The following is a 57671-nucleotide window of genomic DNA, read 5'->3' on the forward strand; positions in this document are numbered from 1 at the left end:
AGAATGAAATAACAGTTATAGACAAACCCTTTAAGAGGGTTTGTCTATAATATATTTAATATTTTTGTAAGTTAAATAAACATTCTATTTTTATTGGAACAGTGACCAATAATGTGATTTATTTCAGATTGCGTTTAACTTACAAAAATAATTAAAAAGTTAGAAACAATTTGTCAAAATCATCAGACCCAAATTAAGGCTTTTAGCGTTAACAAAATGGTTGATAAATATTTAGTTTTAAGGTCATGAGTTATCAAAGATATTACCTTAAGGCAATTCTAAGCCATAGTTCACAAATTAGAGTTTTGTTGAGGATAAAATTAACATTAATCAAATCAACTTAATAAAAACTAAAATTCTTTCTTTAAATTGAAATATATATTATCCTTTGATTTCACTATAAAAATAACGAGGGAAAATAATGTATAAATTATTAAAATTATCCACTTTTATTATCTGTTCGCTATTAATCACATCGTGTGCACAAGATACTTCAACAAAACAAGCTGATAGCGCAAAAAAAAAGCAAGAAGAATATTTAGCAAAAGCTCGTTTTTATTCAGATGTTGAGCCAAAAGGTAAACAACCTAAGGCTAGGATTACTGTAGTACAAGTGGGCTCAGATGATTTTACTGCAAGCAGATTAAGTGTATTTGACCTAACAAATACAAGCAAATTAGGATATTTCATGGCTTATCGATTTGGTGATGAAACTTATGCGCCCATTGTTACCGACATTCATGGCGTACAGGTTTCGGATGAAAATGCAAAACCAATAAATCAGCTCAATATAGTGCCAGATAAGCCGTTTATTTTTAATGTGGCTGTTTATAGATATAAAAAACAAGAACCGGGATGGTTCCATCGTGGTTACACTGAATTGGTTACATGTAAATGGAATAACAAAAAAATAGTATTTATACCGAAAAAAGATACCGATTACTTGCTATCTATCGGCGCTAAGCCAACAGAGGATAAAAAGAAATTCTTTTGTATATTCAAATTACAAGAGTGGGATAAAAAGACAAAAGAATATAAAGAAACAGCGGTTATGCCGTTACCAGAAAAATAATCGTTTCCAATCTTTTATAGAAAAAAAACAGCACGATATTTTTTTACATTATGAATATATAGCACAAACTAAAAATAGTTGCTGATAGTAATAATGAAAAGAGAATATATAATGAATAAAAAATATTAATGGATGATAAATTAAATGTACGAATGGGACTTAGTTAACATATTTTATTTTTTGCTTAGAGTTATCTTTGTTTATGCACCAATGCATTTCTGGTATTTTTATCTTTCCTTATTGATTGTAGGAATTATACTTGTAAAATCAAGTAAGAATAAGTTTTCTTATGGTTTAGGTATTTTTTCTATTATGTTTATTGTCTTTAGTTATGTATATTCAATCGTTTTTTGGATAAAACTATAAAAAAATAATTGCACATACATCGTTATTAGCAATAACCAATTAAAAATCTGTCAGAAAAGATATTGATTTTATTGAAGTTTTTTTGGTGGTTTTTAGTCAAAAATACCACCAAAACCATACCCCAAAATACGTCAACACAAGCTTAAACTTATCCATTTAACAAAAAAAATTAGCACATTATTTTTCAATCGGCTATAATTTAGGCTCCCTTATAGCAAGGGAATGCTCATTAGTTGAGTGGTTGATTTTAAAAAAATAAAATAAAACAAAAAGTTAATTGACAGGATAATCGAAATGCGCTATCATACTGAGCATCTGGCATCTGGCATCTGGCCTGCCAAATCTACGCCCTAAATCTTTTTCAATATCATAGTAGTCGAAATCAGACTCAATTCTTATTTTTATCACCAAAGTTATCGAACCTGACTTCATCGCTGAGGCCGAGGAATTTACTTTTCCTACCTAAGTTTTCTAAATTATTCAAGTCATGGTTGGTTTTTGTACCGTTGTTGCTATTGCTGTATTCGCAAAGTTCTCAGGCATTATCGGCACAAACCACAAAGGTTATTGAGGGGAATGCACCTTATTTAACGTTTGATGGTGGTCGAACTAGGGCGAATTCAGTGGATAGTTTATTGGCTATTACATTGCCTGATGGTAGAACCATCACGCCGTCAACTAATACATCAGACGCAACAAATCCGATAAAGTTAATTAACGGAAGAACTTTGGGTGATATAAGCATGTCGGTACCATCATCAACTAATTTATTGAATTTAAATGATTTAGTGAATAGATATCATTATTGGGGGGATGATGATGGAGATGGACAGGGGGCAAATGGCATAACAGCGACGGGGAGTATATCAGTAAGTTTCACTGACAAGAATGGCCATACAGTAAGTCGTAGCGATACATTAGATATATGTGATGCGCCTTATAAGGTAACATTAAGTAGTACTGGAGGCAGCTTAGCTACACAGTATGGCATGCCGAATAGCAGTATTTTCAGTGGTAGTACGGTGTCGTATTATATCAATCCAAATGAATTGCCAAAAATCTGTTACGTAAGGGTGAATTTGATATATGGCGGTGGTAATCTTGATTTTAGAGATAATCCTAGCCTTGCTGGTCCAGCCAGCATTTGGGATCAAAATAGGGGTTTTTTAGTTCAGTCAACAAGTTTGTCATCTTACGATCTTAATTTTCCGACAACGGGTTTAGATGGTTTGTATTTTGATTTAGATATAGGTGGAGTGGATGGAAGTGAGTTGATGTGGTCTGTTGTTACGAATGGTAGTATAAGGGCAACGGTGAGTTGGACAAGGCCTCATTCTGGTTCATTCATAGATCCGGAGAGAAATAGCAGACCGGCTGATATTTGGATTAGTGATAAATCCCATTATGTAACACGGGTAATGTTAAATGGTCCTAGAGCGGATAGTAATCAGATAAGTTCAGCAAATCCTAGTCCACTAACTGTACCCTCTTTGCCGCAGACTTTTGAGTTGGTGGGAAGGGATAGTCGTGGTAATGAGGTGAGGTATGGATTTGTGTTGAGGCAGTGGTTCGTCAATCGCGGTGGTAAACACGATACCCAGTCTAATCAAATATCTTGGTGTAGCCGTTTGGGTTATCGTCTTGCTAAGGTAAAGGATTTGACTAACGCGAAATGTGGTGTGCATCATTATTTCCCATGCTCTGGAGGCATAGATGGCGCCACGCCTAGGTCATCTGATAATAATTACATGCGTCATATAGGTGCAGGTTTTTTCACTGAGTGGGGCTACATGAACTATTACGCTGATGTGGGTTTCGTCTATAACTACTATTGGGCAAGCGACGTAGCAGGTAGTACTCCGTTTGCTGTCAGCTCTGGTGGCGGTGTCGTTTATAGTTACCTAGCATCCAGTGACCTCTATGCTGTTTGCACCTCACCTTAGCTTTTAGTCCTTTGGCAAAGGGAGGGAGATGATATCAAAGAACAGCGCTCTCCGCGCTGTTGCGATTGAAAGCTACAGTCTATTCTAGTGTGGTAAGGTTTAGGATGTTTTGACCTTTAGTGAAAAAAATAGTTATAGTGTCCACGTCCGAGTTTAAACAATTAAAGCGAATTCCTTACCTCCCCCCTCGCTTTAAGTTACAGAACATGGTCTGCGGTTACTACGCTACTTGTCTCTTTGAAGCCACCTATATTCAAATTTGTTTTAGACAAATTTGTGTTTCCGATGAAGCATAGCATCGCTATCATTCTTGTTTGACGTGCTGATCTCGCTCGGTTATTGGCACATTATGACGACGGAATAAGATAGGCAACATAACCTTGAGTGGTTTTTATGAGTTACTTTTTATCAAAAGAAACGCAATAATTATCCAAAAAACGGTCAGAAAAGGTATTGATTTTATTGAAGTTTTTATTTTGCTGTTTTTAAACAAATCAATTACTTACATAACTACGGTAGGACGCTGATGACCAACAAGTCCGCAAAATCAATAATAACTTACTCTAGGCAATAGCCATTTAACTGCTAAAGAGTGGTTGGTAATTTTATTGATTTTATTAAAATTTTTCGTAATTTTACCAAAAAAAACGTAAAAAAAACAACCCGCCTAAACGGGTTGATCCAAAACAACACATCATTTTTGATTTACAATTAAAAATCAATATCCATACCTAATTGGAATGTCCTACCCGGTGCGGTAAACATTTCTAGATATTTATAATTTGATGTTTTGTATAGTTTATTATTACTTAGATAATCCCAGTATTTTTGGTCGGTCAGATTATAAATACCACCGCTTAATTTTACGTTTTTAGTGATATTAATATAACCTGTTAAATCAACAATTCCATGTCCTGCAATTCTAAAATAGTCATCGGTTGAATCTTTGATTGGCTTACCGTCATTGTTGTAGGTTTCACGCGTTGTACCGTCTGTTTTTTTGCCTTTTTGGAAGGTTGTGGTCAATGCAAAACCATAGTATTTGTTAGGGTCATCCCATGCTAGACCAATGATGCTTTTTAATGGTGAGATGGTGTCCATTTCGATGTATTTGTCGCCTAGATAGCTAGATTTTGATTTACCTTGGTTGTAGCCGATAGCAAGTCTTGCGCTTAAACCGTTTATAGATTCAAACCATGTGCCTATATTAAATTCACTGCTTAATTCGGCACCGTAAATGTAGGCTTTATCTCGGTTTTCCGATTGATAAACGATACGGTTACCTGTTCCGACAAAATTCTTTTTGTAACGAGAATAAGCAATGAAGTTTTTGTATTTATTATAAAAAGCTGCCGTTGATAATGTAATGCCTGCCGTTGGTTGTCCTTTTAGTCCTAATTCAAAATTATCACTGGTTTCGGTTTTTAGATTAGAATCACCCACGAGTACATACATTTGGCTATGCGCTAAATATGAACCATATAATTGGTTTTGATTTGGCATTTGTGCGCCACGTTTGTATTGTAAGTAAGTGGTCATATTTGGGGTGATGTCATACATTAATGACATGGATGGTAATATTTTAAAATCACTATTGCCGTTGTACTGTTTGCCAAGTTGACTTGAGTTTATGTTTGTTACACTCATGTTTTCAAGATGACGCGGTTTGGTGTTTTGGTATATTGCTCTTGCTCCTGGGACCAAATAGAAGTTATTGCTGTTATTGACGTTAAAGCTAATACGATCTTCAACAAATCCACCTAATTGATAACTACGGCTATCAGCTTGAGGCTTGGTGTAATCGCCATCCGGAAAGATTCTTCCATATTGTGATTTTGCCGATGTGTAAAATGGTGATTCATCTTTGCTCCATTTTGCATTTAAACCCGCACTGATTTTTTGATTTTCATAATTTTTTAAGAGGGTTGTAATAAAGTTATAAGCTTTGGTGTTGTAGTGTGTTTGTGTGTTGAAATTGCCTCTAGATGTGTGTTTTAAGTCTGTATTATCGTAAACGTGAGTTTGTTGATAATTGAGTTGGGTGGTTAAGCTATCAATCCAGCTAATGTTGGTTGGTTTCCATTGATCTTTGATGGCTAGATTAAAACGGTTATTTTTGCTTCTTTGGTGATCAAAGGACTCGATTTTTTTACCATATTTATCCCATGTGTCGTAATGTGAATTTTTGGTTTTGCCGTTGTAATCAGCAGTGGTATTAAGTAAATGTTCATCATTCATTTGCCATCCGAATCCAGCCAATATTGAATTTGAATGCCAATTTTCTGGGTAATTGTTGATTGAATCACCATGATTGCGACCTTGCTGACCATCACGACGACTTAATACAAGAATGCCATTAAGGTAATCATCACCACCTGCTATAGTTAATCCTTGATGGTAACTTCTATCGGTACTGTCATAATTGTTTTGGAAGCCAAAATAGCTTGTTTTGCCAGGGTATAGGTAGTAACTTGCAGTTTTGGTTTGGAATGATACCGATCCTCCTAATGCATTGTTAGCATTACTAACGGATGTTGCACCTGATTGAATATCGACTTTGTTATACATATAGGTATCAATATAATCACGCCCAATGCCGTAAGTACCAAATCCAGCTCGACCTACTGAGTTGACGCGTCCTTGTGCGATGGGTAAGGGCATGCCGTCAATGTCGATGGAAACTCGGTTGGCATCTAAACCGCGAATGTTATAGCCAGTAAATCCACCGCGATCCCAACTACTTTTACCACTGCCAGATCCTGAAATGTTCCCCGGCGCTGAAATAAGCGGTTGATAGCGCATAAGTGTGCCAAAATTGGTTCCGCCATCGCGTCTGATTTCTTGTTCAGAAATTTCGGTATTAGTACCGGTTTTTTTTGTTGCTTCGTGTGCAGTGACTGTCATGACGTCATTGTACTTTTCTTTATCATTATTTTCTGCTGCGATTGCGGGCATGATAAAGGACAAGCTTAAAGCCAATGTGCTAGTTTTTTTTAAATGAGTAAAGTTAAGCATTTTATTCCTTTCAAACATAATAAATTAAATAATACGCTTCAATTGCTTCGCTTAAAATTGTTATAAATTAAATATAATTATTATGTTACAAATTAGTTATCCAATATTATTGAGGATAAAAATGTTGATAAAGTATTTGGGCAACTTCGTCAACTCTTGGTCCAATACCAAAAAGATAGCTATCGTCAATGGCAATAATGCGGTGATTTTTATAAGCCGATGTTTCTGTTATTCCTGCAATAGTATTTAATTTTTCCATTCCACCTAATTGTTCAATTGAATGTTTGTTTAATACAATAATTTCAGGATCCATGGCAATTAGGGATTCCGCTGTATAGGTTTTGTAGCTTGTATGTTTGGCAAGATTTTCCCCCCCTGCGATAGTGATGAGGGCATCGGCGGTGGTATTTTTACCTGCGACCGAATTCGTTCCACCCATGCTCATTAAAAAAAGGACTTTTGGCTTATTAGGGTGATTGCTGATTTTTTCTTGAATTTTTGTTAGGTTGGTTTTTATTTTGTTGATTAACTGTTGCCCTTGTGGTTGTTTATTTAATTTGTCGGCAATTTTCTCAATATTAGCATAAAGTAATTCGGTCGTTCCCGGTACTCGTTGTAACGATAAAACATCAACTTTCGCTTGAGTGACTTGGCTTATGATGTTATCAGGCTCGGCATCACTTAATGTAATAAATAGCGATGGTTTAAGCGATAAGATTCCCTCAATATTTAACAATTTCCAATAACCAATTTGGGGAAGTTGTTTGGCTTTACTAGGATAACTACTTGTTTTGTCCACACCAACAACCTGATCGCCTGCACCAAGGGCAAAAACAATCTCAGTTAAAGAGCCTCCAGCAATAACAATTCTTTCATTCGCAAAGCTTAAATTAATAAAGCTGTTAAAGCCGAAAATGAATAAAAATAGTCCTAATTTTGCGAAAAAATTTTTCTTCATCGTTTATTTCCTGTTGATTAGTTATTTTTTAATCGAAATACTATAATGAAAATGATAACCATTATCAATAATGTAGTAATATTTATTTTTGCAACGATAAAAATTTCAATAGGATTGCATGATGTTTTGAGAATTTTAATTAGTAGTAAATTTAATTTATTGGACTATTTTTTATAGATTAAAACATCGCCAAATTTGTGCCTAAAAACTTTGTTACAGATATTCAAATAAAAATATACATAAAAATATCAAATTGTTATAAAAAAAATAAATAAAAAATATTGCTAAATGATAATAATTATTATTTAATTTATGAAGATTATTTGTTCAAGAATTGTTGTTATGAAATCATTAGATGTTAGTCCGTTTTATGCAGAGAATGCGACTTTACCTTTCAAAAATCGCTGGGCAGTGATGCCTTTGCAAGCCAGTTTACCTTTATCGCCGCAAGATGTTGTACCTCAGTGGCAAATTATCCAAAATACCGCTTTAACAGGCAAAAAACGATTGATTTATATCCATATTCCTTTTTGTGATATTCATTGCCAATTTTGTGGTTTTTATCAAAATCCATTAAGAAAATTTAATACTGAAACATATATCGATTATTTATTAAAAGAAATATCGCTCGAAATTCACAATAAAGCGATGCAATCAGCGCCTATTCATGCCATTTATTTTGGTGGTGGTACGCCTTCTGCTTTAGCCGCAGGGCAATTAGCACGCGTTATTCGTTATTTCAAACAGCATGCACCTTTAGCACCCGATTGTGAAATTACAATCGAAGGTCGCATCTCTGATTTTGATGATGAACGTGTTGATAGTTATATTGACGCGGGGGCAAATCGCTTTTCGATCGGAGTGCAAACGTTTAATACTGCAATTAGGCAAAAATTAGGTCGTGAATCGACCGAAGCGCAAATTATTAACCGTTTTGAGCGTATTGCATTGCGTGATAGTGTTGCGTTGGTATGTGATTTAATGTTTGGTTTACCTAATCAAACCGCTCAAACGTGGCAACGAGATTTAGACATTGCCAATAATTTACCTTTAGATGGCGTTGATCTTTATTCGCTCAATTTATTGCCAACCACGCCACTGGCTAAAAGTGTTGAAAATAAGCGTATTGAGATACCATCAGTAATAGATAAATGTGATTTTTACCATCAAGGTGCCGAGTTCCTTGCTAAGCAAGGTTGGGTTCATTTAACCAATTCTCATTGGGCAAAAACCAGCCGTGAACGAAATTTATATAATTTTTTAATTAAACAAGGTTCGAATTTTTTTGCTTTTGGATCTTGTGCTGGTGGGCGTTTAGGTGGTCAATCCTTTATGCTCCATCGTGATTTAAACCAATATTATGCCCAGCTTGATCAAGGAAAGAAACCAATAATGATGTTAACCGGCCAACCATTGGTAGGTGAATGGTTATATCAATTGCAAGCAGGTATTGAAAAGGGGCGAGTTGATTTAACAAAATTAACGCCACACTTTCAATTATTTGAGCCTCTAATTGCTCAATGGCATCAAGTAGGACTTTTAAAAAATAAAGATCATTGCATGTTTTTAACCTTATCGGGGCGTTTTTGGTCAAGCAACATGCTACAAGCTTTGCAGCAATTACTGTTACAACTCAACAATCCAGAATATATTGAATTACAGCAAAAAAGAGCGCAAGCAGGACTATCGAACAATGGTCAATCAGCAATGCCTCATTCCGTTATTAAAAACGCAAAACACCCACATAACATTTCGTAACTAAAGGATCTTATTATGGTAGAAAAACAGTCTCATTTAGCAAATTTAGCTGCTTATATGCAAACCAATCCAGAAGAATTATTAGAAAAAATTGCTCAAGATCATCATGTTACATTGACGCAAGTGATTCAAGCTTTACCCGGTGCAAAAATTGTTGATGGTAGCCATTTTGATGCAATTTGGGAAGAAGTGACAACTTGGGGAGAGGTGTTATTTTTAATTCATACCGGTGATGTGATTGCTGAAATTTCGGGTGAATTGCCTTCAGGCTCGCATAGCCAAAAATACTTTAATTTACGCCATCAAAAAGGCCTAAGTGGTCATATCAAAGCAGAACATTGTCAGCACATTGCTTTTATTGAGCGTAACTTTATGAAGATGTCTACCGCATCAATGATATTTCTTAATCATATGGGGCAAGCGATGTTCAAAATCTTTGTTGGTCGTGATGAAAAACATCAACTAAAAGCAGATCAGTTAGAAAAATTTAGAGCATTAGCTAAAAAAATCAATTAATTTTAAGATTTAATATTATGAAGACATTATTGATTTTTGGTGTAAGTCCTAAACTTGGAACGGGCTATCAAGTTTTGCAGCTAGCAAAGCAAAATTATCCGAATTGGCGTTGCATTGTTTTGATTCGTGATAATGAGTTTGCTAAACAATTAGCAAATCAAGGCATTGAAACTTATGTTGGTGATGCAACTAATGCTTTGCTTGTGAAATCTTTATGCGAGGTAGCTGGATTGGATGCTACGATTGTGACAACCTTAGGGGGAGAAACAGGAAATTATAAGGCTCAACGAGTAATTATTGATTGCGCCGAGCAAACCGGTATTAAGCAGATGGTTTTGGTAACTTCACTTGGATGTGGCGATTCATGGCCTACGCTATCGACTAAAGCTAAACAAGCTTTTGGGCATGCCGTACGAGAAAAGTCATTAGCTGAACTTTGGTTGCAAACTAGTACGTTAAACTTTGTTATCTTAAGACCAGGTGGACTGCGTGATGGTGAAATGACACAACATGCCGAGTGTTATTATCAGCAAGAAGTTCATGGTTTTGTTTATCGTATTGATTTAGCAAAAATTATTATCGATAAAATTGCTGCTAACCAGTTTGATCATCGCGCTTATAGTGTGGTTGACCCTAGCTTAAAAGTCACTTATTGATTAAATGACATGAAAAATCAACAAAAAAGAGGTTAGTCGGTGCAAAATAATCGTCATTATTCCAATAGCCATCGTTCATTGTTATGGGGATTAACCTGTTTCCTTTTAGCGCTTATTCTGCTTTCTGCTAATTGTGGTGCTTTAAACTTGTCTATCACGCATTTAATGAACATGCCATTAGATGATCCATTGTGGAATATTTGGCTCAATATTCGCATGCCAAGAATTATATTAGCAGTTGTTGTTGGTATGGCATTAGCGAGTTCCGGCGCGGTGATGCAAGGCTTGTTTAGGAACCCATTAGCCGATTCTGGCTTATTAGGTATCAGTAGTGGGGCGGCGTTAATGGTTGGGTTATCTATTTTGTTTCCAGCAATCTTTCCTCCTATTATGATGCTTTACGGTAAAATGGTGGCTGCTTTTGTAGGTAGCTTGTTGATTTGCTTATTGATTTATATTTATAGCTTAAACTCGCAATGTAACTTGGCTAAAATGGTTTTATTGGGTGTTGCCATTAATGCCATTATTGGCGCAATAATGGGATGTCTAAGCTATATAGGCGATGAAGTCCAATTACGACAAATCTCATTATGGTCTATGGGCAATTTGGGTAAAGGCTCGTGGGATCTGGTTTTTGTTGCAGTATCATTTATTGCTCCCGCTCTGTTTGCTGTTTTTAAGCTTTCTCATCATCTTAATATTCTTCAACTTGGCGATGAAGATGCACATTATTTAGGCATCAATGTGCAGCGAATAAAACGCTATTTATTATTGCTTTGTGCGGTGTTAATAGGAACATCGGTCGCAGTTAGTGGCATAATCGCTTTTGTTGGGTTAGTTGTTCCCCATATGATTCGATTAAAAGTGGGCGCCAATCATCGTTGGCTATTACCTGCATCAGCATTAGGTGGAGCTTGTTTATTATTGCTTGCTGATACATTTGCAAGGACATTAGTTGCGCCTACCGAAATTCCTGTTGGGCTTTTTACGAGTTTAATTGGTGGTCCTTATTTTCTGTGGCTAATTTTAAAACATAAATAATAGATGGAATCGATTATGTTAATTGCTGAACATTTGACTTTAAGTTATGCAAGCCGCACTTTAATTAATGACGTGTCTTTAACGATAAATGCCGGTGAAATTATGATTATTATTGGGCCAAACGGTGCCGGTAAATCAACACTCTTGCGCTTGTTAACTGGTTATCAAAAGCCATCTTCTGGAGAATGTTATTTATTTAATAGGCCACTATCACAATGGTCAGAAAAACAGTTGTCTCAAGTCAGAACGGTGATGTTGCAACAAAGCCAGTTAACGTTTCCATTTAAAGTAAAAGAAGTGGTTGCTATGGGGCGTTCACCTTATGGTAAAGTTGATTTTAATCAAGCCATGCAAGAAACAATGTTGCAAACGGATTGTTTAAAGTTGGCTGAGCGTGATTACCGTAGCTTATCGGGTGGGGAGCAGCAGCGTGTGCAGTTAGCTAGAGTTTTAGCTCAATTATGGCAACCCAAACCGACTGAAAAATTACTTTTTTTAGATGAACCCACCTCAGCGCTTGATTTATATCACCAACAACAGACCTTAAGATTATTAAAACAACTTGCTCATAAGCAGAAATTGGCGGTATGTTGTGTTTTGCATGATCTCAATTTAGCAGCATTATATGCTGATAAAATCTTATTAATTAATCAGGGTAAAATTGTTGAACAAGGTACACCTAAAGACGTTTTGACATCGGATAATATCCATCGCTGGTATGGGGTTGAGTTGGGTATTTATCATCACCCTGATAATTCTTGTGTCCCTCAAGTCTATTTAATGCCTTAAGAAAAATAAATAAACACTAATTGGTGACTCCATTTTAAGCTAGATTCAGTATATAATTTGCAAAAACAACAAATGGGATCGATAATGACTAATCAAAATAGTGTAAATTCTATTTCTGTTTCACATCTTCTAGAGGCTCAACCGGCTTTCTGCTGTCAGCTAGATGGTAAAGGCAGAGCAATACCGCTTAATGAACAGAGCACTCCTTCAGTTTCGCAACCATTTTGGATTCATTTAGATTTCGCTAAACAAGAAACCGTCAACTGGATAAATACCACAAATCTTGTGCCTGATTTGATTAAAAACGAGTTAGTAAAACCAAACCAAATATCCAAAGAAATTCGTTTTGAATCAGGGGTTTTAGTCGTGTTAAAAGGCGTTAACTTTATTCCTAATGAACTTCCCGATCCTATTGTTACTTTTCGTTTTTTTATTACTGATAACATGATCATTTCAACCCGACATCAAGAAATTGCGGCTATTGCGGAATTAAAAGATCATTTAGAACAAGGCATTGGACCGGTTGATGTGGCTGATTGGTTGATTCAAATGTCTGATTTAATTAGTGATCAAGTTAATCTGTCTTTTGATAGTGTTCATAATAAAATTATTAAGTTAGAAGATGCTGTGTTAAATCAACGTATCTTTTCTTATAAAGAAATAGGTCGAGTCCGTAAACAATTGATTGTCTTACGTCGATTATTATCGCCACAACGTGATATTTTTGTGAAGATTTCAACTGAACGGATATCATGGATTGATGATAATGATCGTCAGCGATTACACGATATTTCTTATCAACAAAACCATTATGTCTCTGATATTGATAGCTGTTTATTACGAATAGCCTCAATCATGGAGCAGATCAATAGCTTCTTGGCTGAATCGACCAATAAACGAATTTACTTAATGTCACTATTCACTATTATTTTTACGCCGATTACTTTTTTAACCAGTTTACTGGGGGTCAATTTAGCCGGTATTCCTTTTAGTGGGGAAGGGTGGTCTTTTGCTGGATTAATATTATTGCTTGTTGTCATTTGTATTGTTTCAGTCATTTGGCTTAAATATAAAAAGTGGTGGTAATTAGATTCATATTTTTAGAAAAATGAATAATAGCTTATACCTTTTGGAATTTTTAATGAACAATCATTCTTATGCAATCTAATCAGTCCTATCGCTTATTTATCGCTGAAAAACCTAGCTTAGCTCGGGCTATTGCTGATGTCTTACCTAAACCTCATCAAAAGGGCAATGGCTTTATTAAAGCAAGTAATGGCGATGTTGTGAGCTGGTGTATTGGGCATCTATTAGAGCAAGCCACTCCAGAAATCTATGATCCTCGTTATAAAAAATGGGCGATTAACGATTTACCTATCGTACCCGAACAATGGATATTAATGCCAAAAGACAATACCAAAAAGCAATTTAATATTCTGGTGGATCTGATTAAATCCGCCGATCAAATTGTACACGCAGGTGACCCAGACAGAGAAGGGCAGTTATTAGTTGATGAAGTCTTAAATTATTGTCAACTACCGCCAGATAAACGTAAAGCAATACAACGATGTTTGATTAGCGATTTAAATGCCAGCGCTGTTGAAAAGTCATTACAACAGTTGCGTAGTAATCAAGATTTTATCCCTTTATCCACTTCTGCATTAGCGAGGGCTCGAGCCGATTGGCTTTATGGCATTAATATGAGCCGGCTTTGTACTATTGTTGGGCAAAAAAATGGTTATCGCGGCGTATTATCAATAGGGCGAGTACAAACACCTATTTTAGGGTTAGTCGTTAGGCGTGATTTAGAGATAGCACAATTTGTACCCAAACCGTTTTATGAAGTATTTGCCGTGTTACAAACCAAAGATAATGAAATATTTAAAGCGAAATGGCAACCCAGCGAAGCTTGCTCGCCTTATCAGGATGAAGAAGGGCGCGTATTAGTTAAAAAATTAGCTGAAAATGTTTGTCAACGCATTAATAATCAATCTGGAACAATTGACAAAGTCAGTAATAAAAAGAAAGAACTAGCTCCACCCATGCCATTTAATTTATCGGCATTGCAAATTGAAATGGCCAAAAAAAATGGATTGAGTGCTCAAAATGTGCTCGATATTTGCCAATCGTTATATGAAAAACACAAATTAATTACCTATCCAAGGTCGGATTGTCGATTTTTACCTGAAGAGCATTTAAAACAAATTACAGGCGTAAAGTCCGCCATTGAAAATAATTGTCCTGAACTACAAACCGCTATTGGTGATGCTGATTTTGCATTACGTTCCAAGGCTTGGAATGATAAAAAAGTTGAAGCACACCACGCCATTATTCCAACGTTGCGCAAAGCTAGAATGGAAAACTTAACTGATAACGAAAAAGCAGTGTATCAAGTTGTGGCAACGCAATATTTAGCTCAATTTTACCCAACGTATAAATATGCTGAGTTGCAAATTGATGTTGATATTCAAGGCGGTAAATTTGTTTCTAAAGCTAACCAAATGCTTGACGAAGGTTGGAAGGTTTTGTTTAGAAGTAAAAATAATCAAGTTGAAGCCGATACAGATGGTAATGAAAGTAACGGTCTATTAACTCGATTAGTAAAAAAAGGCGAAACAGTGCAATGTATTGATACCGAGCTGGTTAGTAAAGAAACTCAACCGCCAAGACCGTTTACTGATGCAACATTATTGTCTGCAATGACGGGAATTGCCCGATTTGTTAAAGATCCTGAAATCAAAAAAATATTGCGTGAAACCGATGGACTAGGCACCGAAGCAACTAGAGCGGGCATTATTGAATTGTTATTTAAACGCCAGTTTTTAACTCGCCAAGGCAAGTTAATTCGCGCAACTGATGTGGGAAAAAATCTTATTTTATCACTTCCCGATATCATGTCGATGCCTGATATGACAGCGCATTGGGAATTACAATTAGACGAAATTAGTAAGAAAGCATTTTCATACCAGCAGTTTATGCATCAACTTAACTCGTCGCTGTTAGATCTTGTTAATCAGTTAAAAAATGCAAGGTTGAATATTCGAGCCTAGACGCTATATAAAAATAAGATGAGATATTATCATATCCATTTTGTCGATTAATACACTATATTAGCGCCAATTAATAATGTTATTAAGTTGCCGTTGGGCTATTTTTCTGGTTCCGTTATTTCGTCTATCATTGCGGCGTTCATGTTATTTTTATCTTTTATTATTTTGGCTAATTCGTTATTTGCTCTTTGTAAAAAGGCTTTGTCTTTTACAATTAAAAGATATGTTTTGAATCGTTTTATTGGGGTTAGTGCAAAGCGAAACAGTGCGATGATAATGATAAAAACAGTTAAAATAGCAACAATAATATTAATTATCAAAGAAGAGCTAAAGATTGTGACTATATTAGAAAACAAGATAACAAAGGCAAATATAAATGCCGTACCACTAAGTATAACTTCTTTAATTAAATAAGGTTTAAGTGGTATTATGTGATTTTTTGTTATACTAAAATAGTGTGTTAATGAATCTAGCTGAGTCAGTTCAATAATGTTATGAACGTCAGCGTTAATTAGCGAAATAGCGATACGTTCTTTATTTATACCCCCTGCTTTATAAAAGCAAACTTTGTTCCATATAAGTTTCTTTTTAATATTATTTAAAAATTCTGTTTTATATTGAGGGTGAGGTGTCTTTTCCAAAATATCGGTATATTTAATAATATTGTCAAAACCATCATTTTGAGGGCGTTTTTTATACATAAATGCGATAAAGGAAAGCACAAAAATAATGATCAAATTGAACCAATTATCATGGAGTAATTCCGAAATTTCCATTTAAAATATTCTCACTAATTAATCGTGCTGTGATTGTAACCTATATTAGGTAAGTGAGGTATCAATTCTATATTAAAATGAAGGTAAAAATAGCGATAAGTGCTGTTTTTTTATAATTGTTCTCCTCTTTTTTGTTTTATGGGTTGACTTCTTTTTCAGAAAAGCGTATAAAATGCCCGCCTTTAAAGCTTTTCTTCCTTTTTTAGCTATTATGGAAGTTAAAAATGAGGGTGAAGGAAAGTTAAAATATAAAGTGAAGAGTTCAATTTACAGGAGAAATATGGACACTCAATCGGGTCACCCCAAAATGAGGGGAGACAATTTTAAACACATCATTATCGGTTAATGAACCTGTCTAAATCACCATTTTTTCAGTTCACAAGCCGAAATTGATAAAACGGTAATGGTGAACGATATGCATTTTTTTACACGCTATCACACAAACTCAAAACATCAATGCGCACAAAGCTTAATGTTGCGTGTTTTACATCTTTCAGAAAAACATTTAGAACCACCGAGTTGTATCTAAATTCTTAATTAACTCTATTTGCTAATTAAATTTAATGCTCAGCACTAGCTATACAAAATAGCTTTACGGGCTAGTTTTGCTATGCAATAAAATTTTAGCTCATCATAAAATTTAATAACTTATCGTTACTTGGTAACAATGAGTTGGCATACCTTTGTCAAAATTATGAATATAGGTACTCGAGATGACAAAAACTACATCAAAAAATAAAGCACAAAATAGTGCAGATATTAAAGCTATCAATGAGGCACAAAGCAGCCTTGATAGTATTTTATCTAAATTCCAATCTAGCCTTTCAGGATTAACACAAGAAAGTGCTAAATCGAGAATTGAACAATATGGTAAAAACGAAGTCGCACGTGAAAAAGTACCCTCAATTCTAGTGCAATTATTAATGGCATTTAATAACCCATTTATATTTGTATTATTAGCATTAGCTAGTGTCAGTTTTGTGACCGATTTTTGGTTGCCTTTGCAAAATGGTGAAGAAACTGATTTAACTGGGATTATTATTATCCTAACCATGGTATCGCTTAGTGGATTATTACGTTTTTGGCAGGAGTTTAGATCAAACAAAGCGGCTGAAGCCTTAAAATCAATGATTCGCACAACAGCAACCGTGTTGCGTCGTGCACATAAAGATATGACTCCAGAGCGCATTGAAATTCCATTAAGTGAAATAGTTCCGGGGGATATTGTTTATTTATCAGCAGGCGACATGATCCCAGCGGATATCCGATTAATTGAATCTAGGGATTTATTTGTTAGCCAAGCAGTACTTACTGGCGAATCCATTCCTGTTGAAAAGTATGACACCTTAGGTGCAGTAACGCAAAAAACGACCGATAATATCGAAAAATCAGATCTTAACAAAGATAATGTGCTTGATGTTAATAACATCTGTTTTATGGGGACTAACGTTGTCAGTGGAACCGCAACAGCTATCGTGGTTGCAACCGGTGCTGATACGCATTTTGGCTCATTAGCAAAATCAATTGTTGGATCGCGTGCTGAAACTTCATTTGATCGTGGTGTTAATAGTGTTAGTTGGTTGCTTATTCGCTTTATGCTAATCATGGTGCCAATTGTCTTTTTTATTAATGGCTTTTCAAAAAACGATTGGGGCGATGCGGCACTCTTTGCATTAGCCGTTGCTGTTGGTTTAACGCCTGAAATGTTACCAATGATCGTCAGTGCTAACCTAGCCAAAGGTGCCGTTGGTATGGCAAAACGTAAAGTTGTCGTTAAACGACTTAACGCTATCCAAAATTTTGGTGCGATGGATATTTTATGTACCGATAAAACAGGTACCTTAACGCAAGATAAAATCATTTTAGAACATCACCTTGATATAAAGGGGCAAGTTGATTCCTCTGTTTTAGAACTCGCTTGGCTTAACAGCTATTATCAAAGTGGTATGAAAAACTTAATGGATAAAGCGATCATCCGTTTTACCGAAGAAAAAACCAATATGAAAAAGGTGGGTGTTGGTTTATACAAAAAAATTGATGAGTTACCATTTGATTTTGTACGTCGTCGTTTATCGGTAGTTGTGCAAAATGGCAGTGATAACCATTTGATGATTTGTAAAGGTGCAGTTGAAGAAATGCTATCTATTGCTAGTCATGTTTATGAAAATGGCGAATACTTACCGTTAGACGATAAACGCAAACAAGCGTTAATTGCACTTGCCCATGACTACAACAAAGATGGTTTTAGAGTGTTAGCGGTTGGTATAAAAGACATTCCTGCTAGCGAAACAAAAGAACAATACACAGTACAAGACGAAACAGCACTTGCTATTCGTGGCTTTTTAACCTTTTTAGATCCACCAAAAGAAAGCGCTTTCGAGGCAATTTCAGCATTGAATGAACATGGTGTCGGCGTTAAAGTCTTAACCGGTGATAACGAAATCATCACCATCAAAGTGTGTCGAGAAGTTGGTTTAGAGCCTGGTATTCCACTGCTTGGTGCTGAAATTGAAAAAATGGATGATGCTGAGCTCAAAACACAAATTGAACAACGTACTATTTTTGCTAAATTAACTCCACTGCAAAAATCGCGAATTATCCGATTATTGCAAGATAACGGTCATACCGTTGGCTTTTTAGGGGATGGCATAAACGATGCACCGGCACTGCGCGATGCTGATGTAGGGATTTCGGTCGATACTGCAACTGATATTGCCAAAGAATCTGCCGATATTATTCTGCTTGAAAAGAGTCTAATGGTATTAGAAGAAGGTGTAATATGCGGCCGCGAAACTTTTGGTAATATTATGAAATATCTAAATATGACCGCAAGTTCGAATTTTGGTAATATTTTCTCAGTATTAGTGGCTAGTGCGTTTCTACCGTTTTTGCCTATGCTAGCGATACATTTACTTATTCAAAACTTACTGTATGATATTTCTCAACTCTCATTACCATGGGACAAAATGGACGATGAGTTTTTACAAAAACCACGCAAATGGGATGCGCTAAATATTAGACGTTTTATGATTTGGATTGGACCAACATCGTCTATTTTTGATATCACAACTTATGCACTAATGTGGTTTGTATTTAGTGCAAACAGTATTGAAGCGCAATCGCTGTTTCATTCAGGCTGGTTTATTGAAGGGTTATTGTCACAAACATTGGTGGTGCACATGCTTAGAACACAAAAAATTCCATTTGTGCAAAGCACCGCGGCATTTCCTGTTATTGTGATGACAATGTTAATTATGGCTGTGGGGATTTATATTCCGTTTTCTTCACTGGGTGGATTAATTGGTTTACAACCATTACCTTGGTCATATTTTCCATGGCTTTTAGCAACCCTATTTAGTTATTGCTGTGTTGCTCAGTTGATGAAACGGATTTATATTAAACGCTTCGGTCAATGGTTTTAATTTAACCATAATACAGCGTATTACCAATAATGCTAAGCGATATCAACGTCGCTTAGCAATTTTAAAATTTATATAGTAAAAGTTATTAAAAATTAATTTATTAACCATATAATTATAACAAAAAAGGAAATAATCTATGAAAACACCACATAAAAATTTAATTATGTTAATCAAAAGCCGAAAACAAAAAAAAGCTCAAGAACAATTAAGAAATTAAAACCAAAATGGTGAATACAAACAATTAGGTTAACAGATAATAAAAACCCCAGTTATTGGGGTTTTTATTTGTGTTAGTTTTAAGTGATAACAAGTCTATTAATTAAAATGTTTACAAGTGGTACTTGATTATAAATTTAAATGAGTATCAGATGCTTTTCTTAAAATTTCATAAATTTCATCTTTAATTTTAAGTTTTTGTTTTTTTAGTGCCTCTATCGTTTCGGTAGTGTTGACAATAATTCCAGATTCAATGTTTTTAATTTTTTGATCGAGCTCATTATGTTGATCAAACAATTTTTGAAAACGTAAATCGGTATTTTTTAATTTAGAAATGATTTCTCGATATTCTGGAAACATAGTGCCTCCTTATATAGGCTAGATAGAATAATAACAATAGCAGCTATTGCTAATTCAGAATACAATATTATAAGCCATTTTAATAGAGAAATTGTTTTATAGCATAATTGTTCCTATAACAGATTTGCTCCTATAACAATGCAATTTTTATCATAAAATTAATAAGGGGTTAATTTATGAGTGAATCGATTGTAATTGCCAAAAGCCAAGGTAAAGATTTATCTATTATAGCTGCATTAGCTAATCGTCATGGTTTAATTACTGGCGCAACGGGTACTGGCAAAACTGTTACATTACAAAAAATGGCCGAAGGTTTTTCAAAAATAGGTGTGCCGGTCTTTCTTGCTGATGTTAAAGGTGATCTAACAGGAATAGGTGAAAAGGGTATATTATCTGACAAACTACAAGCCCGCTTAGCTAGCATTGAGGTTGATAACTGGCAACCAGATTCGTCACCAATTGAACTATGGGATGTCTTTGCTGAAAAAGGAATACCTGTTCGCAGTACCGTATCAGATATAGGACCGATTTTACTTGGTCGATTACTTGATTTAAATGACGTTCAAGCAGGCGTGTTACAGTTGGCATTTAAAATTGCGGATGATAACGGCTTACTATTAATTGATTTCAAAGATCTTCGAGCATTAATTCAATTTGTAGGCGATAACGCCAAAAAATTTACTACACAATACGGAAACATTTCGCTATCGTCAATTGGTGCAATCCAACGCGGATTGTTAACACTCGAACAACAAGGTGCCGAATTCTTCTTTGGAGAACCCATGCTTGATATCCAAGATTTAATTCACGTTAATTCTGAAGGTCATGGCATAGTTAACATATTATCGGCCAATAAATTATATAACTCGCCTAAATTATATTCAGTTTTTTTATTATGGTTATTGTCAGAACTTTTTGAACATTTGCCAGAAGTTGGTGATCTTGACAAACCTAAACTTGTCTTCTTTTTTGACGAAGCTCACTTACTTTTTAATGATATTTCGCCTGCATTATTAGAAAAAATAGAACAAGTGGTGCGTTTAATTCGCTCTAAAGGTGTAGGCATTTATTTTGCCTCGCAAAATCCAAACGATATTCCCGACACGGTTTTAGGGCAATTAGGTAATCGTGTACAGCATGCTTTACGCGCATTTACCCCTAAAGACCAAAAGGCTGTAAAAACAGCAGCCCAAACCATGCGTGCTAACCCAAGCTTTGATACCGAAAAAGCAATCATGGAGCTCGGTGTTGGCGAAGCACTTATTTCGTTTTTAGATGAAAAAGGTCGCCCAAACATGGTTGAACGAGGCTATATTATTGCTCCAAGTTCCAAAATGGGGGCAATGTCGCCAGATAATCAATCATCTATTATGCATCAATCTCATTTTTACAATAAATATGCGCAGAGCTTAGATCGACAATCGGCTTATGAAATATTAAAAGATGGATTTTCATTAGATGGCATGCGTAACCAAAATGCCAATAATAGTGCCCAAAAAAGTGATGATAATATCAATAAACAAAATAATGGTGGATTGCTTAATTTTCTAAGTACGCTGCTTTTTGGCTCTAAAGGTCCCAAAGGTGGGCAACATGATGGCATTACCCAACAAATAGCCAAAAGCGCAACAAGACAAGTTGTTAATCAAATAGGCAAACAGATCACCCGTGGCATATTGGGTGGCTTAAAAAAATAGTTAAACTAAATTTATAGCTTAAAATATCAGTAAAGTAGGAGAATTTTAATGTTAAAAATGTTTATTGAATGGTACAAAAAGCGCTTTAGTGATCCGCATGTTGTATCGTTAATGGCGGTTATTATTGGTTTATTTATTATAATCTATTTTTTCAATAAAATTCTTCTGCCTGTTTTTATTGCTATTGTGCTTTCTTATTTGCTTGATAGTCCGGTTAACTTTTTACACAAAAAAAATATTCCAAGAACACTATCTGTTGTGATCGTTTTACTGCTTTTTATCATGGTGGTATTGGTCGGATTTATGATCTTATTGCCGCTAATTTGGCAACAAAGTATCAGCTTGATCACCAATATTCCAAACATGCTAAATTTTGCTAATAATTTTTTAACCACATTGCCTGAACACTATCCCGAATTAATCGATGTCGGCTTATTCGATTCGGTGCTTCAAGGTATTACTGAAAAAGTTGTACAAACGGGTAATTCATTACTGCAGTTTTCAATTGTCTCTTTATTAGGGTTAGTTTCTGTTGCGATTAATGCAGTATTAATACCAATTATGATGTTCTTTTTATTAAAAGATAAAGCCAAAATATGGGGATATTGCTCAAAAATCTTACCTAAAAACCGCACAATTCTAAATAAAGTTGCTATTGAAATGGATATGCAAATATCCAATTATATTGTTGGCAATGTACTACATATTATTATTTTAACGATTTGTGTTTATATTCCTTTTTGGTATTTTGGCTTAGATTATGGGCTCTTATTAGCAGTGATTGTTGGCTTATCTGTATTGGTGCCTTATGTGGGTATTATTATTTCAAGTATCCCCGTTGTCCTTATAGCACTCTTTCAATGGGGATTCACTGCTCAATTTGGTTATTTATTGTTTTTCTATATTCTAATACAAGCGTTAGACGGCAACTTACTCGTGCCTTGTTTATTTTCTGAAAAACTCAATTTGCATCCATTAGTTATTATTTTAGCTGTGATTGTATTTGGTGGTTTATGGGGATTTTGGGGAATATTTTTTGCAATACCATTAGCGACATTAGTCAAAGCAATCATAAATGCTTGGCCAAAACAGGACGAATTAAATAACGCAAATGGTGAATTAAAAGCAGATTAATGGCTAATCTGCTTTTATTCAAAGTAATTATTTAGCGTGTTTTTTAAGATAATCTAAAACCACTTCATGATGATTAGCTGTTTTAAAATCATCAAATACTTTTTCGATTTTTCCGTCTTTACTAATTAAAAAGCTAATACGGTGAATACCATCATAGGTTTTTCCCATAAACTCTTTTTCGCCCCAAGTACCAAATGCTTGGGCGACTTCGTGATTTTCGTCAGAAAGTAATGTAAAATTTAACAGCTCTTTTTCAATAAATCGAGATAGCTTTTCAGGTTTGTCTGTACTAATACCAAGGATCACAACATTATACTTTTTTAATTCATCAGAACAATCGCGTAAATTACATGCTTGTACAGTGCAACCCGGGGTCATTGCTTTTGGGTAAAAATAAATTAAAACACGGTGACCTTTAAAGTCCTTCAAGCTTACTAGCTCCCCATCTTGGTCTGGCAACGAAAACTGAGGTGCTTTTTCACCTTCTTTAAGTGGATTAACCATATGATTATTACCTATTTTAATAGTTTAATTTTCTCTTTGGATATATAAAACAGTGCCATATTTTTAAGCTAAGTTACTAAAAAAACGACTTGCAGCCTCAATTGTGTGATTGATCTCTTTATCTGTATGTTTAAGTGACATGAATCCCGCTTCGAAAGCTGACGGTGCAAAATAAACACCTTCCGTTAGCATATGATGATAGAATTTTTTGAATAATTCAACATCACACCGCATCACATCTTGATAACTGGTCACTTCGGAAGCAGTTGTAAAAAATACCCCAAACATCGCCCCTGCATAATTCACCACTAATGGCACATTATACTTTTTAGCTGCTGCTAATAAACCATCGGCAAGTGCTGCAGTTTTATTTTCTAGCTCCTGATATATACCGACTTCCATCAACTTCGTTAACGTTGCATATCCAGCTGCCATTGCAACAGGATTACCTGAAAGGGTCCCGGCTTGGTATATTGGACCCGTTGGCGCTAGTTGCATCATAATATCCGCACGACCACCAAATGCCCCAACAGGCATACCGCCACCAATAATTTTTCCTAAACAAGTCAAATCGGGCACTACATCATAATAATCTTGAGCACCACCAAGCGCGACTCTAAACCCCGTCATCACTTCATCAATAATCAATAAAGCACCATACTGATTACAAAGTTCACGCAATCCTTGCAAAAACTCTTTTTTGGCAGGTACACAGTTCATATTGCCGGCAACAGGTTCAATAATAATGGCAGCAATATCGTTAGGATATTGCTCAAATTGCTTTTTGACTGACTCTAAATTGTTATAATCACAAACTAAGGTATGCTTAACAAAATCGTTAGGTACACCAGGAGAAGTTGGGTGACCAAACGTAAGCGCACCAGATCCTGCTTTAACTAACAAATAGTCGGCATGTCCGTGATAGCAACCCTCAAATTTAATAATCTTATCGCGCCCTGTAAAACCACGAGCAACACGAATGGCGCTCATAGTAGCCTCGGTTCCCGAATTTACCATTCTCACCATTTCAATAGAAGGCATTAATTGTGTCACTAAATTGGCAACTTTGGTTTCAATTTCGGTTGGTGCTCCATAACTTAAACCATTACGCACCGCATTAATTACCGCATTGGCAACATCGGGATCGTTATGCCCAAGGATCATCGGCCCCCAAGAACCGACATAATCAATATAAGCTTTATTATCCACATCATAAATATATGCACCGTTTGCGCGCTCAATAAATAAAGGCGTACCACCTACACCATTAAATGCACGAACAGGTGAATTAACGCCACCAGGCATAACGGATAGTGCTTGATGATAAAGCTTTTCTGATTTGAAATTGTTTTGCATAACTGAGATGATCTCTCTATAAAAATTTGTTGTATTTATTCATAAAATCAAAATAAATTCAAGCCAACTAACAAAATTTATTCGATAGAAGTTTTCTATTTTGTATTTTCATTTAGCAAGGGTATATAATACAAAGATCAATATATTAGGAGAAGAATATGAGCGATGCTTTACCAATCAACTTTACTGATGCAGCAGCCAATAAAGTAAAATCATTAGTAACAGAAGAAGAAAACCCAAACTTAAAATTAAGGGTGTACATAACTGGTGGTGGCTGTAGTGGATTTCAGTATGGGTTTACTTTCGATGAAAAAGTAAATGAAGATGATCTCGCTATCGAAAAAAATGGCGTATCACTAGTTATCGATCCCATGAGCTTACAATATCTCGTTGGTGGCACAATCGATTATGTAGAAGGCTTACAAGGTTCTCGCTTTGTGGTTGATAATCCTAATGCAACAACAACGTGTGGTTGTGGCTCATCTTTTAGTGTTTAAGTCATATTTAAGTTTTTTAGAACGCTAATAATTATTGTTAAGCAACACATCAGAATTTTTAACTGTTAAGTGGGATAGGTGAATAAACCCACAAAATGTGACAAACATTGAGCAGTTAGATAATAATTTAAATTTTTTTGTTGACGGCAAATTTAAGATGGGTAAAATGCACAGCATTCAAAACGCAATTACCTTTCGGTAGTAAGTTTTGAGCCCGGGTGGTGAAATCGGTAGACACAAGGGATTTAAAATCCCTCGGCCTTTTTGGCCGTGCGAGTTCAAGTCTCGCCCCGGGCACCATTAAACAAACACCTCTTACGCGGGAATAGCTCAGTTGGTAGAGCACGACCTTGCCAAGGTCGGGGTCGCGAGTTCGAACCTCGTTTCCCGCTCCAATATAAAATCGATCTTAGTTCATTAGAATTTATAAAACAAGTTATATCAATGTTTAAATGTGATTTTACTTTCCAAGATAGAACAGAGTAATTCAGTGATACTCAAAAAATTAGCCCACAATTCATACCAAACAATTTCTAAGTTTTTGGGTATGTAATAATTTAGCAATAGGAAAACGCCGAGTTGTTTACACTTCATGATTAAAATAATCCTTTAAAAACGCATAAGGCGTTTTTCCTGAAATCGCCTTATGCGATTTAACGCTATTATAATAGTTAATAGATCGCTTAAGTTTTGTTGCCTATCTTTTGAATTGTTAAATATTGGTTGATGATGCCACATCGCAATTCAAAGTTCGTATCACTCTTTCCGCTTTGCCATTCGTTTGTGGGCAGGCTGGTTTGGTAAATTTTTGATTGATATTATAGTTTATTACCTGTTTTAACAAATAGGTGTTTACTTGTGCCTTGATATTCACGTCCATTATCGGAATAAATACATTAAATAGTATATTATTCTTCATCAATAAAATTTATTAACTCATTAAATTTAAAATAATTTCACGTTGAAACGGTATAGACTCCTGAATATTTTTAACAAAAATTGTGCTTTTTTAATAAAGAAATACTTTGTTTTATTGCTAACTATGTATAACTATAAGAAATTTAAAGATTAATTGGTAGAATAAAAAAGCGTCATATTCTTTATCTTATTTTTAATATTAATTTAATAAAAACAATGTATTATAAAATAATTGTTATTTTAAGAATAATTAAAAAAGTTGGTAGAAATTTAAACTAAAATATTTTAATTATAAAACAAAATGTTATAATTGGTCTGTTCCCTATGCACATAGGGATAAACCGCAGATCGTCCTTATGCTGGTGGCGGTAAGATAGAATCTAAATCTAAAGTAATGAGAAAAATTTCGTTTGAAATTGATGAAATTCAATATGAAGAATTAGAAGATATTGCAATAAAAAATAAACGTGCAAAGTTGCCTTTAAAAACAATATCTGATTTACTGCGGTTGGCTGTAAATGCTTTCTTAATAAAGCACAATAAAACTTAATAATATTAACCAACGATTATAAGGAATTTATATGAAAAAGATACTAATATTAATTACTACTATGTTTTTATTCGGATGTAATGAGAAGACATATACTGTTTCTGACTTTGAAAATAACAAAGAACTACGAGATGAATATAATAAAAAATGTCAAAATGGCGAAATTGATGGAGATAGTCTAAACTGTAAAAATGTATTTGATGCATTAATAAGTATAGAAACACCAAAACACAACCCTCACGCGTGGGATTAATTTTATCATATTTTTAAATCTCTATCTGTGATAAGTTTATAGACTTGCTAATCTGATTCTTATTCATCTGTTCCCTATGCATATAGGGATAAACCGCACGAATGATGTTGATGTAAATACCCCAAACTTAGTACACAACTCACGTAGAAAATTAAGCTGCCTGTTTTAATGTTTTATACTCAATCGGTGTCATGTTATTTAATGCCTCATGTGGTCTTTCGGTATTATAAATCGTTAACCATTCTTCGGTTATTCTCCTTGCTTGTGCTAAGTTGTTAAAAAGATATAAATCAAGTACTTCAGTACGATAGGTACGATTAAATCGTTCAATATAGCCATTTTGATAAGGGCTACCGGGCTCTATAATAATCAATGGTTATATCATGCGATTTAGCCCAGTTTATAAAGGTTTTTCCTGTAAATTCTGGTCCATTATCGACTCGTATTTTTAATGGATACCCATGATATTCGGCCAGTTTATCTAAATAACGGATAACTCTCCCTGCCGGTAAGCTTACTGCAATATCAATGCCTAGCGCCTCACGATTAAAGTCATCGATGACATTGAATGTCCTAAAGCGACGCTGATTACGACTACTATCACTCATAAAATCCATTGACCAGCATTCACCTTGTTTATTAGGAACCAATAGCTTTTCTGGTGTTCTTGGGGGGATACGTTTTTTACGCTTTACCCTGAGATTAAGTTTCAACTCACAATACACCCGATACACACGTTTATGATTCCATTTATAGCCAAGCTTTTTGATACGATTAAAGCATTTAGGAAAGCCCCAGCGTAAATGCCGGTCTGTGATAGCATTCAACATCGAAATAATCACCGAATCATCCAGTAACTTGGGTTAATAATAGTAAGCACAACGGCTTAAGCCAACAATGGCACAACTCATAGCAATAGTAACTAAATGATTTTGTTGTAGTTGCTGTGCCTACGTTTTACGTGCCTTTGTGGGCACTAAAGCTTTTTTATAATTTCTTCCTGAAGCTGGGATTTTAAGCTCAGTTCGGCAAACATCTGCTTAAGCTTGCGGTTTTCGGCCTCCAACTCCTTTAAGCGTTTGATGTCCGAAGTTTCCATTCCGCCGTATTTTTCCCGCCATTTATAGAAAGTTGAATTCCTCATGCCCTATTTACGGCAGAGCTCCTTGACAGGAATACTGGCTTCAGCTTCTTTTAAAATAGATGCAATCTGATGTTCAGTCATTTTTTTCATAATTAAATCCCCTTTACTTTTATCATAGAGAACTTTTTCTTTTTTTACTGTGCTATTTTAGGGAATAGCTAAAAATGTGGGGGATTAAAGTGTTTTCGATAATTTGCACGCATAATGCGAGCGATTTTTTAAGTAATAATTAATCGTATTTTAGCTATTACAATCGCTTAATATCTCATTATGTAGAATCGCATTGCATAATAGAAATTAATTATCGCAATCAAAGCAATAATCTTATAATTTGTTTAAATTTTAGAGTAAAATACAATCAATAAGTTATATTAATAATCATACCCAATTTTAGTCATAAAACAGATACATATTGATTATCAATTAAATAAAAGCTATACCAGTTTTATATAAATTGTTACCCGTTTCGATACAGAAGTTTCTATTGATTTTGCATTTGGAATTGTAGTTCAACATATAATGTTTAGCTTGGAGGAAGGACATGTATTTATTAGAAATGGCACCAAAATTTTTATTAGCTATATTTATTTTACTTATTTATGTCAAATTATCAGGAAAGAGTCAAATTGCGCCAATGTCGCAGCTCGATCAGGTTGGTAGTATGGTCATTGGTGCGCTAGTTGGGGGCGCGTTGCTTAGCCCAACAGTGTCACCTTGGGAAGCGTCTGGATTAGTTGCAATTTGGGCGGGTTTGCTTGTTTTAATTCGATTTATCAAATCTAAAAACTCACGTTTACGTGACACAATTGATGGTAAACCAATTCAATTAGTTAAAAATGGCAATTTAATAACGGATAATTTTATTAAAGCAAATTTACCAGTAAGGGATTTTGAAACATTAGTTAACATTCAAGGCATTCCTTCATTTGGTGACTTAAAAGAAGTTTGGTATGAACTTAATGGTTCTTTAACCCTTATCAAAAAAGGTGATAAAGATATTGCTGTGCTCATTATTGAAAATGGTGCAATTAGTCAGGATAATCTTAAACAGCTTAACAAAGATGAAGATTGGGTTAAACGTGAGATCACCAAACAAGGTTACGAAAAAATAGAAGATATTTTTTGCGCTGAATGGTTTGATAATAAGTTGATTATTTATCCTTATGATGCGGTTCGTGAAGGTAACAAATAATTATTTTTAGGGTGGATTGAGGTCCACCCATTTTCAACTCAATTACTTTATATCCACTGACTAATTAACGCAGTTGGCTATCTTTACTGCCACGGCGATTATATAGGCTTGATGCTTTGGTTAATTGCTTATCGATTTCTTGTTGGCACGACAGACAATATTGCACTCCGGGTAATGCTGCTTTTCTGGCTTCGGCAATAGGTTCTCCACACTCAATACAAAAATCAGCGCTAGTGGTACCGTGATTAAGTTGTCGTCTTGCGATTGCAATAGCATCAGCAATGGTGCCTTCAATTTGTTGATTAACCGCATCGTCAGATGCCCATCCACTTGCCATAAACAACTCCCCCTATAACTGAAATAGCTAATGAAAGAAATGGTGTTTTTTTATACTTTTTCAAGTAATATGCTAGCTAATGGCCGATCATTTTAATGTGAATGATAAAGCCGGTGTTAAGCAATACATAGATATATTGTTGAACATTATAAAACACCATAAATTCAGGAGGTTATTATGCAACAATATGAACAAGCAACGTTTGCCGGTGGTTGTTTTTGGTGTATGGTTAAACCGTTTGATCAGTATGACGGGGTTATTGATGTGGTGTCGGGGTATACGGGAGGAAATGTCGTCAATCCAACCTATCAGCAAGTTTGTGCCGGTCATACTGGCCATACCGAAGCGGTACAAATCACGTTTGATCCTAAAATAATCACTTATAAAAAGCTTCTGGATATCTTTTGGCGTCAAATTGATCCGACCGACTCGCAAGGTCAATTTGCTGATAGGGGTAATTCTTATCGTCCAGTTATTTTTTATCATAACGAATTTCAGCACCAATTGGCATTGGCATCGAAACAAGCTTTACAAGAAAGTGGATGTTTTGATAAACCAATTAAGGTAGCGATTGAACCTGCAACTGCTTTTTATTTAGCTGAAGATGACCATCAAAATTATTACATTAAACAGCCACAACATTATAATCGATATTACCAATTATCAGGGCGAGCCCATTTTTTGTCTGAGCATTGGACAAATAATAAATAATAGGATGACTCCATCATGCAAAACTATCCACAATATAGCAGTAAACAAAAATGGATTCATTGGTTAACATTGGTATTAATTGTATTTGTTTTTTTGCTAGTTACGTTTAAGGTGACGTTGTCACCTTATTTAGGGGGGATGGTCAATGTTTATTTATTACATAAATCCTTTGGTGTGCTGATTTTGGGCATCACATTTTGGCGTTTGGTAGTGATTAAGCGGCAAGGGGTACCTGATGTGTTGCCAAAACATCATAAACTACAGCGAATTTTGTCAAAATCAATACAAGGAGTTATCTATCTTTTATTAATGATTGTGCCGCTTTCAGGTTATTTAATGAGTAGTCGATCACTCAATGTCTTTGGCATTATCTCTATTCCTGCTATTGATATGCCCAATGAGGCTTATCAGGCATTTCACCAAACCCACACAGTGAGTGCATATTTTCTTGCTGTTTTACTTATCGTACATATAGTTGGGGCTTTGTTTCATTATTTTTGGATTAAGGATAAAGTATTACAGTCAATGTTAAACCGTAATTAATCTAAATAAATTAAAAAATAACATAAAATAATGAAGGTGGTTTATGGAAAATACAATGAAGCAAAAAGCACTCTCAAAATTAACCCCCATGCAATACCATATTACGCAACGTAATGGCACTGAACCTCCTTTTGACAACGAATTTAACGCCAATTATCGGGAAGGGATTTATGTTGATATCGTATCGGGCGAACCGCTATTCAGCTCGTTAGATAAATTTGATTCGGGGTGTGGTTGGCCGAGTTTTTCTAAACCGATAGAGAAGAGCAACATTGTTGAAAAAAAAGACACCAGCTTTGGTATGCGCCGAACTGAAGTTCGATCGGTTAGTGCTGATTCTCATCTTGGTCATGTTTTTAATGATGGACCAAAAGATTTAGGTGGACTGCGCTATTGCATCAACTCGGCTTCGTTACGGTTCATTCCAAAAGATGAGCTTGAAGAAGAAGGTTATGGACAATATTTAAAGCTGTTTGATAAATCATAAATAAAAGGCGACAAAACAATCTCATAAAATAAAAAATCCTATCATCTCAGCAAAAGATGATAGGATTTTTACATAGTTAGATTAATTCTTTCGTTTAAATAAAATATAACTGATTAATAAAAACGCAAAACTAGTGATAAGTGATCCAATAACAGGATAAATGCCCATCACAATACTGACTTGAGCAAACAAATTATCGGCAATGTAAAACAAGAAACCAAAGCTAATGCCAATCAGCACACGAATCCCCATCGATACGCTACGTAACGGACCAAAAATAAACGACAAAGCTAACAACATCATCACCGCCACCGAAACTGGCTTGATAATCTTTTTCCAAAATAGCAAATCGTAATACTTAGTATCTTGCCCTGAGCTTTTAAGGTATTGCGAATATTGATAAAGCCCCGAAGCCGACAATGATTCAGGATCAAAGGCGACAATACTGAGCTTATCGGGAGTAATATTCGTCTTCCAAGGCGTGGATACCATATTAACGCCTACTACTTTATTTGGATCTGTTAGCTCACTTTTTTCTACTTGCGACAAAGTCCAACTATCGTTTTCATAAACACCATAGGCGGCGTGGGTAATGGATAGTAGCTTATTTTCATCGACCGAATAGATAGAAATATTTGAAATCGAATTATCGTTATTTACATGCCCAATATACACATAATCATTACCATCTTTAGCCCAAAGACTGCCTTGTTCAGCCATCAACGAATTTCCATACAGTTTTTCAGAACGCATATTACGTGCAGTTTGTTCGCTAACTGGCGCAACCCATTCACCAATCGCCATGGTAATTAACACTAATGGTAAGGCTGTTTTCATCACTGCAAACGCAATTTTAAAACGGCTAAAGCCCGAAGTTTCCATTACAATTAGCTCACTGCGTGACGCCAGCAAGCCCAAACCAATTAAAGCACCTAACAGTGCTGCCATAGGAAAGAACACTTCCAAATCTTTTGGCACCATTAATAGGGTATAAATACCTACAGAAAACGCATCATAATCAACTTTAATTTTTCGCAGTTGATCAATAAAACGAATAATACCCGACAAACTAATAAGTAAAAAAAGGCTAACACCAATGGTGCTTAAAATAGTTTTACCGATATAACGATCTAGAATCGAAAACACGCTTTTCTCCTTAAGATGCCGTATATTTTAAGCGAAGTTTACGCATAAATAGGTTATCCCAACAATTCAAAATAAGCGCTAACACAAAATATCCTAAATTCAAAATATAAAACCATAATTCGGGATCTAAACGGCTTTTACCTGCATTGGCCTTAATAGAACTGGCCGACAAAAAGTAAACTAAATACAGCAGTAAAGCAGGTAAAACTTGCGCAAGTCGCCCTTGGCGAGGGTTAGACACGCTCAGTGGAATCACTAAAAATGCCATTAATGGCACTGAAATAATCAAAGTTATTCGCCAATAAAATTCAGCCGTAGCTTTTGGTGTATTGGTGCTTGCTAGCTCAAATAATCCCAATTGTTGAACATCAGTTTTATCTGTATCCTCGTTGGTTGATAACACCTTGGGTTTAATAATGCCTAAATAATTATGAAAGTTTGAAATTCGAAAATCCTTTAATTGCGCTGTGCCTTCATAACGATTGGCATTTTCAAGAGTGATGATTTGATTACCTTCATCATCATGTGCAGTCTTTCCCTTATTAGCAATAATAATGGAAGGGCGTTGATTGGTTTTTGGATTGATTTGAGCAATAAACACATTTTCTAAATTATTATTATCCACATTACCAATATAAATCACCGAATTACCATCAGGTGTTTGTTGAAATTGCCCGGCTAACAATCCTGCTAAACTAGGGTTTATTTTAGCATTAGCAAGAAGCTGATCTTGCTTAGCATTAGACCAAGGACCAAACCAAAGCGAATTGAGTGCTGTTAATATGCAGGTCAAAATACACAGAAAAAGTACTACTTGATAAGTCAAATTCTTCTTAACCCCACAAGCATGCATTGCTACCATTTCGCTGTCAGAATAAAGCCGTCCAAAAGTTACCAAAACGCCAAGAAACAGGCTCAAAGGTAAAATAAGATCGGCCATATTTGACACGCCTAACACCAACAACGGCATAATTAATTCATGCGGGATCGAACCATCAATCGCACTTGATAAAATTCTAATTAATTTTTGAGAAAAGAAAATCAACAATAAAATAAATAAAATTGCCCCTTGGGTTTTTAATGTCTCTTTAACTAAATATCGACGAATTATCACAATTTACCTATATATGTTGGTACAAAATCGGGTTATTATAATCTGATTTGCTTAGTTTTAGTTATCTTTTTGTTGCTATCCAATACTGAACCGATAAAATATTGACAATCCCCATCAATTCATAAACGAGAAGCACCATGGAATTTCAAATAAAAAACAGCACTATTATAACCAAACAAAAATCAGAGTGTTTAGTTATTTCAATTGATTCAGGAAAAAGTCAGTCAGATTTTGTTAAAGAAATCGACAAATCAACTAACGGTCTAGTGAGCCAGCTTATCAAATCAGGCGATATCAGCCACGAATTGGGCAAAACTACATTATTATATGCAACTAGCAGCAATCTAAAACAAAAACTCTTATTTGTTGGGTGCGGCAACGCTAAAGCATTTGACTTAATGCAAGCCCAAAAAGTCATTCAGGCTGTCATTAAAGAACTGCTTGCCAAAAAAATCAAAAGCATCGCGTGGGACTTATTGAATGTTAATCACACAAATAGCCTACAAATTGCCAAACAGCTACCGCAAATTGTTAGCGATATAACCTATCAGTTTGACGAATTCAAAACAACTAAAACTCCGGCACCAAGCCTAACAAAAGTGACATTATTGGTTAGTGAAAAAAGTATCTTAACAAAATTAACTAACAACTTGTTACAGGGTGAAATTATTGCTAATGCTATTACCGCAACTAAAACTATTGCCAACATGCCATCGAACGTTTGCAATGCAAAATATTTAGCTGAGCAAGGCAAACAACTTAGCAAAGTACATCCATCACTCAAAGTCACCTGCCTTGGTGAAAAAGAACTGGCAAAATTAAATATGAATGCCTACTTAGCTGTTGGGCGCGGATCGCAAAATGAATCGATCATGACCATTATTGAATACCAAGGCGCTAAAGACAAAAAAGCCCAGCCTTATGTGTTAGTTGGCAAAGGGCTAACGTTTGATTCGGGTGGTATATCTATCAAACCTGCCGCAGGCATGGACGAAATGAAATACGACATGTGTGGTGCTGCAACGGTTTATGGCGTTATGCAAGCTGTTGCTGAACTTAAATTACCGATCAATGTTGTGGGCGTTATGGCCGGCTGTGAAAACATGCCTGATGGCAATAGTTACCGCCCAGGTGACATACTCACCACTATGTCAGGCACCACGGTTGAAGTGATTAACACCGATGCCGAAGGACGCTTGGTATTGTGCGATGCTTTAACATATGTTGAACGCTACAATCCAAAAACCGTCATCGACATTGCCACCTTAACAGGCGCTTGTATTGTTGCACTTGGTCATCACTATACAGGTGTTATGGGCAACAACGACAAATTAGTTGCACAATTGGTTAGCGCATCGCAAAAAGCTGGCGACAAAGCTTGGGCTTTGCCAATCGACAATGAATTCCAAGAACAGATCAAATCCACATGCGCTGACATTGTTAATGCCGGTGGGCGTGATGGTGGCACGATTACTGCTGCCTGTTTTCTATCACGATTTACTGAAAAGTACCAATGGGCACATTTAGATATTGCCGGCACTGCGTGGAAGTCTGGCTCCCAAAAAGGTGCAACGGGACGCCCTGTTGCTATGTTGATTCAATATCTACTTGACCAATAAATCGAGCCAGTATTTATGAAAAAAGTGATCTTCTATCTACTCGAAAACCAAACCGAAGCCAACGAATCAGGCGTGCTTTATTACGAAAAACTAGCATGTCAAAAAATTGTCGAAGCATGGCAAGCTAATTTACGTGTGCAAGTTGCATGTCAAGATCAGGCTCAAGCCGAGCGAATAGACGAATACCTATGGCAATTGAGTACCGACAGCTTTGTACCACACAATTTAGCCGGTGAAGGTATGAAAGGGGGATCACCAGTCGAAATCAGCTGGCCACAAAAACGCAGCAGCGGCCGCCGACCGCTGCTTATTAATTTACAAGAGCAGTTTCCTGAATTTGCCAATGTTTACCATGATATTATTGACTTTGTTCCAGTTGGAGAAGACTTAAAGTCCCTAGCACGGGTAAGGTATAAATGTTATAAAGAGGCAGGGTTTAACCTTAAAACTATATCGGTCACATGTGACTAAGGTGAAGGCGTTTTTAACTAAAAACACACCAACAAAAGCTCACTCCTCTATCATTAACAAAACTTCACAAAATTTTAACAAAAAAACTAGCACATCATTAATCAACCGGTTATAATTTAACCGCTTTCAAAGCAAGGAAATGCTCGCTAGTTGGGCGGTTAATTATATAAAATTGAAATAAAACAAAAATTTACTTGACAGGATAATCGAAATGCGCTATCATAATCGGCATCTGGCATCTGGCATCTGGCCTGCCAAACCTATGTTCTAAATCTTTTTCAATATCATCGTAGTCAAAATCAGACTCCATTCTTATTTTTATCACCAAAGTTATCGAAATCATCAAGCTTAGCAAACTCGCTGAGTTTATCTGAAAGCTTATCACCAAGGTCTAAAATTTTATCCTTCTTATCAAGGTCTTTATTGGTTTTTGCTACGTTGTTGTTATTGCCGTATTCGCAAAGTTCTTTGGCATTAACGGCTTATACCTCAAGAGTGATTCAGGGTAGTGCGCCGTATTTAACGTTTGATGGGGGGCGAACTAAAGCAACAACGACTGACACATTATTAGCTATTGAGTTGCCAGATGGTAGAACCATCACGCCGTCAACTAACACATCAAGTTCGACAAATCCGATAAGGTTAGTTAATGGAAGTACTTTTAATGATATACATATGCTAGTGCCGACGGGGTCAGATACAGTCCGTTTAAATGACTTAATTACACAAGGTAATTGGGGGGATGATGATGGGGATGGTCAGGGTACTAATGGTGTTACTGCGACAGGTAGTTTATCAGTAAGTATTACTGATAAGAATGGTCGTAGAGTAAGTCGTAGTGATACATTAAGTGTATGTAGTGCTCCTTATAGGGTAACATTAAGGAGTACAAGCGGTAGTTTAGTAACCCGATATGGCGTACCGAATAGCAGTACTTTTAGTGGTAGCTCTGTTGTGTATTATATCAATCCAAATATTAATGTTGGTGTTTGTTACGCAAGGCCGAGTTTGTGGTATGGTGGCACTGGTTTTGTTATTGATGATGTCAATGATGGATCCGAGAACGCCGGTCCATCTAACATATGGAGTCCTGTTAAGGGTTTTTTAACCCAGTCAACAACTCCGTCATCTTATGGACTTAATTTTCCGACAACGGGTTCTGATGGTTTATATTTTGATTTAGATATAGTTGGTATTGATGCAAGTCAGTTGACTTGGTCTGTTGCCACGAATGGTAGTATAAGTGCAACAGTGAGTCGGACAAGGCCACGTTCGGGTGCATTTAGAGAGCCACGAGGAAATAACATAATAGCCGATGCGTGGATTAGTGATAAATCTAGTTATGTAACACGGGTAACGTTAAATGGTCCTAGAGCAAGTGATACTCAAATAGATTCATGGAATCCAAGCCGTTTAAGAACGCCATCTTTACCGCAGACCTTTGAGTTAGTGGGTAGGGATCGTCAAGGTAATGAGGTGAGGTATGGATTTGTGTTAAAGCAGTGGTTCGTCAATCGAGGGAAGCAAACTGGCTTTCAGGATGCTCAATCATCTTGGTGTAATCGCTTGGGTTATCGTCTTGTGCAGGTAAAAGATTTAACCAATAGCAATATTGAGGGGGCTAATCCGTCTTCAGGTGGTAATCATTTCCAACGTCGAATTGGTGCTGGCTTTTTCACTGAGTGGGGCTCAGTGTTTCTTTACGCCGGTGCGGATTTTGCCTTCGACCGCTACTGGAGTGACTCAACAAATTCTCGTCATGTTGAGGTGAGGAACGGTTCCGTTTGGCGTGACGCGCCCTGCTGTTACTACAATGTTTGTACCACACCTTAGCTTTTATTGTTTAGTCCTTAATTCTTAGACTACGGGTGTTTATGGTATAAATAAAGGCAATCTATCAAAGAACAACCATCCCTGAGAAGTTTTTTTGGGGTAGTAAAGTTGGGGGCTTGTGCTGTTGTGGTTAATTACTACAACACCATAAGTCCCAAACAACCAAACCAATAATCGCTTTTAATTCTTAAAAAACAATCCAATTTTTCATTAAAAATCGGTCAGGAAAGGTATTGATTTTATTAAAGTTTTTGTTTATTGGTTTTTAGCCAACACCCTCCCCCCAAAGCACACACACATAAGCTGACTCATCCTTTAACAAAACTTTACAAATTTTTAACAAAAAAGGTAGCGCATTATTGTTCAAGCGGTTATAATTTAATCGCTTACAAAGCAAGGGAGTGCTCATTATTAGAGCATTCAGTTATAAAAAATCGAAATAAAACAAAAAATTACTTGACAGGATGATCGAAATGCATTACCATTTATGGCATCTGGCATCTGGCATCTGGCCTGCCAAACCTACGCCCTAAAACTTTTTAATTTTCACCGTAGTCTAAATCAGACACAATTCTTATTTTCATCAGCGAGGTCATTTCGCGTAGCGAAATCGGAGACGTTTTCGGTAGGGTTATCGCCGAGGTCAAGGCGTTTACCTCTTCTATTTAAATTTTCAGGTTTACCAAGCTTATCAGGTTTACTTAGATTATTTAGATTCCCTAAATCGGCGTTGTTCTTCGTGGTATTGTTGTTGTCGTATTCACAGGGTTCAGTGGCATTAACGGCCCAGACATCAAGAGCAATTGAAGGTACTGCGCCGTATTTAACATTCGACGGCGGTCGGACAAAGGTAACGGATACAGATAGTTTATTGTATATTAGGTTACAGGATGGAACAAGGTACACACCGTCAACCAATCCATCAAGTTCAAGAAATCCAATAAGATTACCTTATGCAGGAAGTATTTTGCATGATATAGGTATGTTGGTGCCATCATCAGTCAGTCAATCCAATGGTGCCTATACAGTGAGTTTAAGTGATTTGGTCACAAGGTATAATTATTGGCGTGATGATGATGGGGATGGACAGGGTGCTAATGGTGTTACTGCTACAGGGGATATATCGGTATCGTTTACGGACAAAGATGGCAATACCGTCAGTCGTATTGATAGATTAAGTAAATGTCGTGCACCTTATAAGGTAACATTAAGAAGTACAGGAGGAAGTTTAACTACTCAGTATGGAGTGCCAAGGAGTAGTAGTTTTAGTGGAGCTACGGTGGATTATTATATCAATCCGTATGAGGATACTGGTGTTTGTTACTTTGTGCGTTACGCAAGGCCGAATCTCTCCTATGGCACAAATAATTACGCCGGCCCATCTTGGATATGGAATCCTTCAGGGGGGTTTTTAACTCAGTCAAATGATCCATCTTATTACTATGAAAATTTCCCTACAACGGGTGCAGATGGTTTGTATTTTTATTTAACGATAGATGGAGCTAATGCAAGTCAGTTTACATGGTCTGTTGTCACAGATGGTGATATAACAGCTACAGTCGATAGTTATGGTAAGGTAACATTGCATGGTCCTAGGGCGAGTAGTGCTCAGATAAATTCAGATAGTCCTAGTCCTTTAGATGTACCAGATTTGCCACAGAAGTTTGAGTTGGTGGGTAGAGATAGTAGTGGTAATGAGGTGAGGTATGGGTTTGTCTTAAAGCAGTGGTTCGTCAATCGGGGTAATAACGAGAGTAGTCAGTCTAACCAATCCACTTGGTGTCGTGGTTTGGGTTATCGTTTGCCACAGATAAAGGACTTGGTTAAGTATGGCTGCACTTCTCTGACTGGTGAGCCTTGTTCTGGTAGTAATAATTACACGCGTATTATAGATTACGGATTTTTCGGGGAGTGGGGCCGCATGAACTACTACGCTGATGCGGGCTTCGGCGGCTACTACTGGACAAGCGACGCCTCAGGTAGCCGCGGCTTCGCTGTCCGCTCGAGCCTCGGCGGCGTCGACAGCTTCGGCGTTTTCGTCAGCCTTTCTGGTGTTTGTACCGCACCTTAGTTTTTAGCGTTTATTCCTTAATCCTTGGGCCGCGGGGGTGGTTATGGTGCCTGAGAGGACAATCTAACAAAGAATAACGCCCCCGCGCAAGTTGGAGCATTCCCTTAGGGTTGCGCTGTTGCGGCGAAGCCACAATCGCGCCGCCCAACCGCCGACGACGCTGAAAGTGTCGATGGCGGTGGCACAAGGGTAAAATTAAATAAAGAGGGTCATGTAATGGAAATAGAACAAAAATTAACATTAAGTGAAAATCCGATACATTTTTTGAAAGAAGGCCTTTTTTTAAAGGCTTATAACCAGTCATTTTATGTCATGAGTCAATTATTAGGATTTAACCTAAAGCCGATAATCAAGCATATAAAAAAACTTGACCAAATTATTGTATGTGGTGGATTTCCGGCTAATGTCATCAATAAACGTTACCCTAACGCAGTGCCAACTATTCACGGCTACGAGTTATTAGATGATTACGATTTAAGTGGCTACCAAGCTTGGTACCAACAGCAGTGTCAATTATACCAAAATAGAAAAAACCAAGAAAAACAATCACAGCAAACCGCTAATAACCCTAGCTCAACCCCTTTACCGCAGTCTTTGATTCAAACACAATCATCGATTTTAACTGACTCAGAGCCAATAGCAGAAACAGCACTCAGCAACATAAATAAACCGTTAACATTACAACATTTACTATTTTTATCGTCATGGCAACCTAATAAATATCCCCCCATGATTGATAGTGCGTTTATTCAAGAGTTAAAAAACTATTTCAGTCAATAACAGAGCACACTGTGCCCGATGGGGCTATTGCTCAGGTTTTAGTGTTTAAATCGGGTGATAGAAAAAGGGCTACAAATAAGGTCAGCACCTTTCACGGGAAAAGCCACAAATGGCTTTTTGCGTTATTTAAGGGCGAATGCGGCAACGCAGTAAGCTGGTAGTATTAAGATTAAGGTGCAAAAACGAGCAACATGAACAACTACGCTGATGCGGGCTTCGTCAACAACAACTACTGGACGAGTGACGCAACAGGTAGCAATGGCTTCAATGTCAACTCGAACAACGGCAACGTCAACAGCAACAGCGTTTCCAACAGTAATTACGCTGTTTGTACCGAGGCCTTATTACAGTGAGCTCTGCTATGAGTGAATTGGAGTTAATGGATGTAATCGGTTTTCTGTTTTGTAGGACTATTATGCACAATAAATTACCTAACCTTACTCAATCAACTTTTGTTCAACCTAAAATATTTAATGATTTAGTGACATTATACCAATGCTATTGGCAAACGCACTGCCACTTACCAAAGTCCTTTAAGTTTACCACCGGCGAAGCGATTTTAACCGAACTTACAGGGGCAATTCGTTTTGCGGTATTGTCTAATATCGTCGACCGAGATAACACCCAAGAATGCCAATCAGCCGTCAAACAGTTACAACATATTCGCGCCTCGTTAGATGTGATTAAAGGGTTATTGTGTGTAGGTTGGAAAATGAAAATGATATCACACGGTGCTTTTGCTTCATTCAACCAATCCATCGACAACATCCAAAAACAGACTACGGGTTGGCAACATTGGTTTATGGCGCAAGTGAATGATGAGGATTTAAGCTAAGGCCAAAACTAAAACAAAATTAAAAAAGCGTATTAATTTAAACGTTTTTATTTCACAAAAAAACACCTTATTTACTTACAAAAAGTGGTCAGAAAAGGTATTGATTTTATTTGAGTTTTTTGAGGATATTTTTAATAAAAATCGCCTTATAAAAACACAACAATCCTTCCCAAAAACGATGGCTATATTATTTGTCCTATTCCGGCGTCAGAATGTGCCGACAACAGAGTGAGGTTAGCACGCCAAACAGGGATGTTTGGCGAGGCTATGCTTCGCCGGGAGCGAATCATAGCCGGTGCGTCAAGACCGAGCGGCGGCGGAGGGCAGCCGCAGGCCACATTCTGCAGCCAAAGCGTGGGTTGTCAGGGAATTCGCTTTAATTCCCTGACTCGGACGTGGTCACTGTAGCTATTTTGTCCACCCAAGGTCAAAACGTCCGAAACCTCTGCACAATTTATTCTATTCACCAAAACAAAAAAGACTTGATTTTCCGCTAAAAATCAGTCAGAAAAGGTATTGATTTTATTAAAGTTTTTTGCTGTTTTTTTTACAAAAACCGCCTCATAAAAACACAACAACCCATCCCAAAAACGATAGTTATGTTATTTGTCTTATTCCGGCGTCAGAATGAACCGACTGTTTTACGATTACGAGATTTAAGTAATGAGAATAAAAAAGACATGATAACTCCAAACGAATAAAATTGAGCATTTTATTCGTTTGGAGTTAACTGCACTATAAATTTATAATGTAGATAAATTCATGTTTATTTTTGCATTGCATGCGTTTAAATATTTTAAAATCGTTTTTATATTTGTGTTTAATGGTGCTCTCTCAATTCTGTTTATGTTAGATGGTGCAACATCTAAACGTTTTGCAAGCTCAGTTTGAGATAATTTTGCAGTTTCTCTTGCTGTTAACAACAATTCACGCAATTTCCATTCGTCCTCGGCTTCATCATATGCAGCCCTCGCGACAGGGTCAGCAAGCGCAATCTCTTTGATTTCACTAAATGTTGTGCTGTGTTTTTTACTCATTTTCAATCATCTCCAATAATCTTGTTCGTGCTATTTGTAGTGCGCCAGATGACGTTTTTTGTGTTTTTTTAACAAATGCATGTAGAATAAAAATTGTTTTTTCTTTTTGATATACATAAATAGTTCTAGCTATATTATTGCGCTCCAACGCTCTCAATTCAAACAACCCACCGCCCAACGCTTTACTATGTGGCATTTGCATTTGTCCGAATAGTTCCAGTTTTTCAATCAATTTAATTGTTCGACCCCTTAATTCTGCCGGCAACCCCAGAATTTCAGATTTCGCATCATCATGCGTTTTTATTGTGAACATTTAATTAATCCGTTTTGTCATTTTTAATAATTGTATCAAATTTGATAAAGAACTCAATAAAACTATTATTTATTTTAATAAAAATATCAAAATAAATCTTTTTATCAAAAAAGATAGTCATGCTGTTTGTTTTATTCCGGCGTCAGCGAGATTAGCACGCCAAACAGGGATGTTTGGCGAGTTTGTGGTGCGTCTGACAAATTTGTCTGGAACAAATTTGAACACCTGAGCATAGCGAAGGTGGCCTCGCAGAGGCGAGTATCAGGACGATACGAGTAGTGCCGCAGGCCACATTCTGCAGCCAAAGCGCGGGATTGCTAAGGGAATTCGCTCTAATTCCCTTAGCTCGGACGTGGGCACGATAGCAATTTTGTTCAGCCCAGGTTAAAACGTCCGAAACCACCACACCCAATCTATCCTATTCACCAAAACAAAAAAAGGCCCGATTTTCAGCCAAAAAATCGGTCAGGAAAGATATTGATTTTATTAAAGTTTTTATTTGGTGGTTTTTACAGTATCACCCCTTTAACACCTATCAACAAAATAACACATAATTCGATTATCTTTGCTTAATTCAGGATGAAAAGCACATACCAAAATATTACCTTGTTGTGCCATAATGCAACGCTTTCCAACGAATGCGAGTTGTTCAACAGTTTGTCCTGCTTTGGCAATATAAGGTGCGCGAATAAATATTGCTGGTATTTGCTTGCCAATCGTTGGTATCTCTAAGGTTGTTTCAAAGCTGTTAATTTGCCGTCCAAAGCCGTTGCGTTCAACACAAATATCCATTAAGCCCAACAATTCGACTTCGTTATGAGTTGTGCTATTACCGCAAAGCACCAGTCCCGCGCAGGTGCCTAATATGCCTTTGCCTTGTTTGGCAAATTGTTTTATTGGTTCGACAAGTCCATTTTGTTTAATTAAACGGCTAATGGTGGTCGATTCGCCACCGGGAATGATTAATCCGTCTAGCTTGGTTAATTGTTCAGGACGTTTAACTAGAGTTGTTTGTACATTGTTGATGCTATTAAGCATTGTTATATGCTCACTGACTGCACCTTGCAAATTGAGCACTCCAATGTGTTTAACGTTGTTATGAGCTGAAGTTGTCATTACCAACCTCGATCTTGCATTCTTTCTGATTGAGCAAGTGTACTGATTTCAATTCCTTTCATTGCGTTACCCAAGCCTTTTGAAAGCTCGGCTAAACGTGGATAGTCGTCAAAATAAGTGGTTGCTTGGACAATGGCTTTAGCAAACTTTTCAGGATTTTGGGATTTGAATATGCCAGATCCAACAAAAACACCGTCAGCACCCAATTGCATCATAAGTGCCGCATCGGCAGGGGTTGCTATGCCGCCAGCGGCAAAGTTAACAACAGGTAGTTTTTTTAACTGTTTGATTTGCAATACTAGCTCATAAGGTGCACCTATCTCTTTGGCAAAAGTCATTAATTCATCTTTCGATTTGTTAGCAACTTGGCGAATTTGTTCGTTGACTTTACGCATATGGCGCACAGCTTCAACAATGTTGCCGGTGCCGGGTTCACCTTTGGTGCGTAGCATAGATGCACCTTCGCCAATTCGGCGTAGCGCTTCGCCCAGATCACGACAACCACAAACAAATGGTACGGTGAATTCTTCTTTGAGTAAGTGATACTGTTCATCGGCAGGGGTGAGCACTTCGCTTTCGTCAATATAGTCAACGCCCATTGATTCTAAAATACGAGCTTCAACAATGTGACCAATGCGTGCTTTAGCCATCACAGGTATAGTGACCGCTTTCATGACTTGTTCAATAATAGTTGGATCAGCCATTCGAGCAACTCCACCCGCTGCGCGGATATCTGAGGGCACTCGCTCTAAAGCCATTACGGCAACTGCGCCAGCTTGTTCCGCTATTTGGGCTTGTTCTGCGTTAACCACGTCCATAATAACGCCACCTTTTTGCATTTGTGCCATGCCTCGTTTAACGGTTTGTGTGCCTGTAATTGGGTTCATTTTTTTTGCTCCTGATTCAATCAATAATGACGATATTGTCTAACTGTATTTAATGCTTTTTATTATTCAAAAATAAAACACCACAAAAAACAGCCAATTGGACTATAATAGCACCATCCAATTTTGCAGTGTTTGCGGTAATAAACATGCCCAAGCAAGCCATGAAACCTGTTAAAGTGAAATAATCATGTGGGATCAGCAAAAACTAGCACCCTTGTCAGGTGCACTTTTTAAGAAAGTGACACAACTTATTGAAGATTATATTGATCAAGGTATGTTGATAGCCGGCGAAAGGTTGCCTTCAGAACGCGAATTGGCAAAAAAATTGTCTGTTAATCGTTCAACGGTTGTCCATGCCTTAGATTTGTTAACGGAACGTGGTGTGCTGATCCGTCGGCAAGGAAGCGGTACTTATGTCAATAATCAAAAATGGGGAATGCAAACCTATTCATCTATTCATTGGCGTTTACCTGCGCATTTTTATCAAAATAAGCAATCGGTTTATCAACAAAAATCGGCACAAATGCGTACGCAATTATCCATTTGTGATCTGGCTAATGGTGATTTACCAACGCATTTGATCCCCAAACTTCAGTTACCCAATGTCTCATTAGATGAATTGATTATGCACGAAAAAAATAGTGATACATTACAATTGGGGTTGCCATCACTAAAGATGCAAATTGCTATTTATATGCAAAAGCAGTTTGCGATGCAAGTTGATCCTGAAGAGATTTTAATTACATCGGGCACACAGCAATCGTTGTTTTTGATTACGCAGGGGTTGCTTAAACCCGGGGATTCGGTGGGAATTGAGTCGCCGTCTTATTTTTATTCTTTACCACTGTTTCAAGCTGCAGGATTACGTTTGTATGGTATTGAGTGTGATAATGATGGTATCACGCTTGAAAGTCTTGCTAGCTGTGTGCAACAACATCACATAAAATGGCTGTTTTTAAATCCTGTCTTCCAAAATCCGATGGGTTTTGTTATGAGCCATGAGCGTAAGAAAGAAATATTGGCATTTTGTCGATCTCAATGTATTGGGATTGTTGAAGATGATGCTTATAGTAGTTTAGCATTTAGACGTGATTTGGCCGTATCACCAATTAAAAAATTTGAACAGCATAACCAAGTTATTTATCTGGGTTCGCTATCAAAATATATAGGGCGAAATATTCGCGTCGGGTGGATGGTTGCCCCACGTGATATTATCGAAAATCTAGCAAAAATTCGACAACATATCGACTCAGGGTTAAGCATTTTGCCACAATTATTGGCGCAAGAGTATTTGCAACATCACTACGTAAGCCATCAACAGCATCTATGCCAAGCGTTGCAAATCAAAGCTGAACAGTTAATGCTGTGGTTAGATAGTTATTTTGGCAGTGATATTACTTATCAAGCTCCATTGGGTGGCTTTCACTTGTATGCTTATTTACCAGTGAACACGGTTGCGCAAGAATCTGCTTTGCTTAATAAGCTGTTATTAGATGGTGTGATTGTGTCACAAGGTGCCAGTTTTGGCGATGGTCTTGGTGCAATTAGATTAAGTTATGGACATTTTGAATTATAACTAAAATAAAATTATTGTTATGATTGCTTAATATTTGATCTTAAATAAATTTATAAATTAATCATGGCTTTAAAGAGTTATCAACAGGATTATTCAATACTTATTAAGTTATACAGTGAATAAAAAATTTCGGTTCTTTTAGTATATTGACTCTATAGCTAAAATTATCAATTGACTATTATTGTACAAAGCAAACTGTATTCAAATAATCAAAAAAATGTTAAAAAATATTAAATCGTTTAACCAATTATTGAAATTAGTTATGCCTTGTTATTTGTTATCACGTGCCAAAATTAATTATTGATTGTTGTTTTATTTTATTGATTAATAGTGAATTTTTTTATAAATCTTAGCCAGTAATGCTAGGTGAGTGAATTGCTTGTCTTATTTTAATACAATTTACAGGATTAAGCTTTAGAAGGTGGATTGCTGATAGTTGTCTAACTAGCTATAATTGAAGACACAAGATGATAAATCATAAATGCTATTAGGAGGCTATTTTGCATCTTTCACCGAAGGCTTTTCGTATTTTGGGTATTATCGCCACGATAGCATCATTAGGAATGTATGTTTCTTATATTCCGCAAATCATCGATAATTTGCATGGATTAAAATCCAATCCAACTCAACCACTAGCCGCAGCCGTTAACTGTGCGCTTTGGGTTAGTTATGGGTTATTGAGGGAAAAGAAAGACTGGCCACTTGCTATTGCCAATTGCCCAGGTGTCTTTTTTGGGTTAATTGCTTTTTTAACTGCTTTATAATTTGCGTAAAGCGATTGAATGGGCGCTAATCAATTTTGTTTAGTGGCTGTTTTTTTACCTACTAATCAACATGGGATAATTTTAGTAAAACTAAAAAAAAGAGTGGCTATTTTTATCAAAATAAGATCGAAAATAAAGTCGCTTAATATTTAACCTTTAAAAAAACAAGTTATTAATCATAACATTATTGAGTTATTAACAGGTTTATTAATCACTTATCAAATTGTATAGTGAATAAATTGAAGTCATCGGTTTGTTTTAATATTACCCAACAGAATAATAATCTTGTTGGATGTGTAATTATATTTGTAGGCTGTTTTTAATCGCCATTAAAAGTTGATAGACAGTGTAATCAATAGTTTTACAATGCATTCAATAATCAAATCACATATAAAAGGGAAAGAAAATGAAAAAATTAATCGGTGTGTTTTTACTTAGTTTACCTATGTTAGCTGCGGCATCCAATTGTGACGAAATTAGCGCCAATATTGCCGAAAAAATTAAAAATAATGGTGTTGATCCATCCCATTTTCAGCTTAAACTCGAACCTGCTGACAAATCAGGGGAACAAATTGAAGGTAAAATTGTAGGATCGTGTGATCGTGGTCAGCAACATATTGTTTACGTTCGTTTAGATGGTGTTGCAACTGAAAATCATCCATCACAATCTACGCCAAAAAATACTGAATCAGCTCCAGTACAAAGTGATGAGCCAGTGACAAATTAATTTAAATTTTTTAAGCAAAAAAATAGGGCGCTAGGCCCTATTTTTTGTTGGTGATTGGTTATAATAAATTACTGTAATTTGCTTTAACATCATCGTCCCATACACTTGCTTGTACTTGACCTATGTGCTTTTGTTGCAGAAGTAACATTGTTAAACGCGATTGGCCAATGCCACCACCAACTGTTTGCAACAAATCGCCATTGATTAACGCTTTATGCCAATCAAGTTGTAAGCGATCTTCATCATTAGTTAGTTTTAATTGATGTTTTAGCGTTTCAGCATTGACACGAATTCCCATTGATGAAATTTCAAATGCACTATTTAAAATCGGATTCCAGACTAAAATATCACCATTTAAGCCTTTAGATCCTAAATCATTTACACTGCTCCAGTCATCATAGTCGGGAGCACGGACGTCGTGTTTTTCATTATTCGATAACTTACCGCCAATACCAATTAAAAACACTGCACCAAGTTCTTTGGTTATTGCATTTTCGCGCTCTTTAGGGGATAAATTTGGGTAACGTTTTAATAATTGTTCACTATCGATAAAGGTGATCGATTCAGGTAAAAATCGCGAAATATGATATTGTTGTGATACTGCCTTTTCAGTTGCCTTAATGGCGGCATAAATATTGTCAACAGTCTGTTTTAGATAAGTTAAATTGCGATCTTCAGGGCGAATCACCTTTTCCCAATCCCATTGATCGACATAAACCGAATGAATTGGCGAAAGCTTATCTTCATCTGGGCGCAATGCCTTCATATTGGTATAAATTCCTTCGCCTGCTTCAAAATGGTGATCACTTAAAATTTTACGCTTCCATTTAGCCAGTGAATGTACCACTTCATATTGCGTATTAGGGATCGCCTTCACTTTAACTTGCACGGCATGTTCTGTACCAGATAAATTATCTTGAATACCATCGCCAACTTTACTTAGTAACGGAGCTTGCACTTCGATTAGTGACAAACGTTCGGCAAGTTGGTTGGCAAAAAACTGCTTAACAAAGCTGATTCGTTGCTGCTGCTCTTTAAATGATATCGTCATGTTTACGCTCTAGTTATTTAATTTTCCGTGTATAAGTAAAGTAAACTAGATGAGTGAATTTTGCAAGATGAAGATAAAAAAGCAATACAGAGTAAAGAAAGTACTCATTTTGTTGTGATTTTGCCACTGTATATTATGGATATGACGTATCTTATGGAATTATTTTTACAAAAAACAAATCATCACTCAAAAATCAGTCAGAAAAGATATTGGTTTTGTTTTGTTTTTTTGTGGATTTTATCTAAAACTATCTTTTCCTTTCCCTAAAACCAAAAACACCATCATTAATGCACCTTATTTAAATATTAAGTTGCAATATTTTGTTCAAAAGTTATCATGTTTTTTCCATTTATTTACAATTAGGAAGTCATGATGAAGTCTTTTTTTTCGTTAATCTTTGCTAGTAGTATGCTTGTTTTTAGTGCTTTTTCTTATGCTGATGAGCCAACTTATGTGGTTGGTGCAGGTGGGACTTATCGTCCATTTGAATTCGAAAATAGCCAACGTGAGTTAGAAGGCTTTGATATTGATCTGATTAAAGCAATTGCAGATGCTGAGCATTTTAATATTAAGCTAATTAATACTCCTTGGGACAGTATTTTTGCAAGTCTAAATAATGGTGAGCGCGATATTATTATTTCTGGAATTACAATTACCGATAAACGTAAAAATTCAGTTGATTTTTCGTTACCTTATTTTCCTGCAGAACAAGTTATTGTGACTCAACAAGGGTCAAATATTACCGCGCTTACTGATTTGAATACCAAAACAGTAGGGGTTGTTAATGGTAGTACGGCTGATGTTGTTGTCTCGAAAGTTTTAGGTCGTAATAGCCGCGCTATTAAGCGTTTTGATAATACACCGCTTCTTTTACAAGATTTATATGAACAAGGTATTGATGCCGCTGTTAGTGATGTTGGGGTCGTTAAGTTTTATATCAAAATGCATCCCGGTAAGGATTTTAATTTGATTTCTGATTCAAATTTTGAACCTCAGTATTTTGGTATCGCTGTTGCTAAAGGCAATCAAAAGTTAAATGATAAAATCAATGCAGGACTTAAAAAAATTGTTGCTGATGGAACTTATAGCAAAATTTATCGCAAATGGTTTGATGACAACGTACCAACTTTACCAATTAATTAATTTGGCCAATAGGTTTTAGTGATGGGATTTAACTGGGATATTATACAAGATTATCTACCGCTGTTTATTGATGGTGCAATAATGACAGTGACTTGCACTGTTGTTTGTGTAGTGCTTGGTACTTTTTGGGGCTTAATATTAGGAATTGGTCGGGTTGCTCAATGTCGGCATGGTATTTATAAATATGTGCTGTGTGTGTTGGTTAAGTGGCCGGTGAAAATTTATGTTAGTGCCTTTCGTGGTACCCCATTATTTGTGCAAATTATGGTGACTTATTTTGTTGTTATGCCATTTTTGTTACATCCTAATAACGGTATTTTGGTGTCCGATTATTTGATTTCGCCAGAAGTTGCCCGATATTTACGTGTTCAATATGGCGCGTTTATTTCGTGTATATTAGCAATTACGTTGAATGCTGGTGCTTATATTTCTGAAATATTCCGTGCCGGCATTCAATCCATCGATAAAGGACAAATGGAAGCTGCCCGATCGCTGGGTATGGGTTATGGCAGTACAATGCGCAAAGTTATTTTGCCACAAGCCTTTCGCCGAATGTTACCGCCTTTGGGCAATAATGCGATTGCTATTTTAAAGGATTCATCATTAGGTTCAGCTATTGGGCTTATTGATTTGGCTTATGCGGCTAGAACTGCGGGTGCCGCCAATGCGGTTTATGCTGAACCTTATTTTATTATTTCGATTGTTTATTGGTCTATGACGTTTTTATTATCACTCCTTGTGAAATATATGGAAAAAAGGTTAGGCAAAAGTGATTCACATTAAAAATCTACAAAAACAGTTTGGTGATATCCATGTATTGCGTGGTATTACGTGTGATATTCAAGAAAAAGAGGTCATTTCGATCATTGGGCCATCGGGTTCGGGTAAGAGTACTTTTTTGCGTTGTATTAATGCGTTAGAAGATATCACATCGGGCGAAATTGTCGTTAATGGTTTTAAAGTACATGACCCTAAAACCAATATTAATCATCTGCGTGAATCGGTAGGTATGGTGTTTCAGCGTTTTAATCTGTTCCCCCATATGACGGTATTGCAAAATTTAATTTTAGCGCCAATGGATGTTAAAAAAATGGCGAAAACTGATGCTATTGCTAAAGCTGAAAGTTTGCTTGTTAAAGTCGGTTTGATTGATAAGATCGACGCTTACCCAAGTCAATTATCTGGAGGTCAACAGCAACGCGTGGCAATAGCTAGGGCTTTGATGATGGAACCAACAGTGATGTTATTTGATGAGCCTACATCGGCGCTTGATCCTGAACTCGTTGGTGAGGTGCTTGCTGTCATGAAGTCATTAGCGCAAGAAGGCATGACTATGATTGTTGTTACCCATGAGATGGGGTTTGCTCGGGAAATGTCCAGCCGTGTGATTTTTATCGATCAGGGAATTATTCAAGAGCAGGGCTCGCCCGAGCAAATTTTTAAATATCCGCAAAACGAACGTACTAAGCTATTTTTGAGTAAGGTGCTATAACTGTTAATATAGTTATTGCTGTTTTTAGGTGTTCCTTTTGTCAGCAGTAAGTTGGTTAGTCAGTGGTATTGTTTTAGCAATAAAAAAACCGTTCATTACAGAACGGTTTTTTTATGAATATAGTTAAATTTGCTTATTAACCCTTGTATTTTTTCATGACAATTGAGGCATTTGTACCACCAAAACCAAAGCTATTTGACATGACTGTGGTAAGTTCACGCTCGGTTGGTTCGGTAATAATGTTCATACCAATTGCTGCTTCATCAAGTTCATCAATATTAATGCTTGGTGTAATAAAGCCATGTTCTAACATTAATAATGAATAAATAAGCTCTTGTGCACCAGTTGCACTTAATGAGTGACCTGTCATTGATTTGGTTGATGAAATCGCTGGAATGTTATCACCAAATACTTGTTTGATTGCCCATAACTCTTTGACATCACCCACTGGGGTTGATGTGCCGTGGGTGTTGATGTAATCAACCGGAACATCTAAATCTTGAATAGCAAGTTGCATACAGCGCATTGCACCTTCGCCTGATGGGGCAACCATATCATGCCCGTCTGATGTTGCACCATAGCCAACAAGTTCACCATAAATATGAGCACCACGCGCAAGGGCATGTTCTAATTCTTCAACAACAACCATGCCGGCACCACCTGCAATAACAAAACCATCACGGTTTTTATCATAAGCACGTGATGCTTTTTCTGGGTTGTCGTTATATTTGGTTGATAAAGCACCCATGGCGTCGAATTCGCATGACATTTCCCAGCACAGTTCTTCACCACCACCGGCAAAAACGATATCTTGCTTGCCAAGTTGAATCAGTTCGGCTGCGTGACCAATACAGTGAACTGATGTTGCACAAGCAGATGTCATTGAGTAGCTAATCCCTTTGATTTTAAATGGGGTTGCTAAGCAAGCCGAAATTGCCGATGACATTGATTTAGTTACAGCATAAGGACCAACACCACGTAGGCCTTTTTCTTTCATGCCTGCAACGACATTGTATTGTGTTTTGGTTGAGCCACCATAACCAGCAATTAAACCAGTGCGAGGGTTAGAGACTTGTTCCGGAGTCAATTTTGCATCTTCAATGGCTTGTTGTAAAGCTAGATAACCATAAATAGAAGCGTCATTCATGAAGCGAACAACTTTGCGATCAATCAGTCCTGTCGTGTCGAGTTTGACATTCCCGCATACATGGCTACGCATTCCGCTATCTTTCATTTCTTGGGAAAAGGTAATACCACTACGACCGATTTTTAGTGATTCTAAAACTTCTTTAGTATTATTCCCAATACTTGAAAGAATTCCTAACCCTGTAATTACAACACGTTTCATTTACTATTTAGCTCCTAAGTTATCTGGCTTCATATAAAAAAGTGCGTTGATTATAGCGTACACTTGTAAGCTGAACAATACCTTGCCGTATTTTTTATTTGTATCTCTTAATATCGCCTTGATATTTAAATAAATAAAGCAATTAAACTAAATAAAACAGCTGAATAAAGCGACGCTAAAGAGCTCGAATGGTAGCTATTTTAGCTCGCAATATTTGCTTGCCAAGCTTTATAGGATTGCTATATACTGTATAAATAGACAGTGTTTTAATAGGTTGAATATGTCCGAGAAAATGATAACCAAACTTGAAATATTAGCTGAATCGGCAAAATATGATATTTCCTGCTCGTCAAGTGGTGCATCAAGAAGTAATAAAGCTAAAGGTATTGGTAATGCACATAAATCTGGTATTTGCCACACCTTTACTGCCGATGGAAGGTGTGTTTCGTTACTTAAAATTATGCTGACAAATTATTGCATGTTTGATTGCGCTTATTGTATTAACCGGCAAAGTAATGATATTCCAAGATCGGGCTTTACCACGCGCGAGCTAGCCAATTTGACTATTGAATTTTATCGCCGTAATTATATCGAAGGCTTATTTATCAGTTCGGGGATTGTTAGAAGTCCAGATCATACCATGGAAAGAATGATTAGAGTGGTAAAGATTTTGCGTGATGAGCATGGCTTTAATGGCTATATACATATGAAAGCGATCCCCGGTGCGAGTAATGATCTAATTAATCAAGCTGGCTTATTAGTTGATAGGATGAGTGTTAATTTAGAAATTCCAACGGAAGAAAATCTTAAATTACTCGCGCCCGATAAAGATCATCAAAGCATCTATCAACCTATGCGGCAAATTCATCAAAATGTGTTAGAAAATATCGAGGATCGCAAAAAATTTCGAACCACACCCAAATTTGTACCTGCAGGGCAAAGTACTCAAGTTATTATTGGTGCGACAGATGAGTCGGATAAGCAAATTTTGCAATTAACCGCCAAACTTTATAAACGACCAAGTATGAAACGAGTTTATTATTCGGGATTTATTCCGGTAAATGGTTACGACAAACGGCTGCCTGTTGTGCAAGAAGTACCAAGAGTGCGCGAAAACCGTTTATACCAAGCCGATTGGTTATTGCGTTTTTATGATTTTAATGTCGATGAAATCGTTAACGATCAATATCCCGATCTGGATTTAACGGTCGATCCCAAACTGGCTTGGGCAATCCGTAATCCGCAGTTTTTTCCGGTTGATGTGAATCGTGATAGTTATCAAAAAATATTACGAGTGCCAGGCATTGGTGTTAAGTCAGCCAAGTTAATTGTGATGGCAAGGCGTCATCGAAAGCTTACTCTTGATGCACTTAAACGCATTGGCGTTGTTTTAAAACGTGCACAATTTTTTGTTATTTGCCACGAAATGAGAAAATTCAAATTACTCAATTCATCGGCCGAATATATCCGACTTACGTTGCAAGATCCGCCTTTGCTAGAAGATAAACAGACAAATACTCCACAGCAACTAGTGATGGGCTGGTAAATCATGCTGGCGTTTTATTATGATAAGAGTTTTGAAAGCTTGCTTTGTGCTGTGTTTGATGCTTTTAAACTCAAGAAAATGCCTGAATGCTTATTAACCACAGGACAGATCGAGTCGTTGTTAGTATCTGATAGGCATCATGTTGAATTTTGCAATGCTAAATATGAACGAGTACGCGTAGCATTAATTAACAAGATTAGCAAAGTTGCGCTTCGTCATTTGATGTATGTTTGGCTGTCGGAATTGCCTGAAAGTGATTTAATTGTTTTTCGTTACATTTGTAAGGTATTTAAATCATCTAAATCAATCGAAACTGATTTTGCCGATCAAGATGTGCTAACTGTTCATGATATTGCTAAAAAAGTGAGTCGGGAGCGGCATCGAGTGATGCAATTTGTACGCTTTAATGCCATCAATAATCCACTTAAAGATGTTGTTGAGCCTAACGATAGGGATGATAAGATCTATTTTTCGATCATAGCACCTATTTATAATGTTTTGCCGTTGGTGATTAAATTTTTTAAAGAGCGCTTTGCTGATCAAAAATGGGCAATATATGATGAAAAGCGTGAATATGGTTATATCTATAATTTACACGGGATTGAACCTGTGTCGCTTATTGATAAAGATGATCTGATTATCAATAGCCAAGTTAATCAGCAGTATCTAACCAAAGACGAAGCGCTATTTCAAACTATGTGGCAACGCTATTGCAATGCGTTAACCATCAAAGAACGCATCAATCCTAAATTACAACGTCAACAAATGCCAAGCCGATTTTGGCATTATCTACCAGAAATGAAACCAATATCGAAATAAATGGACAAATAAAGGAACATAAAAAAACCGCCAATTAATGGCGGTTTATTTATTAGCTTGATTTAATACAACGACATAATTTAATTAAAGCTATTGTGAATCGATATCATTAATAACATCATTAATCGATTCTTCACGTTGTTTTTGCTTGCTTTCGTCCACTTTACCACCCGATGCCACAAAGTCATTACGTTGGAAGTAAGCATTACGCATAAAGTTATAAGGATCATCGCTATTTTTAATTAAATCTTCATACTCGATCGCAACAGCCCGTGCTTCAATACCGTCAAACGCACCACGCACTAACGCCCATTGCCAATCTAACCAAACAAGTGGTGGATAAAGAGAGTCAACTACGCTACCACCTTCGTTTCTTAACGTTGCTGATCCATAAAACGGTAACACAACATAAGGACCATAAGGTACATCGTAATGGCCTAGTACATCACCAAAACTCCGTTTGCCACCTTTTTGTAATTGTGGATCTGACATACTAGCAACATCCATCAAACCCGCAAAACCGAAAACGGTATTTAAAAAGAATCGTGCTAAATGCGTACCCGCTTTATGAACATCACCTTGTAATAAGTTGTTCACCATTGAAGCGGGTTCAGACAGGTTAGAGGAAAAATTAACCACACCTGTACGAACAGGAGAAGGGACGTAATCTTTCCAAGCGACTGCCGTAGGGCGCAAAATATAAGGATCAAGCGCATAGTAGTTAACATCAAACATGGTTTTGTTAAAGCCAGATAACGGGTCACTATAGGAATTATTTTCGGCCTGATAAGTAGCGCAACCTGTGAGTGCCATTACAGAAAACATCATACCAACGATTCGTTTTTTCATAGTATCTTCAATTAAAAGTAATGAGGTTAAATTTGAGATAATTGTATCATGATTACCTAAAATAAAAAATTTTTCGTTATTTAAATGGCATTATCTTTGTAAATTTATTAAAATGAGCCCCCTATGACCTCATAGTTAAATGGATATAACGAGCCCCTCCTAAGGGCTAGTTGCAGGTTCGATTCCTGCTGGGGTCGTATTAACGAATAAGATTTAAAACGACACTCTACGATTCAAGCTTTATTTTAACAGTGTTTTAAGGTATTTCGACACGACTAAACACGATTCTAAACGATTGACAACGCAAACATTTAAACGGTATATTTACGGTATATTTTAATACCATGACCAAAAATACCGTAATTATGCTAACTGTAAAAGCCATTGAATCAGCAAAACCAAAAGAAAAACCGTACAAGTTGCCAGACTTTGAAAGCCTATATCTATACATCACACCTACAGGAACTAAATCTTGGCGCTATGATTATCAGTTCAACGGCAAAAGAAAAACGCTAACGATCGGTAAGTATCCGTATATTAGTTTAGCAGATGCACGCAACGAAAAAGAATTAGCTCGGCAGATGCTTGCTTACGGCAAAGATCCTGCTGTTGAGCGAAAAAGAAAAACTTTACTTGCTAATATCGCGCAAGGAAATACTTTTAAAAAAATAACCCTTGAATGGTTTGATACAAAAAAACGGAATTGGTCTATCAATACCAGAGAAATGATTATTCGGTATTTTGAAAAAGATATATTCCCGTTCGTTGGCGATATGGATATTGCGCAAATCAAGCCTCTAGAAATGCTAAACTGTTTAAAACAAATAGAAAATAGAGGTGCATTGGAAATTGCAAAAAAAATGCGTCAACGTTGTACCGAGGTTTTTCAATATGCAATTATTACCGAAAGGGCAGAAAACAATCCAGCGCGTGAATTAGCTAAAGCTATGGTCACACATACGCCAGAAAATTACGCCTTTCTAATGGAAGATGATATGCGTGAATTTATGAAAGCATTGCAATCGTATTCGGGTAATATTTTAGTTCGTTATGCTACAGAATTATTAATATTGACTGCCGTCAGGACTATGGAATTATTGAGTTGCAAATGGGAATATGTAGATCTGGATAAACGATACATAATTCTACCAAAAGAATCAATGAAAAAATCAAGGGTTCACGTGGTACCGCTATCTAATCAAGCTATTAATATTCTAAAATTTTTACAGCCAATTACAGGGCGGGGAGAATATGTTTTTTCTGGTAGAAATAGTAGTTCAAAACACATGTCTAACGGCGCTATCTTAGGTTTAATAAAACGATTGGGATTTGCTAACCGTGCAACTGGGCACGGCTTTAGGCATCAGTTTTCAAGTGTATTAAATGAGCATGGTTTTAATCGTGACTGGATAGAAAAACAATTAAATCACGAAGAAGGGAATGTGCGTGGTATTTACAATCACGCACAATATTTGGAGGGGCGTCGTGAGATGATGCAGTGGTATGCGGACTATATAGATAGCCTAACCGCATGATTGATATTCTTGTTCTTTTTGGGCAAGATAAGCGTTGATGGTAGACAGCTTCCAACGCGGATGTCTACCTAAATATAAATCGGGCCTTGGAAATTCTCCTTTCGCCACCCATTTGTCTAACGTGGTTTGATCTAATCCGCCCATGTAGCCGCAAACCTGTGATTTGCTATATCTTGGGTCTTCAATTGTTAAATTATTTACCATTATTTACTCCTATAATCTTTTCTCATCTCTCATCAACAAATAACACTCAGCAATAGCAATTATTGCTCTTTGCTTTTTTGTGTAGCTAGTGCTTCTTTAATAGTGTCTCTTACTAATTGTCTTTGACATGCTTT

54 protein-coding genes, 3 tRNA genes and 2 pseudogenes (2 of these 59 running past the window's edge) are annotated in these 57671 nt (G+C 36.5%); 39 read left to right on the forward strand and 20 right to left on the reverse strand.

The window, feature by feature from the left end; all coding sequences use genetic code 11:
- The 3 genes from GYX25_RS02020 to GYX25_RS02030 form a co-directional block, all read left to right on the forward strand.
- Positions 1-12: the 3' end of a hypothetical protein gene (locus GYX25_RS02020; RefSeq protein ID WP_091349688.1), read on the forward strand. The gene continues 438 nt to the left of window position 1, outside the view; 12 of the gene's 450 nt are visible here — the last part of the coding sequence; the start codon falls outside the window, past its left edge; it ends in the stop codon at positions 10-12.
- 409 nt (positions 13-421) lie between these two features.
- On the forward strand, positions 422-1072 hold the full coding sequence (locus GYX25_RS02025; protein ID WP_091349692.1) for a hypothetical protein: 651 nt from the start codon (positions 422-424) through the stop codon (positions 1070-1072).
- Between the two features lie 872 nt (positions 1073-1944).
- On the forward strand, positions 1945-3381 hold the full coding sequence (locus tag GYX25_RS02030; protein WP_174786560.1) for a hypothetical protein: 1437 nt from the start codon (positions 1945-1947) through the stop codon (positions 3379-3381).
- Between the two features lie 711 nt (positions 3382-4092).
- Here GYX25_RS02030 and GYX25_RS02035 read toward each other — a convergent pair.
- A complete protein-coding gene (locus GYX25_RS02035) occupies positions 4093-6396 on the reverse strand; it encodes a TonB-dependent receptor domain-containing protein (RefSeq protein WP_174786561.1) in 2304 nt (767 codons plus the stop codon).
- 106 nt (positions 6397-6502) lie between these two features.
- Positions 6503-7354 (reverse strand): heme/hemin ABC transporter substrate-binding protein, encoded by an 852-nt coding sequence (locus tag GYX25_RS02040; protein ID WP_174786562.1) that lies wholly within the window; start codon positions 7352-7354, stop codon positions 6503-6505.
- A 342-nt stretch (positions 7355-7696) separates the two neighbouring features.
- Between GYX25_RS02040 and hutW the strand changes: the two are divergent.
- From hutW to GYX25_RS02075, 7 genes and pseudogenes are all read left to right on the forward strand, one after another.
- A pseudogene (gene hutW, locus GYX25_RS02045) lies at positions 7697-9001 on the forward strand (heme anaerobic degradation radical SAM methyltransferase ChuW/HutW); the annotation flags it as partial.
- 126 nt (positions 9002-9127) lie between these two features.
- Positions 9128-9628 (forward strand): heme utilization cystosolic carrier protein HutX, encoded by a 501-nt coding sequence (hutX, locus tag GYX25_RS02050; RefSeq protein WP_174786563.1) that lies wholly within the window; start codon positions 9128-9130, stop codon positions 9626-9628.
- A 17-nt stretch (positions 9629-9645) separates the two neighbouring features.
- Entirely contained in the window at positions 9646-10284 is a 639-nt protein-coding gene (locus tag GYX25_RS02055) for an NAD(P)H-binding protein (RefSeq protein ID WP_085248016.1), read from the forward strand.
- 39 nt (positions 10285-10323) lie between these two features.
- Positions 10324-11325: a FecCD family ABC transporter permease gene (locus tag GYX25_RS02060; RefSeq protein ID WP_342211580.1), complete on the forward strand. Its 1002-nt coding sequence runs from the start codon at positions 10324-10326 to the stop codon at positions 11323-11325.
- 3 nt (positions 11326-11328) lie between these two features.
- Positions 11329-12114, forward strand: coding sequence for a heme ABC transporter ATP-binding protein (locus tag GYX25_RS02065; RefSeq protein ID WP_091349715.1), 786 nt, complete (start codon positions 11329-11331; stop codon positions 12112-12114).
- A gap of 84 nt (positions 12115-12198) precedes the next feature.
- On the forward strand, positions 12199-13200 hold the full coding sequence (zntB, locus tag GYX25_RS02070) for a zinc transporter ZntB (RefSeq protein ID WP_167349336.1): 1002 nt from the start codon (positions 12199-12201) through the stop codon (positions 13198-13200).
- Positions 13201-13271: 71 nt separating this feature from the next.
- The gene (locus GYX25_RS02075) at positions 13272-15164 is read left to right on the forward strand and encodes a DNA topoisomerase III (RefSeq protein WP_174786564.1); all 1893 of its coding nucleotides are present in this window, start codon (positions 13272-13274) and stop codon (positions 15162-15164) included.
- Positions 15165-15262: 98 nt separating this feature from the next.
- Here the strand turns inward: GYX25_RS02075 and GYX25_RS02080 are convergent, their stop codons facing one another.
- Positions 15263-15940 carry a hypothetical protein gene (locus tag GYX25_RS02080; RefSeq protein ID WP_091349726.1) on the reverse strand — a complete coding sequence of 226 codons (678 nt, stop codon included), beginning with the start codon at positions 15938-15940 and terminating at the stop codon, positions 15263-15265.
- Between the two features lie 713 nt (positions 15941-16653).
- Between GYX25_RS02080 and mgtA the strand changes: the two genes are divergently transcribed.
- Positions 16654-19362, forward strand: a complete 2709-nt coding sequence (gene mgtA, locus GYX25_RS02085; protein ID WP_091349730.1) for a magnesium-translocating P-type ATPase — start codon at positions 16654-16656, stop codon at positions 19360-19362.
- A gap of 345 nt (positions 19363-19707) precedes the next feature.
- Here mgtA and GYX25_RS02090 read toward each other — a convergent pair whose 3' ends face one another.
- On the reverse strand, positions 19708-19938 hold the full coding sequence (locus GYX25_RS02090; RefSeq protein WP_065582975.1) for a YdcH family protein: 231 nt from the start codon (positions 19936-19938) through the stop codon (positions 19708-19710).
- Positions 19939-20114: 176 nt separating this feature from the next.
- On the opposite strand from GYX25_RS02090, the gene GYX25_RS02095 reads away from it, so the two are divergent.
- Both GYX25_RS02095 and GYX25_RS02100 read left to right on the forward strand, forming a co-directional pair.
- Positions 20115-21635 (forward strand): helicase HerA-like C-terminal domain-containing protein, encoded by a 1521-nt coding sequence (locus GYX25_RS02095; RefSeq protein WP_091349734.1) that lies wholly within the window; start codon positions 20115-20117, stop codon positions 21633-21635.
- A gap of 48 nt (positions 21636-21683) precedes the next feature.
- The gene (locus GYX25_RS02100; RefSeq protein WP_091349738.1) at positions 21684-22769 is read left to right on the forward strand and encodes an AI-2E family transporter; all 1086 of its coding nucleotides are present in this window, start codon (positions 21684-21686) and stop codon (positions 22767-22769) included.
- A 27-nt stretch (positions 22770-22796) separates the two neighbouring features.
- Here GYX25_RS02100 and bcp read toward each other — a convergent pair whose 3' ends face one another.
- Together bcp and hemL are read right to left on the reverse strand one after the other, a co-directional pair.
- Entirely contained in the window at positions 22797-23273 is a 477-nt protein-coding gene (gene bcp, locus GYX25_RS02105; protein ID WP_174786565.1) for a thioredoxin-dependent thiol peroxidase, read from the reverse strand.
- Between the two features lie 63 nt (positions 23274-23336).
- Entirely contained in the window at positions 23337-24629 is a 1293-nt protein-coding gene (gene hemL, locus GYX25_RS02110) for a glutamate-1-semialdehyde 2,1-aminomutase (RefSeq protein ID WP_091349746.1), read from the reverse strand.
- Positions 24630-24787: 158 nt separating this feature from the next.
- Here hemL and erpA point away from each other — a divergent pair, with 158 nt between their 5' ends.
- From erpA to GYX25_RS02125, 3 genes are all read left to right on the forward strand, one after another.
- Positions 24788-25126 carry an iron-sulfur cluster insertion protein ErpA gene (gene erpA / locus GYX25_RS02115; RefSeq protein ID WP_034914816.1) on the forward strand — a complete coding sequence of 113 codons (339 nt, stop codon included), beginning with the start codon at positions 24788-24790 and terminating at the stop codon, positions 25124-25126.
- A gap of 212 nt (positions 25127-25338) precedes the next feature.
- A tRNA-Leu gene (locus GYX25_RS02120) sits at positions 25339-25426 on the forward strand.
- Between the two features lie 19 nt (positions 25427-25445).
- Positions 25446-25521, forward strand: a tRNA-Gly gene (locus tag GYX25_RS02125).
- Between the two features lie 317 nt (positions 25522-25838).
- Here the strand turns inward: GYX25_RS02125 and GYX25_RS11120 are convergent.
- Positions 25839-26045 carry a hypothetical protein gene (locus GYX25_RS11120; protein ID WP_238785945.1) on the reverse strand — a complete coding sequence of 69 codons (207 nt, stop codon included), beginning with the start codon at positions 26043-26045 and terminating at the stop codon, positions 25839-25841.
- A 393-nt stretch (positions 26046-26438) separates the two neighbouring features.
- On the opposite strand from GYX25_RS11120, the gene GYX25_RS11125 reads away from it, so the two are divergent.
- On the forward strand, positions 26439-26594 hold the full coding sequence (locus GYX25_RS11125; protein ID WP_238785946.1) for a hypothetical protein: 156 nt from the start codon (positions 26439-26441) through the stop codon (positions 26592-26594).
- 31 nt (positions 26595-26625) lie between these two features.
- Positions 26626-26847 (forward strand): EexN family lipoprotein, encoded by a 222-nt coding sequence (locus GYX25_RS02130; RefSeq protein ID WP_091346844.1) that lies wholly within the window; start codon positions 26626-26628, stop codon positions 26845-26847.
- Between the two features lie 151 nt (positions 26848-26998).
- Here GYX25_RS02130 and GYX25_RS02135 read toward each other — a convergent pair.
- Positions 26999-28081: pseudogene (locus GYX25_RS02135) on the reverse strand (IS3 family transposase).
- A 451-nt stretch (positions 28082-28532) separates the two neighbouring features.
- Here GYX25_RS02135 and GYX25_RS02140 point away from each other — a divergent pair.
- Positions 28533-29183: a DUF421 domain-containing protein gene (locus tag GYX25_RS02140; RefSeq protein WP_174786566.1), complete on the forward strand. Its 651-nt coding sequence runs from the start codon at positions 28533-28535 to the stop codon at positions 29181-29183.
- Between the two features lie 64 nt (positions 29184-29247).
- On the opposite strand, the gene GYX25_RS02145 is transcribed toward GYX25_RS02140, so the two are convergent.
- Positions 29248-29520 (reverse strand): DksA/TraR family C4-type zinc finger protein, encoded by a 273-nt coding sequence (locus tag GYX25_RS02145; protein ID WP_091346840.1) that lies wholly within the window; start codon positions 29518-29520, stop codon positions 29248-29250.
- A 177-nt stretch (positions 29521-29697) separates the two neighbouring features.
- On the opposite strand from GYX25_RS02145, the gene msrA reads away from it, so the two are divergent.
- The 3 genes from msrA to msrB are packed head-to-tail and all read left to right on the forward strand — an operon-like array spanning position 29698 to position 31261.
- A complete protein-coding gene (gene msrA / locus GYX25_RS02150) occupies positions 29698-30231 on the forward strand; it encodes a peptide-methionine (S)-S-oxide reductase MsrA (protein WP_091346838.1) in 534 nt (177 codons plus the stop codon).
- A gap of 15 nt (positions 30232-30246) precedes the next feature.
- On the forward strand, positions 30247-30774 hold the full coding sequence (locus GYX25_RS02155; protein WP_174786567.1) for a cytochrome b: 528 nt from the start codon (positions 30247-30249) through the stop codon (positions 30772-30774).
- Between the two features lie 55 nt (positions 30775-30829).
- A complete protein-coding gene (gene msrB, locus GYX25_RS02160; RefSeq protein ID WP_091347245.1) occupies positions 30830-31261 on the forward strand; it encodes a peptide-methionine (R)-S-oxide reductase MsrB in 432 nt (143 codons plus the stop codon).
- Between the two features lie 81 nt (positions 31262-31342).
- On the opposite strand, the gene lptG is transcribed toward msrB, so the two are convergent.
- Together lptG and lptF are read right to left on the reverse strand one after the other, a co-directional pair.
- Positions 31343-32407 carry an LPS export ABC transporter permease LptG gene (gene lptG, locus GYX25_RS02165; protein WP_091346834.1) on the reverse strand — a complete coding sequence of 355 codons (1065 nt, stop codon included), beginning with the start codon at positions 32405-32407 and terminating at the stop codon, positions 31343-31345.
- A gap of 10 nt (positions 32408-32417) precedes the next feature.
- Positions 32418-33521 carry an LPS export ABC transporter permease LptF gene (gene lptF, locus GYX25_RS02170; protein ID WP_091346832.1) on the reverse strand — a complete coding sequence of 368 codons (1104 nt, stop codon included), beginning with the start codon at positions 33519-33521 and terminating at the stop codon, positions 32418-32420.
- A gap of 137 nt (positions 33522-33658) precedes the next feature.
- Between lptF and GYX25_RS02175 the strand changes: the two genes are divergently transcribed.
- The 7 genes from GYX25_RS02175 (at position 33659) to GYX25_RS02205 (ending at position 41130) form a co-directional block, all read left to right on the forward strand.
- Positions 33659-35140, forward strand: a complete 1482-nt coding sequence (locus GYX25_RS02175) for a leucyl aminopeptidase (protein ID WP_174786568.1) — start codon at positions 33659-33661, stop codon at positions 35138-35140.
- A gap of 15 nt (positions 35141-35155) precedes the next feature.
- On the forward strand, positions 35156-35611 hold the full coding sequence (locus tag GYX25_RS02180) for a DNA polymerase III subunit chi (protein WP_091346829.1): 456 nt from the start codon (positions 35156-35158) through the stop codon (positions 35609-35611).
- 423 nt (positions 35612-36034) lie between these two features.
- The gene (locus tag GYX25_RS02185; RefSeq protein WP_174786569.1) at positions 36035-37444 is read left to right on the forward strand and encodes a hypothetical protein; all 1410 of its coding nucleotides are present in this window, start codon (positions 36035-36037) and stop codon (positions 37442-37444) included.
- Between the two features lie 487 nt (positions 37445-37931).
- Entirely contained in the window at positions 37932-39515 is a 1584-nt protein-coding gene (locus tag GYX25_RS02190; RefSeq protein WP_174786570.1) for a hypothetical protein, read from the forward strand.
- Between the two features lie 312 nt (positions 39516-39827).
- Positions 39828-40295 carry a hypothetical protein gene (locus tag GYX25_RS02195; RefSeq protein WP_238785948.1) on the forward strand — a complete coding sequence of 156 codons (468 nt, stop codon included), beginning with the start codon at positions 39828-39830 and terminating at the stop codon, positions 40293-40295.
- A 207-nt stretch (positions 40296-40502) separates the two neighbouring features.
- Positions 40503-40664 carry a hypothetical protein gene (locus GYX25_RS02200; protein WP_174786572.1) on the forward strand — a complete coding sequence of 54 codons (162 nt, stop codon included), beginning with the start codon at positions 40503-40505 and terminating at the stop codon, positions 40662-40664.
- Positions 40665-40710: 46 nt separating this feature from the next.
- Positions 40711-41130 (forward strand): four helix bundle protein, encoded by a 420-nt coding sequence (locus tag GYX25_RS02205; RefSeq protein ID WP_174786573.1) that lies wholly within the window; start codon positions 40711-40713, stop codon positions 41128-41130.
- A 743-nt stretch (positions 41131-41873) separates the two neighbouring features.
- Here the strand turns inward: GYX25_RS02205 and GYX25_RS02210 are convergent.
- The 4 genes from GYX25_RS02210 to pdxS form a co-directional block, all read right to left on the reverse strand.
- Complete coding sequence (locus GYX25_RS02210) at positions 41874-42167, reverse strand: helix-turn-helix domain-containing protein (RefSeq protein ID WP_091346636.1); 294 nt, start codon at positions 42165-42167, stop codon at positions 41874-41876.
- The gene (locus GYX25_RS02215; RefSeq protein WP_091346637.1) at positions 42160-42480 is read right to left on the reverse strand and encodes a type II toxin-antitoxin system RelE/ParE family toxin; all 321 of its coding nucleotides are present in this window, start codon (positions 42478-42480) and stop codon (positions 42160-42162) included. Before GYX25_RS02215 ends, GYX25_RS02210 begins: the two co-directional genes overlap by 8 nt.
- 525 nt (positions 42481-43005) lie before the next feature.
- A complete protein-coding gene (gene pdxT / locus GYX25_RS02220; protein WP_091346639.1) occupies positions 43006-43596 on the reverse strand; it encodes a pyridoxal 5'-phosphate synthase glutaminase subunit PdxT in 591 nt (196 codons plus the stop codon).
- Positions 43596-44483: a pyridoxal 5'-phosphate synthase lyase subunit PdxS gene (gene pdxS, locus GYX25_RS02225; protein WP_174786574.1), complete on the reverse strand. Its 888-nt coding sequence runs from the start codon at positions 44481-44483 to the stop codon at positions 43596-43598. The genes pdxT and pdxS overlap by 1 nt, the downstream gene beginning before the upstream one ends.
- 187 nt (positions 44484-44670) lie before the next feature.
- On the opposite strand from pdxS, the gene GYX25_RS02230 reads away from it, so the two are divergent.
- The 3 genes from GYX25_RS02230 (at position 44671) to GYX25_RS02240 (ending at position 47550) form a co-directional block, all read left to right on the forward strand.
- Positions 44671-46059 (forward strand): aminotransferase-like domain-containing protein, encoded by a 1389-nt coding sequence (locus tag GYX25_RS02230; protein ID WP_174786575.1) that lies wholly within the window; start codon positions 44671-44673, stop codon positions 46057-46059.
- 500 nt (positions 46060-46559) lie between these two features.
- A complete protein-coding gene (locus GYX25_RS02235; RefSeq protein WP_091346644.1) occupies positions 46560-46823 on the forward strand; it encodes a SemiSWEET family transporter in 264 nt (87 codons plus the stop codon).
- Between the two features lie 406 nt (positions 46824-47229).
- Positions 47230-47550, forward strand: coding sequence for a DUF1161 domain-containing protein (locus GYX25_RS02240; protein WP_091346646.1), 321 nt, complete (start codon positions 47230-47232; stop codon positions 47548-47550).
- A 58-nt stretch (positions 47551-47608) separates the two neighbouring features.
- Here GYX25_RS02240 and asnA read toward each other — a convergent pair whose 3' ends face one another.
- Positions 47609-48601, reverse strand: a complete 993-nt coding sequence (gene asnA, locus GYX25_RS02245) for an aspartate--ammonia ligase (RefSeq protein ID WP_091346648.1) — start codon at positions 48599-48601, stop codon at positions 47609-47611.
- Between the two features lie 408 nt (positions 48602-49009).
- Between asnA and GYX25_RS02250 the strand changes: the two genes are divergently transcribed.
- From GYX25_RS02250 to GYX25_RS02260, 3 genes are read left to right on the forward strand one after another with little or no spacing between them, the layout of a single operon-like run.
- Entirely contained in the window at positions 49010-49744 is a 735-nt protein-coding gene (locus tag GYX25_RS02250) for a basic amino acid ABC transporter substrate-binding protein (protein WP_425337776.1), read from the forward strand.
- A gap of 18 nt (positions 49745-49762) precedes the next feature.
- A complete protein-coding gene (locus GYX25_RS02255) occupies positions 49763-50527 on the forward strand; it encodes an ABC transporter permease subunit (protein ID WP_174786576.1) in 765 nt (254 codons plus the stop codon).
- Positions 50514-51236: an amino acid ABC transporter ATP-binding protein gene (locus tag GYX25_RS02260; protein WP_091346656.1), complete on the forward strand. Its 723-nt coding sequence runs from the start codon at positions 50514-50516 to the stop codon at positions 51234-51236. The genes GYX25_RS02255 and GYX25_RS02260 overlap by 14 nt, the downstream gene beginning before the upstream one ends.
- 136 nt (positions 51237-51372) lie before the next feature.
- On the opposite strand, the gene fabB is transcribed toward GYX25_RS02260, so the two are convergent.
- Positions 51373-52584, reverse strand: a complete 1212-nt coding sequence (fabB, locus tag GYX25_RS02265; RefSeq protein WP_091346658.1) for a beta-ketoacyl-ACP synthase I — start codon at positions 52582-52584, stop codon at positions 51373-51375.
- 280 nt (positions 52585-52864) lie between these two features.
- Here fabB and GYX25_RS02270 point away from each other — a divergent pair, with 280 nt between their 5' ends.
- Positions 52865-54130 (forward strand): putative DNA modification/repair radical SAM protein, encoded by a 1266-nt coding sequence (locus GYX25_RS02270; protein ID WP_174786577.1) that lies wholly within the window; start codon positions 52865-52867, stop codon positions 54128-54130.
- 3 nt (positions 54131-54133) lie between these two features.
- Positions 54134-54949, forward strand: coding sequence for a TIGR03915 family putative DNA repair protein (locus tag GYX25_RS02275; RefSeq protein ID WP_174786578.1), 816 nt, complete (start codon positions 54134-54136; stop codon positions 54947-54949).
- Between the two features lie 90 nt (positions 54950-55039).
- Here GYX25_RS02275 and GYX25_RS02280 read toward each other — a convergent pair whose 3' ends face one another.
- Entirely contained in the window at positions 55040-55798 is a 759-nt protein-coding gene (locus GYX25_RS02280; RefSeq protein ID WP_174786579.1) for an MlaA family lipoprotein, read from the reverse strand.
- 125 nt (positions 55799-55923) lie between these two features.
- Between GYX25_RS02280 and GYX25_RS02285 the strand changes: the two genes are divergently transcribed.
- Positions 55924-55995: transfer RNA gene (locus tag GYX25_RS02285), tRNA-Arg, on the forward strand.
- Positions 55996-56142: 147 nt separating this feature from the next.
- Positions 56143-57333 carry a tyrosine-type recombinase/integrase gene (locus tag GYX25_RS02290; RefSeq protein WP_180214322.1) on the forward strand — a complete coding sequence of 397 codons (1191 nt, stop codon included), beginning with the start codon at positions 56143-56145 and terminating at the stop codon, positions 57331-57333.
- Here GYX25_RS02290 and GYX25_RS02295 read toward each other — a convergent pair.
- Both GYX25_RS02295 and GYX25_RS02300 read right to left on the reverse strand, forming a co-directional pair.
- Positions 57322-57537: a helix-turn-helix transcriptional regulator gene (locus GYX25_RS02295; RefSeq protein ID WP_065609681.1), complete on the reverse strand. Its 216-nt coding sequence runs from the start codon at positions 57535-57537 to the stop codon at positions 57322-57324. The genes GYX25_RS02290 and GYX25_RS02295 overlap by 12 nt on opposite strands.
- Before the next feature lie 59 nt (positions 57538-57596).
- Positions 57597-57671 carry the final stretch of a hypothetical protein gene (locus tag GYX25_RS02300; RefSeq protein WP_174786580.1) on the reverse strand. The gene runs 171 nt beyond the window's last position, so only the last 75 of its 246 coding nucleotides appear in the window; its start codon lies beyond the right edge, outside the window; its stop codon occupies positions 57597-57599.

It is taken from the genome of Gilliamella sp. ESL0254 (assembly GCF_013344985.1).
GTDB classification, from domain to species: Bacteria; Pseudomonadota; Gammaproteobacteria; order Enterobacterales; family Orbaceae; genus Gilliamella; species Gilliamella bombicola.

What these genes read in the sequence shown, in the direction of transcription:
- GYX25_RS02025 (WP_091349692.1), top strand. Translation starts at nt 422, where the DNA reads ATGTATAAATTATTAAAATTATCCACTTTTATTATCTGTTCGCTATTA.
- GYX25_RS02035 (WP_174786561.1), bottom strand. Translation starts at nt 6,396, where the DNA reads ATGCTTAACTTTACTCATTTAAAAAAAACTAGCACATTGGCTTTAAGC.
- GYX25_RS02040 (WP_174786562.1), bottom strand. Translation starts at nt 7,354, where the DNA reads ATGAAGAAAAATTTTTTCGCAAAATTAGGACTATTTTTATTCATTTTC.
- hutX (WP_174786563.1), top strand. Translation starts at nt 9,128, where the DNA reads ATGGTAGAAAAACAGTCTCATTTAGCAAATTTAGCTGCTTATATGCAA.
- GYX25_RS02055 (WP_085248016.1), top strand. Translation starts at nt 9,646, where the DNA reads ATGAAGACATTATTGATTTTTGGTGTAAGTCCTAAACTTGGAACGGGC.
- GYX25_RS02065 (WP_091349715.1), top strand. Translation starts at nt 11,329, where the DNA reads ATGGAATCGATTATGTTAATTGCTGAACATTTGACTTTAAGTTATGCA.
- zntB (WP_167349336.1), top strand. Translation starts at nt 12,199, where the DNA reads ATGACTAATCAAAATAGTGTAAATTCTATTTCTGTTTCACATCTTCTA.
- GYX25_RS02075 (WP_174786564.1), top strand. Translation starts at nt 13,272, where the DNA reads ATGCAATCTAATCAGTCCTATCGCTTATTTATCGCTGAAAAACCTAGC.
- GYX25_RS02080 (WP_091349726.1), bottom strand. Translation starts at nt 15,940, where the DNA reads ATGGAAATTTCGGAATTACTCCATGATAATTGGTTCAATTTGATCATT.
- mgtA (WP_091349730.1), top strand. Translation starts at nt 16,654, where the DNA reads ATGACAAAAACTACATCAAAAAATAAAGCACAAAATAGTGCAGATATT.
- GYX25_RS02090 (WP_065582975.1), bottom strand. Translation starts at nt 19,938, where the DNA reads ATGTTTCCAGAATATCGAGAAATCATTTCTAAATTAAAAAATACCGAT.
- GYX25_RS02095 (WP_091349734.1), top strand. Translation starts at nt 20,115, where the DNA reads ATGAGTGAATCGATTGTAATTGCCAAAAGCCAAGGTAAAGATTTATCT.
- GYX25_RS02100 (WP_091349738.1), top strand. Translation starts at nt 21,684, where the DNA reads ATGTTAAAAATGTTTATTGAATGGTACAAAAAGCGCTTTAGTGATCCG.
- bcp (WP_174786565.1), bottom strand. Translation starts at nt 23,273, where the DNA reads ATGGTTAATCCACTTAAAGAAGGTGAAAAAGCACCTCAGTTTTCGTTG.
- hemL (WP_091349746.1), bottom strand. Translation starts at nt 24,629, where the DNA reads ATGCAAAACAATTTCAAATCAGAAAAGCTTTATCATCAAGCACTATCC.
- erpA (WP_034914816.1), top strand. Translation starts at nt 24,788, where the DNA reads ATGAGCGATGCTTTACCAATCAACTTTACTGATGCAGCAGCCAATAAA.
- GYX25_RS11120 (WP_238785945.1), bottom strand. Translation starts at nt 26,045, where the DNA reads ATGAAGAATAATATACTATTTAATGTATTTATTCCGATAATGGACGTG.
- GYX25_RS11125 (WP_238785946.1), top strand. Translation starts at nt 26,439, where the DNA reads ATGAGAAAAATTTCGTTTGAAATTGATGAAATTCAATATGAAGAATTA.
- GYX25_RS02130 (WP_091346844.1), top strand. Translation starts at nt 26,626, where the DNA reads ATGAAAAAGATACTAATATTAATTACTACTATGTTTTTATTCGGATGT.
- GYX25_RS02140 (WP_174786566.1), top strand. Translation starts at nt 28,533, where the DNA reads ATGTATTTATTAGAAATGGCACCAAAATTTTTATTAGCTATATTTATT.
- GYX25_RS02145 (WP_091346840.1), bottom strand. Translation starts at nt 29,520, where the DNA reads ATGGCAAGTGGATGGGCATCTGACGATGCGGTTAATCAACAAATTGAA.
- msrA (WP_091346838.1), top strand. Translation starts at nt 29,698, where the DNA reads ATGCAACAATATGAACAAGCAACGTTTGCCGGTGGTTGTTTTTGGTGT.
- GYX25_RS02155 (WP_174786567.1), top strand. Translation starts at nt 30,247, where the DNA reads ATGCAAAACTATCCACAATATAGCAGTAAACAAAAATGGATTCATTGG.
- msrB (WP_091347245.1), top strand. Translation starts at nt 30,830, where the DNA reads ATGAAGCAAAAAGCACTCTCAAAATTAACCCCCATGCAATACCATATT.
- GYX25_RS02175 (WP_174786568.1), top strand. Translation starts at nt 33,659, where the DNA reads ATGGAATTTCAAATAAAAAACAGCACTATTATAACCAAACAAAAATCA.
- GYX25_RS02180 (WP_091346829.1), top strand. Translation starts at nt 35,156, where the DNA reads ATGAAAAAAGTGATCTTCTATCTACTCGAAAACCAAACCGAAGCCAAC.
- GYX25_RS02190 (WP_174786570.1), top strand. Translation starts at nt 37,932, where the DNA reads ATGGCATCTGGCATCTGGCATCTGGCCTGCCAAACCTACGCCCTAAAA.
- GYX25_RS02195 (WP_238785948.1), top strand. Translation starts at nt 39,828, where the DNA reads ATGAGTCAATTATTAGGATTTAACCTAAAGCCGATAATCAAGCATATA.
- GYX25_RS02200 (WP_174786572.1), top strand. Translation starts at nt 40,503, where the DNA reads ATGCGGGCTTCGTCAACAACAACTACTGGACGAGTGACGCAACAGGTA.
- GYX25_RS02205 (WP_174786573.1), top strand. Translation starts at nt 40,711, where the DNA reads ATGCACAATAAATTACCTAACCTTACTCAATCAACTTTTGTTCAACCT.
- GYX25_RS02210 (WP_091346636.1), bottom strand. Translation starts at nt 42,167, where the DNA reads ATGAGTAAAAAACACAGCACAACATTTAGTGAAATCAAAGAGATTGCG.
- GYX25_RS02215 (WP_091346637.1), bottom strand. Translation starts at nt 42,480, where the DNA reads ATGTTCACAATAAAAACGCATGATGATGCGAAATCTGAAATTCTGGGG.
- pdxT (WP_091346639.1), bottom strand. Translation starts at nt 43,596, where the DNA reads ATGACAACTTCAGCTCATAACAACGTTAAACACATTGGAGTGCTCAAT.
- pdxS (WP_174786574.1), bottom strand. Translation starts at nt 44,483, where the DNA reads ATGAACCCAATTACAGGCACACAAACCGTTAAACGAGGCATGGCACAA.
- GYX25_RS02230 (WP_174786575.1), top strand. Translation starts at nt 44,671, where the DNA reads ATGTGGGATCAGCAAAAACTAGCACCCTTGTCAGGTGCACTTTTTAAG.
- GYX25_RS02240 (WP_091346646.1), top strand. Translation starts at nt 47,230, where the DNA reads ATGAAAAAATTAATCGGTGTGTTTTTACTTAGTTTACCTATGTTAGCT.
- asnA (WP_091346648.1), bottom strand. Translation starts at nt 48,601, where the DNA reads ATGACGATATCATTTAAAGAGCAGCAGCAACGAATCAGCTTTGTTAAG.
- GYX25_RS02250 (WP_425337776.1), top strand. Translation starts at nt 49,010, where the DNA reads ATGCTTGTTTTTAGTGCTTTTTCTTATGCTGATGAGCCAACTTATGTG.
- fabB (WP_091346658.1), bottom strand. Translation starts at nt 52,584, where the DNA reads ATGAAACGTGTTGTAATTACAGGGTTAGGAATTCTTTCAAGTATTGGG.
- GYX25_RS02270 (WP_174786577.1), top strand. Translation starts at nt 52,865, where the DNA reads ATGTCCGAGAAAATGATAACCAAACTTGAAATATTAGCTGAATCGGCA.
- GYX25_RS02275 (WP_174786578.1), top strand. Translation starts at nt 54,134, where the DNA reads ATGCTGGCGTTTTATTATGATAAGAGTTTTGAAAGCTTGCTTTGTGCT.
- GYX25_RS02280 (WP_174786579.1), bottom strand. Translation starts at nt 55,798, where the DNA reads ATGAAAAAACGAATCGTTGGTATGATGTTTTCTGTAATGGCACTCACA.
- GYX25_RS02290 (WP_180214322.1), top strand. Translation starts at nt 56,143, where the DNA reads ATGACCAAAAATACCGTAATTATGCTAACTGTAAAAGCCATTGAATCA.
- GYX25_RS02295 (WP_065609681.1), bottom strand. Translation starts at nt 57,537, where the DNA reads ATGGTAAATAATTTAACAATTGAAGACCCAAGATATAGCAAATCACAG.